42 protein-coding genes and 2 tRNA genes (1 of these 44 running past the window's edge) are annotated in these 57,671 nt (G+C 52.0%); 36 read left to right on the plus strand and 8 right to left on the minus strand.

The annotated features are described in order from the left end of the window. Positions 1 to 189: 189 nt before the first annotated feature. The 21 genes from G497_RS20090 (at position 190) to G497_RS0106775 (ending at position 28,727) form a co-directional block, all read left to right on the plus strand. Positions 190 to 260: transfer RNA gene (locus G497_RS20090), tRNA-Glu, on the plus strand. A 761-nt stretch (positions 261 to 1,021) separates the two neighbouring features. Continuing rightward, positions 1,022 to 2,461, plus strand: coding sequence for a sensor histidine kinase (locus tag G497_RS0106670; protein WP_027187573.1), 1,440 nt, complete (start codon positions 1,022 to 1,024; stop codon positions 2,459 to 2,461). A 171-nt stretch (positions 2,462 to 2,632) separates the two neighbouring features. Further along, entirely contained in the window at positions 2,633 to 3,295 is a 663-nt protein-coding gene (locus tag G497_RS17105) for a response regulator transcription factor (RefSeq protein WP_051257911.1), read from the plus strand. 785 nt (positions 3,296 to 4,080) lie between these two features. Then, entirely contained in the window at positions 4,081 to 5,640 is a 1,560-nt protein-coding gene (locus tag G497_RS0106680; RefSeq protein ID WP_027187574.1) for a helix-turn-helix domain-containing protein, read from the plus strand. A 263-nt stretch (positions 5,641 to 5,903) separates the two neighbouring features. Beyond that, positions 5,904 to 8,300 (plus strand): autotransporter outer membrane beta-barrel domain-containing protein, encoded by a 2,397-nt coding sequence (locus tag G497_RS19790; RefSeq protein WP_084516069.1) that lies wholly within the window; start codon positions 5,904 to 5,906, stop codon positions 8,298 to 8,300. Between the two features lie 810 nt (positions 8,301 to 9,110). Beyond that, positions 9,111 to 11,564 carry an autotransporter domain-containing protein gene (locus G497_RS17110; RefSeq protein ID WP_051257913.1) on the plus strand — a complete coding sequence of 818 codons (2,454 nt, stop codon included), beginning with the start codon at positions 9,111 to 9,113 and terminating at the stop codon, positions 11,562 to 11,564. Positions 11,565 to 11,676: 112 nt separating this feature from the next. Further along, positions 11,677 to 11,931, plus strand: a complete 255-nt coding sequence (locus G497_RS0106705; RefSeq protein ID WP_245576361.1) for a PAAR domain-containing protein — start codon at positions 11,677 to 11,679, stop codon at positions 11,929 to 11,931. A 67-nt stretch (positions 11,932 to 11,998) separates the two neighbouring features. Continuing rightward, the gene (locus G497_RS0106710) at positions 11,999 to 12,523 is read left to right on the plus strand and encodes a Pvc16 family protein (RefSeq protein WP_027187578.1); all 525 of its coding nucleotides are present in this window, start codon (positions 11,999 to 12,001) and stop codon (positions 12,521 to 12,523) included. Then, positions 12,523 to 13,335: a hypothetical protein gene (locus G497_RS0106715; RefSeq protein WP_027187579.1), complete on the plus strand. Its 813-nt coding sequence runs from the start codon at positions 12,523 to 12,525 to the stop codon at positions 13,333 to 13,335. The genes G497_RS0106710 and G497_RS0106715 overlap by 1 nt, the downstream gene beginning before the upstream one ends. A gap of 19 nt (positions 13,336 to 13,354) precedes the next feature. Next, positions 13,355 to 15,328 (plus strand): phage tail sheath C-terminal domain-containing protein, encoded by a 1,974-nt coding sequence (locus tag G497_RS0106720; RefSeq protein ID WP_027187580.1) that lies wholly within the window; start codon positions 13,355 to 13,357, stop codon positions 15,326 to 15,328. 19 nt (positions 15,329 to 15,347) lie between these two features. Continuing rightward, on the plus strand, positions 15,348 to 15,794 hold the full coding sequence (locus G497_RS0106725) for a phage tail protein (protein WP_027187581.1): 447 nt from the start codon (positions 15,348 to 15,350) through the stop codon (positions 15,792 to 15,794). Next, the gene (locus tag G497_RS19795) at positions 15,794 to 16,312 is read left to right on the plus strand and encodes a phage tail protein (RefSeq protein ID WP_084516071.1); all 519 of its coding nucleotides are present in this window, start codon (positions 15,794 to 15,796) and stop codon (positions 16,310 to 16,312) included. Before G497_RS0106725 ends, G497_RS19795 begins: the two co-directional genes overlap by 1 nt. Then, positions 16,276 to 16,467, plus strand: a complete 192-nt coding sequence (locus G497_RS0106735; RefSeq protein WP_027187583.1) for a DUF5908 family protein — start codon at positions 16,276 to 16,278, stop codon at positions 16,465 to 16,467. Before G497_RS19795 ends, G497_RS0106735 begins: the two co-directional genes overlap by 37 nt. Before the next feature lie 13 nt (positions 16,468 to 16,480). Next, positions 16,481 to 16,960: a CIS tube protein gene (locus tag G497_RS0106740; RefSeq protein WP_027187584.1), complete on the plus strand. Its 480-nt coding sequence runs from the start codon at positions 16,481 to 16,483 to the stop codon at positions 16,958 to 16,960. 2 nt (positions 16,961 to 16,962) lie between these two features. Further along, positions 16,963 to 18,681: a phage baseplate assembly protein V gene (locus G497_RS0106745; RefSeq protein WP_027187585.1), complete on the plus strand. Its 1,719-nt coding sequence runs from the start codon at positions 16,963 to 16,965 to the stop codon at positions 18,679 to 18,681. 29 nt (positions 18,682 to 18,710) lie between these two features. Beyond that, positions 18,711 to 19,823, plus strand: a complete 1,113-nt coding sequence (locus tag G497_RS0106750; protein WP_027187586.1) for a hypothetical protein — start codon at positions 18,711 to 18,713, stop codon at positions 19,821 to 19,823. A 12-nt stretch (positions 19,824 to 19,835) separates the two neighbouring features. Then, positions 19,836 to 20,219, plus strand: a complete 384-nt coding sequence (locus G497_RS17115; protein ID WP_051257914.1) for a GPW/gp25 family protein — start codon at positions 19,836 to 19,838, stop codon at positions 20,217 to 20,219. A 46-nt stretch (positions 20,220 to 20,265) separates the two neighbouring features. Next, positions 20,266 to 23,889: a baseplate J/gp47 family protein gene (locus G497_RS0106760; RefSeq protein ID WP_027187587.1), complete on the plus strand. Its 3,624-nt coding sequence runs from the start codon at positions 20,266 to 20,268 to the stop codon at positions 23,887 to 23,889. Beyond that, complete coding sequence (locus tag G497_RS0106765) at positions 23,886 to 26,258, plus strand: hypothetical protein (protein WP_027187588.1); 2,373 nt, start codon at positions 23,886 to 23,888, stop codon at positions 26,256 to 26,258. The genes G497_RS0106760 and G497_RS0106765 overlap by 4 nt, the downstream gene beginning before the upstream one ends. Further along, entirely contained in the window at positions 26,248 to 27,405 is a 1,158-nt protein-coding gene (locus tag G497_RS0106770; RefSeq protein WP_027187589.1) for a contractile injection system tape measure protein, read from the plus strand. Before G497_RS0106765 ends, G497_RS0106770 begins: the two co-directional genes overlap by 11 nt. After that, the gene (locus G497_RS0106775) at positions 27,402 to 28,727 is read left to right on the plus strand and encodes an ATP-binding protein (RefSeq protein ID WP_027187590.1); all 1,326 of its coding nucleotides are present in this window, start codon (positions 27,402 to 27,404) and stop codon (positions 28,725 to 28,727) included. Before G497_RS0106770 ends, G497_RS0106775 begins: the two co-directional genes overlap by 4 nt. Before the next feature lie 148 nt (positions 28,728 to 28,875). On the opposite strand, the gene G497_RS0106780 is transcribed toward G497_RS0106775, so the two are convergent. The 3 genes from G497_RS0106780 to G497_RS0106790 form a co-directional block, all read right to left on the minus strand. Then, positions 28,876 to 29,058 (minus strand): Arm DNA-binding domain-containing protein, encoded by a 183-nt coding sequence (locus G497_RS0106780; RefSeq protein WP_027187591.1) that lies wholly within the window; start codon positions 29,056 to 29,058, stop codon positions 28,876 to 28,878. Positions 29,059 to 29,218: 160 nt separating this feature from the next. After that, positions 29,219 to 29,308: transfer RNA gene (locus G497_RS0106785), tRNA-Ser, on the minus strand. A 290-nt stretch (positions 29,309 to 29,598) separates the two neighbouring features. Continuing rightward, entirely contained in the window at positions 29,599 to 30,687 is a 1,089-nt protein-coding gene (locus G497_RS0106790) for a GGDEF domain-containing protein (protein WP_027187592.1), read from the minus strand. Between the two features lie 1,182 nt (positions 30,688 to 31,869). Between G497_RS0106790 and G497_RS0106800 the strand changes: the two genes are divergently transcribed. The 11 genes from G497_RS0106800 to G497_RS19075 all read left to right on the plus strand — a co-directional run bounded on the left by G497_RS0106800 (position 31,870) and on the right by G497_RS19075 (position 45,682). Beyond that, a complete protein-coding gene (locus G497_RS0106800) occupies positions 31,870 to 33,921 on the plus strand; it encodes an EAL domain-containing protein (protein ID WP_027187593.1) in 2,052 nt (683 codons plus the stop codon). Positions 33,922 to 33,930: 9 nt separating this feature from the next. Beyond that, positions 33,931 to 35,964 (plus strand): EAL domain-containing protein, encoded by a 2,034-nt coding sequence (locus G497_RS0106805; protein WP_027187594.1) that lies wholly within the window; start codon positions 33,931 to 33,933, stop codon positions 35,962 to 35,964. A gap of 70 nt (positions 35,965 to 36,034) precedes the next feature. Further along, positions 36,035 to 36,490, plus strand: coding sequence for a YccF domain-containing protein (locus G497_RS0106810; RefSeq protein WP_027187595.1), 456 nt, complete (start codon positions 36,035 to 36,037; stop codon positions 36,488 to 36,490). Positions 36,491 to 37,533: 1,043 nt separating this feature from the next. Then, a complete protein-coding gene (locus tag G497_RS19800; RefSeq protein ID WP_084516075.1) occupies positions 37,534 to 38,286 on the plus strand; it encodes a methyltransferase domain-containing protein in 753 nt (250 codons plus the stop codon). A 56-nt stretch (positions 38,287 to 38,342) separates the two neighbouring features. Then, positions 38,343 to 39,428 carry a DegT/DnrJ/EryC1/StrS family aminotransferase gene (locus G497_RS0106820; RefSeq protein ID WP_027187596.1) on the plus strand — a complete coding sequence of 362 codons (1,086 nt, stop codon included), beginning with the start codon at positions 38,343 to 38,345 and terminating at the stop codon, positions 39,426 to 39,428. Between the two features lie 11 nt (positions 39,429 to 39,439). Continuing rightward, positions 39,440 to 40,417: a glycosyltransferase gene (locus G497_RS17125; protein ID WP_051257916.1), complete on the plus strand. Its 978-nt coding sequence runs from the start codon at positions 39,440 to 39,442 to the stop codon at positions 40,415 to 40,417. A gap of 9 nt (positions 40,418 to 40,426) precedes the next feature. Then, positions 40,427 to 41,056, plus strand: a complete 630-nt coding sequence (locus G497_RS0106830; protein WP_027187597.1) for an acetyltransferase — start codon at positions 40,427 to 40,429, stop codon at positions 41,054 to 41,056. 16 nt (positions 41,057 to 41,072) lie between these two features. Beyond that, entirely contained in the window at positions 41,073 to 41,282 is a 210-nt protein-coding gene (locus G497_RS0106835) for a hypothetical protein (RefSeq protein WP_027187598.1), read from the plus strand. Positions 41,283 to 41,549: 267 nt separating this feature from the next. Further along, positions 41,550 to 42,293, plus strand: a complete 744-nt coding sequence (locus tag G497_RS0106840; protein WP_027187599.1) for an SDR family NAD(P)-dependent oxidoreductase — start codon at positions 41,550 to 41,552, stop codon at positions 42,291 to 42,293. Positions 42,294 to 42,413: 120 nt separating this feature from the next. Further along, positions 42,414 to 43,421 carry a 3-oxoacyl-ACP synthase III family protein gene (locus G497_RS0106845; protein WP_027187600.1) on the plus strand — a complete coding sequence of 336 codons (1,008 nt, stop codon included), beginning with the start codon at positions 42,414 to 42,416 and terminating at the stop codon, positions 43,419 to 43,421. A gap of 23 nt (positions 43,422 to 43,444) precedes the next feature. Further along, positions 43,445 to 45,682 carry an FkbM family methyltransferase gene (locus G497_RS19075; protein ID WP_051257917.1) on the plus strand — a complete coding sequence of 746 codons (2,238 nt, stop codon included), beginning with the start codon at positions 43,445 to 43,447 and terminating at the stop codon, positions 45,680 to 45,682. Positions 45,683 to 45,773: 91 nt separating this feature from the next. On the opposite strand, the gene G497_RS19080 is transcribed toward G497_RS19075, so the two are convergent. From G497_RS19080 to G497_RS17150, 4 genes are all read right to left on the minus strand, one after another. Further along, entirely contained in the window at positions 45,774 to 48,608 is a 2,835-nt protein-coding gene (locus G497_RS19080; RefSeq protein WP_051257918.1) for a response regulator, read from the minus strand. 55 nt (positions 48,609 to 48,663) lie between these two features. Then, positions 48,664 to 49,449, minus strand: coding sequence for a formylglycine-generating enzyme family protein (locus tag G497_RS17140; RefSeq protein ID WP_051257919.1), 786 nt, complete (start codon positions 49,447 to 49,449; stop codon positions 48,664 to 48,666). 463 nt (positions 49,450 to 49,912) lie between these two features. Continuing rightward, the gene (locus G497_RS17145) at positions 49,913 to 50,557 is read right to left on the minus strand and encodes a class I SAM-dependent methyltransferase (protein WP_051257920.1); all 645 of its coding nucleotides are present in this window, start codon (positions 50,555 to 50,557) and stop codon (positions 49,913 to 49,915) included. A 49-nt stretch (positions 50,558 to 50,606) separates the two neighbouring features. Next, entirely contained in the window at positions 50,607 to 51,572 is a 966-nt protein-coding gene (locus G497_RS17150) for an HD domain-containing protein (RefSeq protein WP_051257921.1), read from the minus strand. A gap of 221 nt (positions 51,573 to 51,793) precedes the next feature. Here G497_RS17150 and G497_RS17155 point away from each other — a divergent pair, with 221 nt between their 5' ends. Genes G497_RS17155 through G497_RS0106895 form a run of 3 tightly spaced genes read left to right on the plus strand, consistent with a single transcriptional unit; the run spans position 51,794 to position 55,296 of the window. Beyond that, positions 51,794 to 52,993, plus strand: a complete 1,200-nt coding sequence (locus tag G497_RS17155; protein WP_051257922.1) for an MFS transporter — start codon at positions 51,794 to 51,796, stop codon at positions 52,991 to 52,993. A 12-nt stretch (positions 52,994 to 53,005) separates the two neighbouring features. Then, a complete protein-coding gene (locus G497_RS17160) occupies positions 53,006 to 54,631 on the plus strand; it encodes a cobyrinic acid a,c-diamide synthase CobB (protein ID WP_051257923.1) in 1,626 nt (541 codons plus the stop codon). A 17-nt stretch (positions 54,632 to 54,648) separates the two neighbouring features. Next, positions 54,649 to 55,296: a precorrin-8X methylmutase gene (locus tag G497_RS0106895; protein ID WP_027187601.1), complete on the plus strand. Its 648-nt coding sequence runs from the start codon at positions 54,649 to 54,651 to the stop codon at positions 55,294 to 55,296. Between the two features lie 202 nt (positions 55,297 to 55,498). On the opposite strand, the gene G497_RS19085 is transcribed toward G497_RS0106895, so the two are convergent. Next, positions 55,499 to 57,127, minus strand: coding sequence for an N-acetylmuramoyl-L-alanine amidase (locus tag G497_RS19085; protein WP_156907980.1), 1,629 nt, complete (start codon positions 57,125 to 57,127; stop codon positions 55,499 to 55,501). Positions 57,128 to 57,359: 232 nt separating this feature from the next. On the opposite strand from G497_RS19085, the gene G497_RS0106910 reads away from it, so the two are divergent. Continuing rightward, positions 57,360 to 57,671, plus strand: partial view of a TspO/MBR family protein gene (locus G497_RS0106910; protein WP_027187603.1) — the 5' portion only. The gene runs 159 nt beyond the window's last position; only the first 312 of its 471 coding nucleotides appear in the window; the start codon lies at positions 57,360 to 57,362; the stop codon falls past the right edge of the window.

Raw genomic sequence — 57,671 nt, forward strand, 5'->3', positions numbered from 1 at the left:
ACACTTTTTTATCTGGTATAAGTGGTGAACATTTTATAAGTTGCATAAGAATGAGCCATCTTTGATGGGGGACTTCGTAAGGTTATAATGCGGAGTGCAGGGGCGCATATGGGGTTAGCGGTGGGGTTAGTTCGGGGTGCATCTGGATGTCGTTTCGTGTCTGTGCATGTATGCTAACACTACGAAATCATTGTCTCACAATGGTGCAGCTATGCCCTTTCACGGCGTCGACAGGGGTTCAAATCCCCTTGGGGACGCCAATAGTAAATTCAGGCACTTACGTGTAAAAACGTAGGTGCCTTTTTTCGTGCTGTGCTAACCTATTGCTAACCACTTGCGTAATGGGGTGTGAAAGAATTTTGTGGGGTCAGGGCGGGGAAATGGTAGATAGAAGGCTGTGGTTAGCACAGGGTTAGCACAGAATCAGCGTGGATATTTGACTCAATCTGTTTGCAGTGTGCTTTGTTTTAATCATCGGCTATGCTGAAACGAGAGGAGAGGACAAAGGAAATGGGCCTACCTTTTTAGGTATCCTCCTTCCAGTCCTGTCCTGACCCACGCAATAACTTGGGGGCGGGGCGCCTTATTCGTCCTAGGGGGCTTACCGTGTCTTTTTAAATCCGTTAAGAAATAGCTTGCATTATGCTAAAAAAGTACACAAGTGCCGCAAATAGAACGCCGTAAAGCACATGGCTTGCATGCAGATGCCCTACCCGGTGCCAAGCAAAACACGCTACTTAAAACACAAGCACTCTCTCCGGCAATAGAGCAACAAAAAATCGACACTGCCATTCTCTTGCATTTGCCAGTATTGCCATGTTTATGCTATGTAATCCTATGGGCTATATTGTAATATCAAACATTGCGGCGTGTACTGCATGCCATTATTGCCTTCCTCTGCCGGGAAGCCCGTGCAGGCCAGAGTCTGTCTTGCCCTGCGGGTTGTCATGGCAAATTATGGCATTCTGCTGCCATGTTCCCAGCCTGAACAGCTCACCGGCACCATTAAGAGGTTTGCAGCATGCTGGGCCATAATAAAAACATATTGCGCCATTTTCAGCTTTTGCTGGGCCTGTTTGCCGTGGTCATTCTGGCTGGCGGTATTATTGCCTATTCCCTTGCCGCCGGGCAGCTTAAAAATCAACTGGCGCTTAAATGCCAGGCTCTGGCCGCCACCGTGGCCACGGTTATTGCGGAAGATTCCGAAGGCTACGCCGCCTTTTTGCAGAACATGGATACGCAAAGCGACTATTACCGCCGCACCAAAGCGCTGCTGATGCAGATTAAAAACGTCAACAAGCAGCATGTGCAGTATTTGTACACCACCAGCCGGGCGGGCGAAGATGCCATTATGTATGTTCTTGGCGGTGAAAACCCTTCAAGCCCGGTATACACCGCACCGGGCGTGCAAGACACCATTACCCCGGCGGAGCGCATTGCCTATAATACCCTTGCCCCTACCATTGGTGAAGCATTTGAGCGCACCGCCTATGGGCAACGCCTCAGCGCTTACCAGCCTATACTCCATAAAGATACCGGCCAATTGTTGGGCATGGCAGGGGCAGATATCACCAGTGAGCAGTACAAAAGTATCATGCAAATATTCATCATCCAGACGGTGGTGAGCATTGGTGCCGGGTTGTTGGTTTTTACTTTGGCAACGCACTGGTTTTCCGGCAAGGTCAACCTTATTGTGGACAGGCAGCTTTTTGCAGCCCAACGGGCCGAGCAGAAACTGGCCCAGGAAAACACTACGCTGGAACGCATCAACCGCATGAAAACCGAGCTTATGGCCACCATTTCGCACGAGGCCCGCACCCCACTGGCAGTGCTGGCAAGTTACGCCGGGCTTGTTTCCATGAGCCTGAAGCGCAAGGGCACAGATGCAGCAACCGCTGCCGACCTGGATAAAATAGTTGCCGAAGCGCAGCGTGTGGCCGATTTAATAGACAGCATGCAAAAAATGACCTTGCATGGCAACAGCATGGCCAGCCGAATACCCCTTGATTGTGCGGAACTTATCCAGCAGGTGGCCAGGCTCTACTGCCCACTTCTGCATCGTGAAGGCGTGGCCCTGCACTTGCGCCTGAACGAAGAATTATGGGTTTGCGCCAACCCGGAAGAGCTCACCCAGGTGGTGTTCAACCTTATGCAGAATGCCAAAAACCATACAGAACAAGGGCACATTACCATTCAGGCAGCCAGAAAAAACGGCATCATCACCGTGACCATTGCCGATACAGGCAGCGGCATTGCGCCGGATTTGCTGCCGCATATTTTTGAACGCGGGGTGAAAGATGCCCTGGGCGGCGCAGGCCTTGGCCTTGCCATCTGCAAGGAAATTGTGGAAGCCCACGGCGGCACCATACACATTGCCAGCCGCAAGGGCACCACCGTCACTGTGACGCTGCCGGAGAATACGAATCTTGGGGCTCTGCCCCAAACCCCGCAAAGGGACTGAATCCCTTTGATCCCCTTTCCGTCAGTTGTTTCTGCTACGCAGAAACAACTGACGAGAATGCGGGTTCAGGGGCCGTCCATCTTGAGCGAAGTGAAAGTGGATATGACTCGTAAGTCCCCCTGGCTGGGGGCTTGGGGGACAGCGTCCCCCAAAATAGGCAGGAGAATGAATATGAACAAGAAAGGTACTATCCTGCTGGTGGAAGATAACGCAGAACTGTGCGCCAACAACGCCCGTGCCCTGGCCATGCTGGAGTATGCAGTACACCCGGCGCACACGCTGGCAGCGGCCAGAACCTGGCTTGCGGCCAACAAGGCAGACATTATCCTGCTGGACGTGATGCTGCCAGATGGCAACGGCCTGGACTTTTGCGCAGAAATTCGCGGCCTGCCCCTGCGCACAGGGGCGCATATTCTGTTCCTTACAGCCAAAACAGAGCGTGAGCATTTGGTACGCGGCCTGGCAAATGGCGGTGACGATTACATAACCAAACCCTTTCACCCGGAAGAACTGTTGGCACGGGTAGAGGCCGCCATGCGGCGCAGAAGCATGCAGCGTACAAACCAAGCACAGCACCATGCCGAAGCACCCACCACTGTGCTGGACATGCACAAGCTGCATGCCTTTGCCGCATTCTATGCACTGACAGAAAAAGAAAGTGCCGTGCTTTTACATATTCTTCAGGCCAAGAACACCAGGGCAATGGCAGAAGGCATGAGCATATCTGCCAAGGGCATAGAGTTTCATATCAGTAACATTCTTCATAAAACAGGCATCAAAAAACGGCGGGATGTGCTGTGGGTTTTTGCGCAGTGGGTGAAGGAGAAAAATTGATGTTTTTGCACAATACCGCTGCCTGTTACAACGCAAACCATGCCCATCTTTTAGCCAAATGATGTTTTTTTTCGTTTTTTTATAAAGGTGTAAAATCCGAGGGAAGCACTGATTAAATGGCGTTTGGGAAACGCGCAGTTATTTTGTTTGGCAAGGCGCTAGCTTTTTTTGAAGCAGGAGTGACCATTCTGCAGGAAAGCAGAATTGGGAACTGCCCGCAGGGCGGGAGCCGAAGGCCGAGGCCCAGGACGGGCCGAGTCAACTCTTCTGTCCTCGACTGTTTCAAAAAACCCTAAAGCCGACGGCAGTCGCGAGCGTTAGCGAGCCGTGGAGCGAGGGCGGAGGGAACAGACAGCTTTGCTGGCTGTTCATCTCAACGAAGCCCAAGCGGAAGAAAGTCGCCAAACGGAATAAATCAGCGTTTCCCTAGTATTTCCCTAGTACGGATTTTTTTTACCCGTGCTACATAAAGCGCAACCTCTATTTTTTATAGGGGTTGCGCTTTTGCTTTCTGGCAGTACTGCGCTGCCCATGTGCTCTAGGGAAGCACTGATTAAATAGTTTTTGGAAACGCGCAGTTATTTCGTTTGGCAAGGCATGAGCTTTTTTTGAAGCAGGAGTGGACTCTTCTGTCCTCGACTGTTTCAGAAAAAGCGAAATAACGCCGCCAAACGGAATAAATCAGCGTTTCCCTACAAGCTGAGGCCATTGCATACTGCACCGTGTTGCAGGGTAGTTGGGGAAATTTCCCTGCTTCGATAACAGTCAATACATGGTTGTTCACTATGATGACACGGCATGGACATATTTTTGCCTTTGTGCTTTTGGCACTGTGTTTTGCCCTGTTTAACGTCAGTGCGGTGACCTACCAGTTGCGCGGCGTGCCCATGGGTAATTTCCCGGTGAGTATGGCGTTGTATTATGCGGCTTTTTTCCTAACCGCTCTGTTGGGGGACTGGTACATACGGCGTAGTGCCCAGGCGGCAGACCGTGCCGGGGCTGTTTTTGGGCGCGTTCCCGCCGCAAAAAAACGCATTGTTGCCTTGTCGGCTCTGCTCATTTTACCAGCCTGCATCAGCCCGTGGGCGCATATTCTGGAGCGGCAGGGCGCGGGTATTCCCGTGCTGAATCTCGCACAAATTTTTTTATGGGCACTGTTTCTTCCGGTGGGTCTGCATTTTTTCCGCAGCCGTGTACCACCACGCTTGCAAATGCTGCTGTACGGCCTGGGCATAGGCAGCGGGCACCTGTGGTGGATGCTGCTTGCGCCTTTGGTCAGCCCTTCGCTCAGTGCAGAGCCGGGCATGGCGGTGCTGGCCGTGCGCCATTACCAGCTTTTGCTGAACATCTTGCGGGCCATACTGGCGCTGGGCATAGCTGTGCTGGTGTATTTGCTGGCAACCAGAACCCCCTGGCACCCGGAATGCCTGCCGGAAAAACATATCTTCGCACACACAAAAAGCCTTGCCCCTGCCACGCATGAAGTGCTGTGGGCAGATGCCCCCCTGCCCGTGCGTTTTCCCTGGCTGTTTTTGCTGCCCCTGGCCGGGCTTTTTTTCATGAACGGCCTTGCGGGCAACCTGTTTGTTTCACGGCTTAATGTGTATGGCCAGTACCCCGGCCTTATGCACCTGGTTCTGGCGCTGTTGTTCAGCGCCCTTGGCTTGTTTTTGTATAGCGGGGCAATACGCCTTAAAACCACCCTGTTCCTTGCTGCCGTCATTTTTCTGGGTATTCCCCTGTTTTTTGTGGCACAGGCGGAATCTGTACTGCAACAAGTGCTCTACACCCTGTTTTCTGCGGCGCACCAAACCCTGGTTTTTTCCGGCACGCTTGTCTGCTTTGCCTATGCACCCCACACCATGCGCCCGGTCAGCACTTCATGTGCCGTATGGCTAACTTCCAGCGTTTTTGTGCCGGGCGGTATGGTTGCCGCGTACATAGCGCCCCATTTGCCACTTTCACAGGGAGTGCTGTTGTGCCTTTGTGGCGTTATGGTTCTGGCGCTTTTTCCCCTGCTGCGCGAGGCCTTCCCCTTGCCAGCATTGCCAAAGGTGAACGTGCAAAACACCCCCCAGCACGAAAATACGCCCTCCAGCCAGGCCTTGGCCAGCCGCATTGCCGCTTTTGCGGCACAGCACAGCTTACCCCCGCGCGAAATACGCATTCTGGAATTGCTCTGCCAAGATGCTTCCAGCCAGGAAATTACCCAAACTCTTGGCATTAAAGAAAGCACCGTGCGGCCCTATATCAGCCGCATGCTCAAAAAATGCGGTGCGGTGAACCGCCAGGAACTGGGGCGCATGGCCTGTACCTATCAGGATGACAATGTTCCATGCCCGTAGCGAAAAAAAACATAAAAAAACATATACTGAAAAACCAAACTGTTAGGCTAAATTGCAACAATTGTTGTTATTGCTTTTTACGTAAAAATATGGCGTAGAATAGAAGAATTTTTGTATTTTTGACTGTGTAAGAAATGGTGCCGTTCAACGCCGCCGCCAGCGTACTGGGCATGCGCGGCCTTACCAGCAGTGGCCCCAAACCCAATGGCAGGCAAAGCCCTCATAATGTCTTTTACTAACACGTTCAACATAAAAGGAGTGTAATGATGAAAAAACATGACAAATGCTTGTTTAAAACAGTTGTGTGTTGTCTTAGTGTAGGTTTAATAAGCCTTTCGCCAATCTTAGAACTTGAGTCAGCAAAGGCAGAAACCATAACTTATGACGACACAGCCGCCGCTACTGGTAAAGGCTTACAAAATAATCCCACTTGGCTGTGGGGAAGAACTATTACAGACGTTCTCTATCCAGGCACAACAGAAAACCCTGGTGCCAGTGGCAATACGGTAAATGTTGATTTTACCACTGGGGGAGGTAACATCAACCCCGATACCGTTTTTGGTGGGCTGAGCGAAAATAACAGCGTGTATAACAACACGGTAAACATCAAAGCTGGTACGATGGACTTTGTCTACGGCGGGTGGAGCAATTCTGGCAACGCCTACGGTAACACGGTAAACATCAGCGGTGGTACGATTACGAGCACTGTCTTCGGCGGATGGGTTGAAAGTGGTTCTGGCAACGCCTACGGTAACACGGTAAACATCAGCGGTGGTACGATTAATGGATGGGTCCTCGGCGGGAATGTTGAAAGCGGTTCTGGCGACGCCTACAACAACACAGTAAACATCAGCGGTGGTACTATTGCCGGGGAGGTCTACGGCGGGTGGAGCGGTTCTGGCAACGCCTACGCCAACACGGTAAACATCAAAGCTGGTACGATGGACTTTGTCTACGGCGGGTGGAGCGGTTCTGGCGACGCCTACAACAACACAGTAAACATCAGCGGTGGTACTATTGCCGGGGAGGTCTACGGCGGGTGGAGCGGTTCTGGCAACGCCTACGCCAACACGGTACACATCAGCGGTGGTACGATTGAAGGCTATGTCATCGGCGGGCAGAGCGTGTCTGGCGACGCCTACAACAACACGGTACACATTAGCGGTGGTACGTTTAACAGAGATGTCGGCGGCGGGTGGAGCGGTACTGGCAACGCTATAAACAATCAGGTATTCCTTTCCGGCGCTCCGATTTTGACAGATGTCTCCTTATCCGGTGGGAAGAGCCAGTCTTCCACTGGCGACGTCGACCAATTTACCGGCAATACCTTATGGGTGCTTAACCCTATAGCCAGTTCTGTTTACCAAATCGACTCCTTCCAGAAGTATCGTTTTTTACTGCCTAATACTTGGTCTGATAAGCCAATGCTTACAGCAACTGATATCATCGATTTAACAGACGAGCACGACTCTAGCCGAATAGCTACAGTAGATAGGCTGGGCATAGCCAGCGGTGGCACAATGCCGAACATAGGCGATAAATACACCTTGTTAGAAGCTACCGAAATCAGAGGTGAATTTGAGCCCTACAGCGTAGTGGCAACCAAGGGCATAAGCCTGTTGTATGATATGAATGTTGCTGGTGACAATGATTGGTCTAGTATTACTGCCACAGTGGCTGGCGTCAGCGTAAACCCCCAAACCAAAGCCCTTGCTGAGGGTATTGTTTCCGGCGTCGCCTTTATAAACCAAGGGGCGGATTTAGCGGCGGGACAAGGTATGGGCAGTGCTTTAAGCAGTGCGAATGCGGTGGGAGCGGGTAATTTATCCTCTTTTGGTGCTATGAGTGCCGGTAGTTCTGAATACGAAACAGGCAGCCATGTAGATGTTGACGGATTTTCACTTATGACCGGCCTTGCCTGGAATGCCCCGCTGGGCCAAAATTCTCTGGTTTTGGGTGGTTTTTTTGAAGCAGGCTGGGGCAACTACGATTCATACAACAGCTTTTCGGGCAGGGCTTCCATTAATGGCAGCGGCGACACCGAATATTACGGCGGCGGCCTTTTGGCCCGCTACAGCCTTACGGAAGGACTTTTCAACGGGCTTTATACCGAGGCTTCAATAAGGGCAGGCTATGTAAGCACAGACTTTACCAGTAACGACTTTGAAGATTTTTACGGCCCTGTCACGGCAGAGTACGATTCCAGCTCTGCTTACTACGGCGCGCACCTGGGGCTTGGCTATGTGTGGCAACTGTCGGAAAAAGCCTCGCTGGACTTTTCCACCAAGTATATTTGGACACATCAGGAAGGCGATAGCGTAACGGTAGCAGGCGACCCCATAAAATTTGATGCTGTAAATTCACACCGCTGGAGAAACGGCGCACGCTTCAGCTATGATTTTGATACAAAGTCGGGCATGCGCTTCACTCCATTTATTGGGGCGGCCTATGAACATGAATTTGACGGCAAGGCCAGCGCCAGCACGTACGGGCTGAGCATCGACGCCCCCACCCTTAAAGGCGGCACAGGGGTTGGGGAAATTGGCATAGGCTATAAGCCTGCGCCCAAAAGCCCCTTTGGCCTGAATGTTGGCATGCAGGCCTACACAGGCGTGCGTGAAGGGGTGAGCGGGAATTTTCAGTTGAAGTATGAGTTTTAAGGAAACGCTGATTTATTCCGTTTGGCGGCGTTGCTTAACATTCTTCCGCTCTTGCGGCGGGGTGCATGCTTCGGCGGCAAAGCCGCCTTCGCCCCGCCGCATCGCTCCACGGCTCGCTAAGCTCGCGACTGCCGTCGGCTATTTTGAAACAGTCGAGGACGGAAGAGTTGACTCGGCCCGTCCTGGGCCTCGGCCTTCGGCTCCCGCCCTTTGGACGGCTCCCAATTCCGCTTTCCTGCGGAATTGTCACTCCTGTTTCAAAAAAAGCTCGCGCCTTGCCAAACGAAATAACTGCGCGTTTCCAAAATACCATTTAATCAGTGCTTCCCTATCGTACAGCGTAGAGCGGGGCATTGTTTGCCCCGTTCAATTCCGCAAATGCATGGGTTTTGCCTTATAGCGTTGAGCTGAAGGAGAATGGCAACCCAGCAGGACAGTTAGTAGAGCACCTGATGTAAAAATATAAAAAACTCGTGTACCCCGAAAGGAGATGACAAGAATTTATGCCCGTGACGAAAAAAAGATAAAAAAATATATACTTAAAAATCAAATCTTTAGGCTAAATTGCAACAATTGTTGTCATTGCTTTTTTATTCAAAATATGTCGTAGAATAGAAGAATTTTTGTATTTTTTGCAAACCACACTTGCATACGGGGGTGAGCATGCACAAACGACTTTCTCGCTTTTGGGTTTGTGCTTTGACTGTGTGCCTTATTGTCCCTTTCACCATAGTCGCCAGGCGCCTGTGTATGAAATTGTTTTCGGTTTTTACATTCTTACTGCCTAACAATAGCACAAGGAGCCCGCGTATGAAATCATATTCCCGTTTGCTGTGTTCATGTCGTATCGTTCTTTCTGCCTGCGCCTTGCGGCAGGGGTGCTTTTCACACCCGCGCGGGCTGGCCTTTCTGCCCCGCTTCGTCCCGCATTTTCTCGCAATCTGCTTTTTAACCTGGGGCCTTGTTGCGCCCAACGGCGCACTGGCCGCAACCAGCACGATTACCAGCGGGACACACACCAACCTTTACGGCAACAGCGGGGATGGGACAGCGCCCACCGACGCAGACGCCAGCGGCAACACGCTCACCCTCGGCGATGGCACCAATGGCCTGGACATTAACAATATCTCACCCACAACAATTTCCGGCGGGCAAGCTCCCAGCCACAATGACGGCTCTGCCAACAGCAACAACAACACGCTAAACATCAACAGCGGAACCACGTTTATTAATACTGGCCCTACTTATATTTACGGCGGATATGTGCAAGCAGGCTATGGAACCGCCTCGGGCAATATCGTAAACTTCGCTGGTAGTGGAAAAATCACGAATGTTACCGGCGGTAAGGCAGCGTTGGGCAATACCGTGGGCAACATCGTCACCATCAGCGGCGGCAACGCAAGCATCACCTCTGGCGTTTACGGCGGCCGTAGCGTTAACGCCACCGGCGGCCCAGGCTTTGCCCGCAACAACGAGGTGCATATTGGAAGCGGCTATACCGGCACAATTACCAATGACGTTTTTGGCGGGTCAGCCGGCGGCACCGGCAATGCTGACTATAATAGTGTCGAAATCGCCGGTGGCACTTTCAACAAAAACCTCTCCGGCTGGGGGGTTATAGGTGGGATTTCCACCAAGGGCGCGGCCACGGGCAACAGCGTCAGCATCAGCGGCGGCACGTTTGGCGTCGAAATTATGGGCGGCTATGCCGTTAATGGCACGGCCAGGGGCAACTCGGTCAGTATCAGCGGCGGGTCGTTTGCCGAAAATGTTTACGGGGGCCGTACCCAAATGGGCTTGGACACCACGGGCAACACGGTCACCCTCAGCGGTGGCACGTTTAGCGGGAATATTTACGGCGGCTATTCCAATGAAGTTTATACAGATGTTTTCACCGGCAACACCTTGAACGTGATGGCCCAAGGGTTACACATTGGTGGGGACCTCAAGAATTTCCAGTACCTCAATTTTTATGTGCCTTCCACTGCGGCAGCCAACACCACACTACTCACAGTGGCTGGCACAGCCGACCTGACCAATAGCGCGGGACAGTCTTCTTCTGTAAACGTGGGTATTGCGGGTGGATCTTCTCCATTGCAAGTGGGTGACAAAATTGTGCTTATTGACGCCGCAACCCTGACAACCAACAGCAACCTGAACACCACGGCTAATGGCCAGGGCATGCAGGGTATTTCCCTGCTGTATGACTTCACGCTTTCCACCACCCCCAACCAGTTGGTGGCCCAAGTGGCTTCCATCGGCGACAACCCGCAAACCAAGGCGATTTCCGAAGGCCGCGCCGGGGGCATGGCTTTTGTGACCCAGGGTGCGGATTTGGCGGCAGGCCAGGGCATGGGCAGCGCCTTGGCGGCGACTTCCACTAGGGGCGGCAGGGGCGGACAAGGTGGCGGTGCGGGCGGACAAAGCGCCGTGGCCGGGTTCGGTGCCATGAGCGGCGGCAGCATGCGCTATAACACCGGCAGCCATGTGGATGTAGACGGCTATTCTCTGCTCACAGGCATTGGCTGGCGTAATGAACTGCCTTCCGGCGGCTTGCTGCTGGGCGCGTTCTTTGAAGCGGGCTGGGGCAGTTACAACAGCTACAACAATTTCAATAATGTTGCCACAGTCAAGGGCGACGGCGACACCAGTTATTACGGCGGCGGCATTCTGGCCCGGTACGACCTGACACAGGGCAGCCTTGCAGGCCTGTATACCGAAGCTTCCCTGCGGGCCGGGTACGCCAGCACGGACTTTTCCAGCAACGACTTCGGCCAGAATGGCGGAACCCACGCCTCGTACGATTCCGGCGCGGCCTACTACGGGGCGCACGCTGGCCTTGGCTATGTGTGGCAGTTGAACGATGCCGCCAGCCTGGATTTTTCCACCAAATACCTGTGGACGCACCAGAACAGCGACAGCGTGACCATGCTGGGCGATTCCGTCCGCTTCAAAGCCAGCGATTCGCAACGCTGGCGTAATGGGGCGCGTTTCAACTACACGGTAGGTACCGATTCCGGGGCCGAGTTCACCCCGTACATGGGCGCGGCCTGGGAATATGAGTTCGACAGCGAAGCCCGCGCCACCGTTAACGGACGCGGCACAGATTCCCCCAGCCTCAAGGGCAGCACAGGCATCGGCGAGCTGGGTATCAGCTTCAAGCCTGTGGCAAACAGCGCGTTTTCCGCCGACCTGGGCGTGCAGGGCTATACCGGAATGCGTGAAGGCGTGACCGGGAGCTTGCAGTTGAAGTATGAGTTTTAAAGGCCACCGTGCGCAATACGGGGCGGGGTAACCCTCTCGTATTGCGCCTGTCAGGGTAACAGGAGTTTCTATGCCCCCAGCAGCACGAATAAGCGACATGCACGTCTGCCCCATGCAAACCCCGGCGCTTCCCCCCATACCCCATGTGGGCGGGCCAATTCTGCCGCCGGGCTGCCCTACGGTATTAATAGGGTCTCTTCCTGCCGCGCGAGTAGGTGATATGGCTGTGTGCGTTGGGCCTCCGGATACAATCGTCCAGGGCAGCGCTACAGTACTTATAGGCGGCCTGCCCGCTGCTCGTATGGGCGATGCCACGGCGCACGGCGGCAGTATAGTGTTTGGGTGCCCTACGGTTTTGATCGGATAAGCGGTACAATTTCTCTTTTCATAAAGTGCTTGCAATGCTTTCTTAACGTGAAACACAGGTGTAAACGATGATTCATAGTGCTCTTTGCGCGGTGCGCGATACTTTGCGGCGGCGGGTGGGAACCCGCCCCAACGGGGAGCAGCTTGTGCATATCACCTGCCCCGGTAAAGGAATTGAAGGGCAAAGAAATTATCTGGGCCTGATGTTTATCGGCCTGGAACAGGAGACATGCTTACAAAGCGATATACCGCAGGGCATGTCATTGGACGCCAACATTGTTTTCATGCTGTATTCCGTTTTTGCGGACTATGGCGAAAGCCTGCACCATCTCTCTGGTGCCCTGTCTTGCTTCCAAGAGACCAGTTCCGTTACACGCACGGACTTTCCGGGTTTGAACCTGCCGGAACATACCATGCATATTGAACCGTATTTTTTCCCCCTGGTGCAGCAACTGCAAACTTGGAATCCTTTTATGGACGATTCCATCCCCTTCATGTTTTACAAGCTGCGTTCTCTGCGCTTCAGAGCGAAAAAAGGCGCAGCTCCAATTGTTAAGGAAATTGACGCTGCATTCAGGAAAGGAGGCACGTAGTGGAGTACGCTGCATTTCTCTCTGTGTGCATTGAACACCCAAGTACTAACTTTGCGCTCTGGCAAATTCTGCCCAGCGCGGCAAGTGAGTATTTTCTTGCACAGCAACGCCTGCGTCTGAAGTTGAGCGGCGGGTGTCTGACCATATGGGGTGAAGCTGCATATGCGCCCCCCCCCTGCGAAATGGAGCGAACTGACGCCAATTCAAGCCAATTTCTGGAATGTTACCTGTTTTGCAGTGATCCCTATTTTATACGCGCAAGCGACGTCCCAGTATTTGCCCCAGGCCGTGAACTTTTATTGTTTCATATTGCGGATGAGGGGGAAAAAGAAGCAATACCACAGGTCATCGCCTACAGCCCGGAGCGGCGTAAAGAAGTGGCTGACGGACGGAAAAAATACTTTGGCAGTGCCTTTGGCCAACCGCCTGTCGCCGTCTTGCGTATGCCACTGGCAAATAGAAGCAAGCCTGCATGCCTGCGGTTTTCCATTCTGCCCCGCCGGGTATTCTGGGTGTACACAATTAGCCCAAAGCCGGGTTTTTTGCTGCACCTACAGAGCACGCATGTTTTTCGTCCAATGCCAACGGCGAGTGAGGATTGTGCGGCTTTTATCTCGCAAGCACCGCTTCCTTTGGTGAGGCGGATGGCAGAAGGCGTTGATTTGATGATGGAAGACGGACAGGGGCAGCTTTTGCCGCTGCTTGAAAACCTTGCAGTTCCACAGCTCAACCAACTGAATTGGAATGCGGATTTGCAACAGTATACAGGGACAGTGCATGTGGATTTAAGTTATTTCGGCATCATTTCGTAACTGACCACAAGGAGTAGCCATGGCCAACAATTATCTGACTCCAGGCATTTATGTGCAGGAGATTTCAACTTTACCCGGTGTTGTGGTTGAGGTGCAGTCCGCCATTCCCGCCTTTATCGGGTATACGGAAATAACCCGCTATGACGGGCGCAGCCTGCTTGGTGTGCCCGAACACATCCGTTCTTTTAAAGATTTTGAAGAGCGGTTCGGGGGAGTATCCAAACTGTACCTTGAGTCTATTAAAGTCAAAAAAAACCAGAGTGGTCAGTTCTCCGCTGTGGATTCCGTACACTTTAAACACTGCTTTATGCTGTATGAAACGGTGTACATGTATTTCGCCAACGGCGGTGGCGAATGCTATATTGTTTCCACCGGCACATATGAAGAAACAACAAACTATGACAAGCAGGCATTCCTTGACGCTATAGCGGCTCTGGAATCAGTCGATGATATCACCCTGCTGGTCATGCCGGAAGCCGTGTTGCTGGGGGAAAGCTGCTACAATGTGCAGCAGGCAGCCCTTGCTCACTGTGCCAAACGCATGAACCGTTTTGCCATTCTGGACATCAAAGAGGAAACCAAAGAGGGCAGCACCCTGCTGCATTGGCGGCACACTCCAGGCTTTGATTCGTGGCGGAAAGACTGCCAGGAATTCCGCAACCGTATAGGTATTATGAATTTGAGCTACGGCGCGGTGTACACACCCTATATCATTGCAGACACACCCACAGCCTTCAGCTATCACAATATCAAGGACTATCTGTTTGACGCAGATGCACAACCCGCTGCAGGAGAAACTGATAACCCTGATGCCGGCAGGTTGGCTCTGGCCGATCTTGACCCGGTGGCAAAAAAGTCCATACAGGCGCTGGACACCGCGCTGGAAGACCGGGCTAACCTCATGGCGGCCGTTGAGGAAGCTAAAATAGCGCTTTCGGATCCCAAGTCCAAAAAGCTGCCCCGTTTCCTGTCCGAAGTGATCAGCAAAAAGTACCCGGTGCTTACCCAGGAGGGTATCGCCCCCATTGCCGCCGCCTATATACGGCTGTTTGCCTCCATACTTGGAGTGCAGCAGGAGGAGTTGAAGGATGTGCCGGAATATACAAGCTTCCAAGCACATACCATGTCAAAAGATATGGTGCAGCATGCTCTGGACAGTTTGACGGCCACCACAGCAAAGTATGGTGCTGTGGGTCATGCTGAAGATACGGCCAGCATGCTGAAAGAATTATATACAGCCATCGGTATGTTGACTCCGGATGTGTTTACCGAGCTTCACGATTCCTTCCAAGAACTTCTTTTCAGTGAGTTGTATAGCGCTACCAGTAAAAATATCGACCGTCTTTCCGATGGCTTGCACAGTAATAGCTCCGTATATCGCTCCATCCATTCCGCTGTGCAGACAGCTTTACGCGTACAGTCGCCAAGCGCCGCCATGGCCGGAGTCTATGCTTCAACCGACCGTCGGCGCGGGGTGTGGAAAGCGCCTGCCAACGTCAGCCTGACCAATGTGCTGGGACTCACCCAGGTTATTACAGCCGATGTTCAGGAATCTTTGAACAGTGATTCCGTGGCCGGAAAATCCATTAATGCCCTGCGCAGTTTTCCCGGTCAGGGCTATCTTGTTTGGGGTGCGCGCACCTTGGACGGCAACAGCCAGGAATGGCGCTATATTCCTGTGCGCCGCTTTTTCATCACCGTTGAAGAATCCGTGCGCCGGGCCACTACCTGGGCGGTGTTCGAGCCCAACGATGCAAACCTCTGGGCCAAAGTTAAGGGCACCATTGACAATTATCTGCTGCAAAAATGGAAAGAAGGGGCACTTGCGGGCGCGGCACCAGGGGAAGCCTATTTCGTCAACGTTGGGCTGGGCAGCACCATGACCGAGCAGGATATACTGGAAGGCCGTCTGATTGTTGATATTGGCATGGCCGTTGTGCGTCCGGCGGAGTTCATCATTTTGCGGTTCATGCATAAAATGCAACAATCTTAACTAACAAGGCGGGTGCACTATGCCAGATTCCGACTCCTCGACAATGTATCCCCTGGTCTCGTTCCGGTATTCCGTCATTTTCGACAATGACCCCATAGGGTTCAGCGAAATCAGCGGCCCCAACCTGGAATACGAGGTTATCAAGTACCGTGACGGGCTCAGCAAGCAGTACGGCGAAATGAAGCTGCCCGGCAGGCCAAAGGTAAGCGACGTTACCTTAAAAAAAGGTATTTTCCCTTCTGACAGCAAGTTTTTTGAGTGGATCATGACGAACCACAACAAACTGAAACGCAAAGATATCGCCATAAACCTGCTTGATGAAGAAGGAAAAACCAAAATGGTCTGGACTCTGCTCAAGGCCTGGCCGATGAAAATTGAAGGGCCTACCTTTAAGGGCGACAGCAATGAAGTGGCTCTGGAATCCCTAACCCTGGCCTATGAAGAGCTGAAGATAGAGGCGCGCTAATGTCCTCGGCCGACTCATACCCACTTACAGGCTTCCACTTCCGGGTGGAGTTTGCTGGTATGGGAGAGCCCATGGACATGAGTTTTCAGGAAGTGAGCGGACTTGAGGTAAAGGTGGAAACAGAAGAGCTCAGAGAAGGCGGTGAAAATGGTTTTGTGTACAGCCTGCCCAAGAGGCTTACCCACTCCAACCTTTCGCTGAAGCGCGGGCTCCTGACCAATTCCCGGCTTTCCCAGTGGATACGCGATGCTTTGGAAGACTTCACCTTCAAGCCGCTGCTGGTTTCCGTCAGCTTGCTGAATGAGGGGCATACCCCCCTGATGACATGGCAGGCGCATCAAGCCTGGCCGGTGCGCTGGTCCCTAGCCTCGTTGGACGCAACAGCAAACGCTGTGGTGATTGAGACCTTGGAACTGGCCTATGCCAATTTGCGCCTGACCTATCAACAGACTCGAACATTCGGCCCAACAAGGAGTTATTCATGCCAGTGGAGATACGGGAAATCAACATTTCCATGACCCTTATGGACGATCAGAATACTGGCACCCATTCTGCGGCAGCCCCAAAAGATGGGGCTGCGGATGGGCAGGGAACATACCCCGGCACGCAGGTTGTGGTGGACAGGTGCGTGGATGCGGTGCTGCAAATTCTGAAAGACCGCAACGAGGCCTGAAGGCAGGAGACACATGAACACCGCAACCGCCAAAATGGTCATTGAGACGTATACCGATAAAACCTATCGGTCCAAACTCAAGGTCTATACTGTACTTTTCAATCCTGAAGGTTACACCCTGGATTGGGGATTCTCCTTCAAAGAAGAGTCGTTTGTCACCGGCGGAAGCCGTACGCTTATGGAAGGGGTAAACCGCTCGGTATTCGACATGAAGTTCATTATAGACGGTACAGGGGTGGGGGCCGCCGCGCTGGGAAGAAGCTCGGTCAACGTGGCTGATGAAATTTGGAATTTTATGGAAACCGCAACCGCTCTCAACCGTAAAGGCACGCGCAAGCCAGAGCCGCCCTTTTGCCGGCTGGTCTGGGGCAATTTATGCGCCAAATGCCTGGTGAGCAAAGTAAAACTGGACGTTACGCTGCTGGATAGAAAAGGCGCGCCCCTGCGCGCCACCCTGACCACCACATTCCAAACAATCTACCCGGAAAAGTGAGTATGAGCATAGCCGCCCCCTTGCAATTGAACTTGCTGTGTGCAGGCAAAGAGTATGGCCAGCGGCTTATAGCCCTGACTCTTGTCCGTGAAATAGGCCGTATCCCTTTTGTACGGGCCGTTCTCACCCTGGAACGGGGAATTGAAGATTCTTTTGCGCCCGGCGACGCGGTGGAAGTAAAAGCGGGGGAAAAAGGCAAAGCCACAAGCATTTTCAAAGGCCTGCTTACTTCCGCCGGGTTCAGCCTGCGCGGCGGCGAGCGCCTGTTGCGGCTGGAAATACGGGATGCGGCGCACAGCCTGACCCTTGGCCTGCAAACCCGCCTGTACCTGAACAAAAGTGACAGTGACATCTGCAAGGAAATTCTCTCCGCCCACGGTCTGGCAGCGGACATTCCGCAAACTCCGGGCAAACATGCGCAACTGCAACAGGTACAGGCCAACGACTGGGACTTTCTGCTCTCCCGCCTGTGGGCCAACGGGCTGGTGCCCATAGTCCGGAATGGCAAGGTCAGCGCCTGTGCGGCGGATGCTTCTGGTTCCCGCAATACAGTAAAAGTGAGCGGTGCGAGCGAGTCGGTGCTGGAGCTGGAAACGCGCTGGGACAGCCGTTCCTGGCTGGATTCCGTTACGGTAACAAATTGGGATGAAGCCGCGCAGAAGGCAGTTGCCCAAAAATCTTCCGGGGTAAAACCGGAATTTCCCGGCACGGCAAAGCCCAAGGGCAAAACCACACAGGACGTGCTCATTCCCCACGCTGTGGAGCCTGACGAGTCAAAAAACCTGGGCAAGGGCTTGCTGTGGCGGGCCGGGCTGGGCTTTCTTTGCGGCCGGGTGCGTCTGCTTGGCTATTACAAGGCCATGCCGGGCGATATGCTGCACATACAGGATATTGCGGGTTTTGCCGACGGTTCTGCGCTCATCTGGGCCACGCGCCTGGAACTGCGCGCCGGCCTGTGCAGCCTGGATATACAGTTCGGCTACGACTTTTTGGAAAGGCTGCATCAACAGGGCAGCAAGCCCGGCCTTACCCACCCGCTGCAAGGCGGCCAACCGCACATTCAGGGGCTGTATTCCGGCAAGGTGCTGAAAATTTCCGGCGACCCGGAGCAGGGCGAACGCATTCAGGTGCATATTCCGCTGCTGCACGAGGCAGGCAAAGGGGTATGGGCGCGCATGGCGGCGCTGTATGCGGGTAAGGGCTACGGTGTGGTCTTCCGGCCGGAAAAAGACGATGAGGTGCTCCTGGGATTTTTGGGCGGCGACCCGCGCGCCCCGGTCATTGTGGGTGCCTTGCCCTCCAAAGCCAACCCCGCACCGGATACCCTGGCTGCCAAGGATGAAAAAAACACCTGCAAAGGCTTGACAAGCAAAAACGGCCTGACCCTGCTGCTCAATGAAGAAGATAAAAGCCTTACCCTGGAAACGCCGGGCAAACAAAGCGTGTGCCTTAACGACAAGGACGGGCTGGTGAGCCTTACGGACAAAAACGGTAACAGCCTGAGCATGGACAAAAGCGGCATCACCCTGAAAAGCAACAAGGATATTGTGCTTCAGGCCCAAGGCAACATTACCCTGAAAGCCGCGCAAAACCTGCAAGGCGAAGGGCTGCAAGTAACAATGGAAGGCAAACAGGCTATCGCCCTTTCCGGCAACGCCACAGCGGAATTGAAAGCTGGCGGCATGTTGACGGTGAAGGGCGGGTTGGTGAAGATAAATTAGATATTACTATCAGTTAAGGGGTGTTGCCTATGACTACGTATGAGACCCTATCCTTTCGAAATATGAAATTTGCTTATATCGAGGGTAATAAAATTGTCCATGGGCAAGAGCCAGTTGCAACAAAGGTAAAAGCTACAATGGACTCAGATCCAGGAGTAAAGGGACAGGCTCCTCAGCCAAATGCATTAAAAAACATCATGAAAAGTTTACATAGAAATTTTAATGGAGATAACTTTATCAAAGGTCATCTGTTTAACGAGCATTTGGGGGGACAAGGTAATTACCAGAATTTATTCCCAATTACTGCAAAGGCTAATACTTCTCACGAAGAAAAGGTTGAAGGATGTTTGAAAGATTGGTGGTCCAAGTTACCTCCGATGGAGGAAAGCGATCTGACGTATCAACCGGGCAGACCTCAAACAGACCAGGATAGGCAGAGTGCCGGGGGAAAGCGTTCGAGGAAGGACAGCACTTTTACGATACCTCCCAAATTTAAAAAAGTAATATACGAGATTGAAATTAAAGATCTAAAACCCCAACTTACAACGGAAAACCCAGAGTGTTCTATTAACTATAAAATTTCTAGCGGAGATTCTACCCAAGAAGAACTTCTTAATGTTGGAAAATTTGATTCTGTCCCTAAGAGGCCTAGTATATTTAACAAATTATTGGCTCATGCTAATCCTACACTTCAATTTGAACACGTAGAACAGAGCGCTGATGTACCTGAAGCAAGCAGTGGAGGAGCTAGTGCTCGATCAAGCAGGAGAAGCGCTAGTCAGCACAGTGGTTCAAAGCATGAAGATCGTAAATCAGCTCTTTCGGCCCGACCCTCTCAGGCTCCAGCCCCTCAAGGAGATACGCTTATTCCCTATGATGAAAGCGCAGAAAAATCAAATTTAGAAAAAAAGAAAGTCAAAAACAAACTTATATTTTTGCTAAAAGCTCTGGTTGACTTCCAACAATTATATTTGGTGCCTCGAACAGATCCCAGTAGCCTTCCATATCACATTTGCCTTTCAGAATTTCAGTCGACAATAAATATGATATTAACGATATCAAAAGAAATTCCAATTAAGATAGATGATGATATATCTATAGATGCAACTGAACCAACACTTAAACGAAATGCTACACTTTAAGGACCTTGGATAATGAACACCTCCTGGCTCTTCCCCCCCTCCTTCAACAAATCCTCCGACGCCGCACGCACGGTGTCGGAAGAGCCGGATATTGCCCAGAGCGTTGCCATCCTTTTACAAACCGCGCCGGGTGAGCGTTTTCTGCTGCCGGAATACGGGGTTGACTGGCACGAACTGCTGTTTGAGGCAGCCGGGGGCCACAGCAATTCCCTGTTCAACCCGGAATACTTGAAGCACCGGCTGGGTGATACCTTGGCCGTTTTTGAGCCGCGCGTGGAACTGGAAGAGGTGCAGGTTACTGGTGAGCCCCATGAAGGTAAAGTGACCCTAGATCTTGTTTTGCGGGTCAAAGCCACGGGCAAGCTGCTGCGTATGGAACAAAAAATTGGCGGCTGATGCCGGGTTGCTACAGAACGCCGGATTTTCACAAAATGGAGGCCCCATGAGCCGAGTCGCACACCACTTTCCCGCCACTGGCCTGAACCGGGCCTGGCGCGCCTTTGCCGCCCTTGCCGAACCGCCCAAACTGGACGCCAGAGACGAGCAAGCCATGCTGGCCCATGTGCTGCGCCTCGCCGGGCTGGTCCGCTTTTTTGAATCCGGTGATGTCCCTTCCGGCACCTGGGCCGATGTATTGCGGCGGGAGCCGCTGATCATCCTGTCCGCCCTAAAGGAAGATGCCGCTGCCCAGCCGGCCCGCCCGGCCCGCATTGCCGCCCTGGCCAGAGACATACCCACTCATTACCCTTCCGCCCCCGTGCCGCAGCAGGCGCAGCAACAAGCGGAAACCGTTGTTTCGCATCTTCCGGAAACAGCCACCGCACCACCGCAAGCCGATGCCGCCATCCAGACCCTGATTGACGAAGAACAAGCCTGGCAACTGGGCTGGATACACAATCTGGAAAGTGCAGGCCTTTCCTTCCCCTTACCGCCTTACGCACCTCTGCCGCACCCCTGGAAGGAAGAAAGCGCCGCCCCCTTGGAACGCGCAGGCCTGTATGAAGGCACCGCCGTGCAACTGGGCCTGCGCCGCAAGGCATTGCTGGAGCAAGCGGAAACGGCTTTAACTGCTCTTTTAGAACGCCCTGAAGGCCGTTTACAGCCGCACACCGGGCTTCTGCTGACCTTTCTCCGGCAGTATTGCCATGTACAGGAAGGGGTAAACAGCCTTGTCCCTTTGCATGCGGATCATTTTTACCGCAAGGTTATGGGGTTTACCCCCAAGCAAGCCAAGGCGGACCGGGCGCTCCTTCTGTTTCAGTCTGAACCGGGCACAGTACCCTTCACCCTGCCAGCGCATACTGAAGTGCTCTGCGCCTCTGAACCACCCCTTGTTTTCAGGATAGAAGAAGACACCCCGCTTAACTCTGCCAGCCTTTCGGATGTCCTCGCCCTGACACCGGCAAACCCGCCCGGCCCCTGGATGCGGGAAACGCCCTGGGAGAATCACACAACACCCACCGGGGGCGGCCTGTGGCAGCCCTTTCCACCCGCCAGCCCGGAAGACCCGCACAAGGCCTGTTCCACGCTGCTGTCGTTGCCCGCCCTGCATTTGGCCGGGGGCAACAGGCGCATTGAATTGCGCTTTACTCTGACGCCGGATGCATCCGCACCCGATGCCCTTGCCATGTTAAAAGAAGCTTGGGAAGAGCACAGCCAGACCATGAACGCATCGGCCCTCTTTCAGGTGGAGTACAGCGCGCAAGCTGGCTGGATGGCTCCGGACAACACGGAACTGACCCTGATTTTCCCGCAACAATCCATTCCAAAGGCGGAGACCGCACCCTTTGGGCAGCCTGCCCCGCTAGAAACGGAACAGCCGGAAAGCCCGCCTGCGCAAACAGACCAAGAAGAGCAGGCAGAGGATGTGGCTGCAACGGAAGGGCTGCCGCAGGAACAGCCGGAAGCCGCGCAACCGGATCAACCAGCATCTGATTTCACCACCTCGGAAGAAATGATTTGCCCCTTGCCGGAACTGCGCCTTAGCCTGACTCTGACTGCGGAGCAGCCAGGGCTGTGTGCTCCGCAAGCGGACACCCACAACCTGGATGCTCTGCACCCGGCCCTCCGGCTAAAGCCTGTGCCGGGCGTGTCGCGGTTATGGGCGGTGTTGCATACATTCAGCCTTGGCAATCTCCATGTGGCTGTTCAGGTGAAAGGCACCAGAGGTTTTTCCTGCTTCGCCTCCTCCCAGGTTACGCCTGCGGCCCAAGGTATGCCTGTGGAAATATTCGGGCCACTTCCTGTTCCGGGTGCGGCTTTGATGCTGGATATCCCGGAATTAGGCAATAAAACCGTCCAGGCCATGCGCCTGCATTGGAATTGGGCCGCGCCGGAAAGCTTTGCGGCGTATTTTAGAGCGTATGATTTTGCACCACTGCACCTTGCCCCATCGTGCAAAAAACACGCCTTGAGTGATGTTTGGGAAATAACAGGCAATCCAGTGGAATTACACGGGGGTGGCATCCGCACGCTGGAATGCCCTCTGCCGCAGGACGGCCAATTATGTAGCTACCGCTGGAGTCTTGGCGGCACGGGCAGCCTGTTTGGGCATGCCTCGTACGGTACCCTTCTGGCTCAACTTACCTTGATAGAAGCATCGTTATTCAAGCGGGCCTGGGCCTGGCTGAGAGGCAATCCACGCCTGCACGACCTTAACCCGCCATTCACACCGGCCTGGAATGATATCTGCCTGGATTATGAGGCGGACGCGCACTATGACCTGCGCCTGGAACCCGGCCTGCTTGCCCATGAGCACCCCTGGCCGCAGTGTACCCCTTCGGCTGCGGAACCTCCGCATCTGTTTGCCCACTATACACAGCATTCCCTATGCCTCAGCTTCAGCCAGCTTGAAAACCAGAGGGAAAGCCTGCCCCTGTCTCTGTACTTCCGGCTACAAAACACCGCTGAGCTTGGTGGGGGGGCAATTCCCCATGCCATGAGCGTCAGGGGGGCGCGTCTGTTACATGATGCAACCACAGGCCTCTGCCAAAGCGGCACCATGCGCCTGCTTTTGGATGCAGCGAACCAAGAAGAGACGACAGGTGAATCCGCTGCGCCCGGGAATACCCCAGCGCGCCATGTGCGCCTGCACTGGCATACACGGCCCGATGCCGCTTTGCAGGGCATCCATGCGCAAGCCGCCTGGGCTGTGTACAGCCCGTGTGAGCAATCCGACGTTCAGGAAAGGCCTTTTCCCCTGCCCGCAGGCATGTTGGGCGAACTCGGCCGCTTGGGCAGGGAAAATGCAGACCAAAAGAAAACAGCTCTCACCATTACACAGCCCTATGCTTCCAGTGGAGGGCGGCCTTCTGGCCTGACCCGGCAGGGGCAAACGGAATTTTGGCAAAACTGCGCCGAAGAACTGGCGCATCGCGGGCAGGCTGTTTTGCCCAAAGACTATGAACGCCTGGTCTTACGGGAATGTCCTGAAGTGTTGGCGGTACGCTGCCTGCCGCACTGTGACGCCGCACTGGAAGATAAAAGCCCCGGCTCTGTCGCCGTGGTCATTTTTGCCCCGCAGGAAGGGGCCAGGACTGCCCTGCCGTCAGAAATTGTCGATACAAAGAAGACCTTACCCGGCGGTTTTGTGCTTGACCCGACCCTGCCGGGTTATGCCGACTCCGAACTGTTGCGCCAAATTGAAGAATTCCTGCGCGAACGCGCTTCGCCCCATGTGCGGCTCCATGTGATGCAACCACACTATGAACGTATGAACCTGCGCTTGCGGGCCACGCGTGATCCTGCGAAAGACCCGTCTGAAGCCGTGATGGAAACACGGCAGGCACTGTTCAGAACACTTTCACCCTGGGCTTTTACCCCTTGTGAGACAATCATAGGGCGGCCCTTGGCCGGATCGGATGTGCTGCAAGCCCTGCACGGTCTTTCCTGGCTGGAAAGCATTGATGAGCTTGTTGTGGTAAGTCCCGCCAGAGAGAAGGAATTCGTCCTTGTCGCACATGGCCGGGAAAACACGGAAGCCGTGATTTCCACTGAGAATCCGGCCACGCTATTCCATCTGGCGGATATGGACATCCATCTGAAACTTTTTGCGAGCCCGGCATGAAAAAACACGCCATTTCCCCCCAATATGAACATTTTCTGCAAGAGGCCCGAAGCCATGCCGTTTTTTTCAGCGGTGCAACCTGGGATCTTAGTAGTGAGCACGATCCGGGGCTGACCCAGTTGGAAATACTGGTAAACGCCCTGGCTCTGGCACGGGACCGCTATGATACCTTGCCGGATTCCAGCTGCCTTTTACCCATCACGGGGCATGGAGCCCGCTGGAATCGCCCGGAGCAGACAAACACCTTTGTGTTTCAGGCAGATTCCTCTTTGCCTGCCAAGTCGGATTTTGCGGCCGTTCCGGCTGGAAGGACGGAGCTCTGCCGGAATGTGGAAACTATCCCCGGCCTGCACCGGGCCTGGATTGTGCAGCCGGAGGGCGCGGAAGAACCCTTACCCAAAATGGTGGTTGCCTTTGCCCCGGTGCTGCCAACGGGTGGTTCCGCCTTTGCCCTGACCCCGGAAACAACACAGGCGCAAAGCGGCCTTGACCATAAAGACCCTATTGTGCAAGAGGTTAACAACCGTCTGGCACAGTGGCAGGAGTTATGCCGCCCGGCGTTGCGGGCCGAAGAAATACGGCTGGCCCCCCTGGAAGCCGGGCTTATACTTGAATTGGCCGTATCTCCGGAGAAGCCGCACACGCTTCTTGCCCTTGTTGCAGAACTCATGACAGCGGTTGAAGAATACCTTCGTCCGCGTGGAGCCATACCGCGTACAATCAGCCCCTCAGAGATGCATGCATTTCTGGTTTACTCCTTTGAAAAGACACAGGCGAACGGGCATAATGTACTTAAAGGTATCCATAGTGTTTGTTTGCGCAACGCTGCCGGGCAAAGGGCATTCGCCAGAGAGATATTATCTCTGGGGCAAGGGTATGACGCCTTTGACGTAACACAATGGAACATCCGGGTAGGCCGGGGTGGTGATTATGAAGAACTGAGCAAGGAAGACCTGCGTCATGCCGCGTATCTGGCGCAATGCCGCCTCACGGAAAAACTGTACCGGGAACAATGGCGTGTACCGGAAACACGAGAACCACTGGGGGAAGCCGCTTGGTACCAAGCCGTGGTCGAAGAGACCGGCAAGCCTGCGTACCTGCATGAGCAATTCCCTGCGTGTTATAATGTCGCCTCTGTGGAAAGTGGCAGTGTGGGTGAAAACCAGGCGGAATCGCGGCAACTCCAGGGGTGGCTGTTTCTTTTTGAGCAGATTTTGGCTGACGCCTTGCTTCCGCTGCGTGACCCTGCCGCCTTGTTTGTTCCGCGCGTGCCGAAAGCGGAAGAACTGTGCGCTGATACGGAAAGTCCATTGCTTTCCGTCTTGACAGACGGCCCGGCATACCGAATCGGCATGGGGGATGCCGTGCGGCAAGGAGGCGAGTTTCTGCGGCGCTGCGAGGACCTCCTGCTGCATCTGGCCGCATTGCAGGGCGAAGTACCCTGGTTCGTTCCGGAAGATACTATCCAAGAGGGTTCACTCCCCTCCGCAAACGCCGGACACCGGCTTGGACTTCTTACTTATTGGCTACGACATCTGCCCTGGTTGAACGGGCGGCGGTTACTGCGGAATTCTTCTCAAGCCGGGATGTCGCAGGTCAATGCCGGGAACTGCCTGCTAGAGCAGCGCCTTGCCATACTGTTACTGCCTTTCACCCTTACTGCTCCGGCACCTGCACAACGTTTTTTTGATATCCGTGTTGAACGTAATACGGTAACTGGGCAGGATGAATACCGCTGTTATATTCGGGATGCGGAACAGCGGCTGCGTATCATTTGCAAAATAGCCGCAAGCAGCCTGGAAGAAGCGGAATTCATAGGCCTGTACGTCATGCGTCTGGCCGGATCTGCCGAACAGTATCACATCACAGACAAAGACATTCACATAGGCTGGCTGGCTGTACTTGCTGAAGAAGACCCGACCATGGTTTCGGATGCACCGCCAAACCCTTTTGACAGAATCAGGGAAACCACGATGTGGGTCAAAACGTCATTGCCGTCCTGGGTGGAAATTGTGGACTACACGGAGATTGGTGAAGATCGTCCCTTTGAACTGGCTGTACTTCTGGAACAGACGCTTGTGCCTCCGGCATGGCAGCCATCCCTGAAACAGGCGATACAAGAGCACATACCGGCGCACATTTTGGCCCATGTCTTTTTTATCACCCCGGAAGAACGGGGTTTGATAGATTCACTGCTGTATAGGCCGGAAAAAAGCACAGAAGCCCATAGACACGATACACGAGCCAGACTGCGGGAACTTATTCTTTCTTTTGAAGGCAAAAAGGACAAAGCATCCCTCTTGGCAACAGCGACAGATCCGCTGATTTCAGGTCCTCCTTTGGCGGAAAAAACCTCTTATGTCTGTTGAAACTCTGCACAAAGTGGGTAGCGTCATTTTGCGCTGTACCGCACAAGCCTCGGCAGAGGGCGGGCTCTCCACCACCGCCCGAGAGGCGGAACGCTGGGGCGATGCTGTCCTGGCGCATTGCCGGGAAGCTTTGCCCCGCCTGTTCCAGGAAGTTTTTGATGAGTTCTCCCTGCCTGATGATCAGGGGGTGGTGTACCTTGATACACTCCATCTGCATTTGGGTTGTGTACCCCTTTCCGGCGTTATTCCAGGCTTGCAGGAAGCATTGCGCGCGGAACTGCGGCTGCGCCTGCCTGCCAAAGAAACCAAGCCAAACAGGCACAGCCGTTTTCTCATACTTTTGGCGGAATATCTTGCAAGTGGCGTATCTCCCTGGAATGCGCAACACCTTGCTGCAAACGGCTGGGCGGCACAACTTCGGGCGCTGCTTGAACATGCGCAGGCGCGAGAAGATTTGCTCATAATGCTTCGGCAAAAGGGGGCACCCCTGATATTCCGCCGTTTGCGTTCTCTTTTGCGGGGGCTTGGTTGCGTGGGGAAAGGTTTTGAGCAGGCCCTGCACGAGCTCGAACAGGAATCCATCACACTTGAGGATATTGAAGCCGCCTCACTGCCCAACGATGCGCTACAGGGCAAATATTTTTTGAACAATGCCGGCCTGGTTTTGGTAGCGCCCTTTTTACCGCATTTTTTCCAGCACCTTGGGCTGCTGGATTCTCAACAGGAATTTATATCACCAACTGAAAAAAGCAGGGCTGTATGCCTGTTACAGCTCCTCCTTGACCCGGAAAATCCGCTGATAGCAGAAGGTGATTTGCTGCTGAACAAAATTCTTTGTGGTTGGCCGCCTCTTGAGCCCGTCCTTCTGGCTGAGGCCGGTTTTTTGCCTACGGCAAGAGAAAAGCAGGAGGCACAGCAAGTAACGCAGGCCATGGTGACTCATTGGAAAGGACTAGGCAATACCAGCCCGGAAAAGCTTGCGCAGGACTTTTTGCGGCGCAATGGGGTTTTGTATGTTGGGCATAGTAGCCCGCAATTGCATGTGGAGGCGCGGCCCCATGATTTACTGTTGCAAAGCCTGCCTTGGGTGCTTTCCATTATCCAGACCCCCTGGATGAAGACGCTTGTGCAGGTACATTGGTCATGAATGAAACGTATACTGCTGTTGCAATGTTGAATACAGAAGCTCTGGTCGCTGAACTGGACTGGTTTGGCCGTATGCTGGGCAATTGCCTGCTCAGCCTGGGCCTGCAGGAAGGGGAAAAAGCGGATGAATCCGTGCCGGACCTTCCCCAAGGTGCTTGGTACACGGAGTTTGTCCAACATTACCAACTGAGCGGGGCAGATCGTCTGGTGCTTATTTTGGCACTGCTGCCGCATATTAAACCGGAAACCCTCTCTTCTCTGTTGCAGGAAGAGGCATGCAAAAAATACTTTGGCGGGGTTCATGGCCGCCAGTTCAACGGCCTCATTCCCACAATGCAGACCGCTCTTGTCCTGCTCAGCGGGAGTAATCTGCTGTATCGTCTGGCTGGTATGGAGTTTTTCGCAGAGGATAGCCGGCTGATCAGTAGAGGGATTTTACGGCTCGGCCCCTGCCCGCCAGACGAACCGCGTACCTGCGCGGCCCTGTTGGTGGATGAAGGGGCACTCTCTTCTATATGCCGGGGTAAGGCCTATGAACCGTCCGGCCAAAACTTTCCGGCCCACAAACTGACGACTCCCCTGGAGTGGGATGATTTGATTTTGCCTGCTGTTGTTTTGCGCCAAGTACAAGATATCCTGGACTGGGCCGTCCAAAGGGGGGGACTGTACACGAAACTGGGCCTGGGCAAACATTTACGACCCGGCTACAAAGCCCTGTTCTATGGCCCGCCCGGTACCGGAAAAACACTTACCGCCGCACTTATCGGCAAGCAAACGGGCTTACCGGTTTACCGGGTCGACCTGTCGCAAATTGTATCTAAATATATCGGCGAGACAGAAAAAAATCTGGAGCACCTTTTTCGCATGGCCGAGAACAAAGAATGGATTATCTTTTTTGACGAGGCGGACGCCCTGTTCAACAAGCGTACCAATGTGGAAGACGCCCATGACCGTCATGCCAACCAGGAAACGGCCTACTTGCTGCAACGACTGGAAAACTACCCCAACCTTGTGATTATGGCCACCAACATGCAGGATAACATTGATGCCGCCTTTTCCAGGCGCTTCAATTGCGGCATTTTCTTTCCCCTTCCCGGCAAAACCGAACGCCTGCGGCTCTGGGACGCCTGCTTGGGCGAAAAACTACACCTGCATGAAGATGCGAGGGCTACGTTGCCAAACTTTGAACTCTCCGGCGGACAGATCGCCAATATCGCCTTGCGGCTGGGATTGTGGGCTTTGAAAAGCGGTTCCATGACGATCTCTGCTGAAACCTTGAAGCGAGGTATTATGCTGGAGAACGTTTTGCAGGGTAAAGCCTGAGGAGGGAAAAACACATGCCAAAGCCGTTAGGAGTGAAGGAGGCTCAAGAGCCTGGTAATCCCCCCAAGAGTGTCGCGCTGCAAAAATCCATGCCGCCCTGGTGAAGTATTGCGTCTATTTACTGATAAAGCAAAGAAGAAACGCGCAGTTATTTCGTTTGGCAAGGCACGAGCTTTTCACGACCTTGAATGCGGTATTTGACACGCCAGCTTTTTGTGCCGTTGGGAGCCACAAACAAAAAAAGCCCATTACCATCAAATAGTTTCAGGGGCTTGTCTGTAGGCTTTGCGCCGCGAATTGCTGTGTCTGTGAGAGAAGATTTCTTCGACATGGGGGTATTACTCCTGGCAAGGGATTATGTACCCCCAGAAGTACCCCAAAAAGGTGGGTTGTCTATGGTTTTTTCTAACCGAGTTCGGACAATCTGTTTTGCTTATTCCCTTGCCAGGAAACACTTTTCAGACTTTTCCGAACTCGGTCGGATTGAAATATGGCGGAGGGAGTAGGATTTGAACCCACGGAGGGCTCTCACCCTCAACGGTTTTCAAGACCGCCGCTATCAACCACTCTGCCATCCCTCCGCAGGAATGTGCAAGCACATTGTGTTGAGCTGCGAAGACTAGCAAAGAGGTGAGAAAAAATCAATAGGAGAATTGTGCGGGGGCGTGCACGGTGGGTTGTTTGCTCAAGGAGTATTGGTGCTACCGTGGATGTGCAGTGAGTGAACAGGGTATAGGGCTACACACGCAACCGCGGGTATGTATGCCGGGAAAGCGGGGCGGTTGCGGGTTGATTTAGTATTGGCACATTTCACAACGTTCGCGTGGTACACGTAATGGAACGAAGCCGTAGGGAGCAAATCAGCGTTTCCCTAGTCTTCATACACCACAATGCCGGCAGGTTCCACAGGGAGAAACGTGCTGGATTCCGGTATAAAGGCCACGGTGCGGTTGCGGCCTTTTTGCTTGGCCACATATAGGGCTTTGTCTGCTGCATCCAGCAGGTTTGTTTCAAAGGAATTTTTCCAGCCGTGCCACAGGTGGGAAATGCCCAGGCTTATGGTAACAGCCACGGGCGGGGTTGTTTCCCCTTGAAGGCCAAGGTTTGCGTGCACGGGGTTTGTCTCAATAAGCAGGCGAATCTGTTCTGCCACAAAGGAGGCTGCTTCAGCCTGCGAGCCACGGATAATCAGTAAAAACTCTTCCCCGCCATATCGTGCTGCCAAGGCACTGGTGTTGCTGCCTTCAAGCATAGCCACCACCTTGTCAAGGCGCTTGGCAATGGCTTGCAGCACCAGGTCACCCACAGCATGGCCATAAGTGTCGTTGCAGCGTTTGAAGTTGTCCACATCCAGCATAATGGCTGCAACGGGTGTCGTATTATTTTGCCACATAGCCACCGACTCTTCCAGAAACACTTCCAGGGCACGGCGGTTGGCAAGGCCTGTTAGGCTGTCTTTGTGGGAAAGTTCCGTCAGGGCCAGGGTGTCCTGCTCTATTTTGGCAATAAGGTCCTTAAGGGAGGAACGCACCCCGGTGAGTATTTTTTTGGGGTCCAGCCCAAGGGCTATGTCGTGTTCCACCTGTTCTGAAACCGTTTTGACATGCTCTTTCTGGCGGCCAAGCAGGGTGGCTACTTCTTTTGCCAGCGCTTCTGCTTCTCGCGCAATTTCCTGAAGCTTCTGCTCGCACTTGCTGTTCAGTATGCTGTGTACCTGGCGCATGGTGGCAAGGTACGTTTCATTGGTGTAGCTGCGGAGGTGTAACAGACGCAACATAACCTGCTGCAAGGCATTTTTTTCCACCTGGCTGAGCAGCGGGTTGTTGCCAATGCCGCGTAAATAAAGGATAAGTGTAGGCCATTTGTCGTCAAGTGGCACATTTGCATTGCGCAAACTGGTGCAAAATGAGGTAGACTGTGACCAAAGGCATTTATCTGGTGGGCATACAGGGTCAGCCATAAAGCGGGCTCCTGAAAGTGTTAATGATGGCTGCGCAGCAACACAAGGCATTGTTCGTGTGCATTGTGTCTTTCATGGTTTGCGCTGTTAAGCGCCGAAGCAGGCGTGCCATTATACTTTGAGAAAGTATATTCTCAAAGTTAATCTCGTCTAGCAAGGTATCTCTCATAATTAGCATGCAGTGACCTGTAGAAGCAAGGACCAAAATTTCTAATTTTAGGATGCTGCTCAGGCTGAAATGCTCTTCAGCCGTGCAGGAATTGGCCCAAACAGGGCAGACTTCCTGCGCAAATGGGCACCGTTAGGAAGCGCCATGGAATATGCGCTTTATAAAAGGGCAAAACAGGCTTACTGTTTTGCGTACTAGGAATGAGTTTTTTAATGTGTAATTATCTTGAATTATTGTTGTATATATTGTTTTATGCCTTTGTGCGATAAATTGGCAATGACAAAGGTACGTATTTATAGTAGAGTGCTTTCACTGTGCAAAAGTAACGGCATAGTTCCATTAATAATCTTGTTAATGCTTTTATTGGCGCACATTTTTTGTTCTGGCACATCGCTCTGCCAGGGGCAAAGGCTACAGCGCATTACCGGTGGTGTTGGTTTTTACCATGCCCATCAGTTCAACTCTTCGTTTATCCCACCAGCGCATCATTCCATCGGGTGCTTTGTTTCGTTCTGCGTGCCATTCAGTACTGCGCTGCATTGCGTGCAGTGCCTGTATGCAATAGCGGGAGGCCACTGCAACACTGCGTATTGCAGGCTTTGGGGCACCCTTCCTAGGGAAAGCCCTGGCAAGACTCTTTTGCAGTAGGCTTACCTCTGGCAATCATTGCCGCTTTCACCACATTCCTTTTGTGCCCACTCCTTCTGTAAGGGCAACCTTTCCATAAGGTCTCACAGTTTTTAGGCAGTAAATTTCTTTACTGCTTCATCCTTACCTTCCTGGTGAGAGCATTTACCATTTGAAAGAGTCGCTTAGCGACGGGAGCAGCACGTTCTGGCCTATTTGACTCGCCACGTTCTTTGGCTGGCCTTGCGGCGGGGGCACGTTGTTCCCCGTCCAATTCCGCTGTCCTGCGGAATTGTCGTGGCAGGGGGGGCGTAAAAATCCCTACGGAGTAATTGACTCATTTCATTGGTTATTTGCTCTACATTTTGACGTATTTGGGGGCAGTTATGATAGACTTTGACGTAATGCGGCTCGCTTTTGAGTCTGCCCAAACATACTATATGACCATGCTGCCCTTGGCGCTTTTGCAAACAGCCACCATGCTTGGCATGGTAAATGTGGTGAGCATTTTGGGCAAAGATGTTATGTTGTACGATAGAAATTCCTGGACCCTGGGGCTTGTTTTGGGGTTTTCCAGCTTTTTATCTATTGGCCTGAGCAGGGCATGGTTGCATCCAGATGGCTTGATAACAATTTATCTTTCCTATGATGTGCTGTTTATTTCCACAATATTTGGAGGGTGGAAAAGTACCTTTGCGGCGTTGATTTTTACCTGCTTAAGCCGCACCATGTACGGTGGCATTCTGCCCATGGAAGTGTCATTTTTTGATATGGCTTTGACAGCGCTGGCAGGCTATGCCTTGCGGCAGTTACTTTCACGGGGCACGTTGCAGCTGGCCCGGCCAAGCGATATTCTTTTGCTTGCCTTAGGCCGCTTTGGGGCTGTTTCCGTTGGTCCCACCATGTTTGCGGTGCTGGGGGAGATGAGTATAGCTACCTGGTTTGATGTCATTTTTCGCAGGGGGTTTGATTCGCTCACCATATCACTTGCTGTAATGGTACTTGTCACAAAGTTTTTCCGCCGGGAAATGGACCGAAGCAGGCAACTGTATATAGACCCCCTGTGCCATTTGCCCAACCGCAGGGCACTGTTGCGCGACCTGGCAAAGCCGGAAGAAGAAGCAGGTTCTGTGTGGCGCAAGCCCCACGTAACCCTGTTTCTTATTCGGGTAGAGAATTTACGTTCCCTTACCCTGGAACGGGGATATATGTGGGCAGATTCCTTTTTGCAGGAAGTTGGAAAGCACCTGAAACAATTGCAGCACAACAAAGAATGGGAAAAAATATGGTTGCGGGCCTATAGCCCTGCTGAGGGCGCCTTTGTGGTTATGCTTGACTCTGGCATGAGTGATGAAGAACATTCCCTGATCATGGGCCGCAGGCTGTATAATGCCTTGCACTTGGAAGATTTTGAAGGGCAAACAGGCCTTTTTCCCCGCATTACCGTGGGTTGTGTCAGCGTAAAGCTGCCTTACAAGCGGCATGCAGAACGATTTTTGCGGGCATTAAGCCTGTATGAACGCCAATACGGGGCTTCTGTTTACTGTATGGAAGAAGGTTTCATGCAAACCATCTTTGAAGAACGGCAAATTCGTATTCGCCTGGAACAGTGGATTGCACAGGGCACGGCGGAAGTTCATTTTCAGCCCAAGGTGCGGTTAACAAACAATGCGTGCGTGGGGGCAGAAAGCCTTATGCGTATGCGTTCCGCCAAGGGTGGGGGGCTGTATATCAACCCGCACCGGGTGCTTTCAGTGGCGGTGAAGTATCACCTGCTGGAAGAGCTTGAATGGGCTATTATCCGGCGGGTGGTGGCGTGCTTGGGGGAAATGCCCCAGGTGCTGCAACACTTGCAGGTTTCCATAAACATAACCCCGGCTTCCCTTGCAAGGGCGAAATTTGGGGAGCGGCTCTGTGCCCTTTTGGAAGGCACTGGCATTGGGGCCCACAGGGTTATTCTGGAAATTATTGAAACTAGTCAGTTGCCAGATTCAGATGTTGTCACCAGCAATATTCAGGTACTCCACCGCCATGGCGTCTGTCTTTCACTGGACGACTACGGCACAGGCTATGCTTCCATTTCCCTGCTTTCCCGCTACCCATTTACCGAACTGAAAATTGACTATTCCATGACCTCCAATATGGGGGACGCACGCGTCCTTTCCGCCATTCAGCTTTCTGCTGAAACGGCAAAAAGATATGGGGCGGAACTGGTGGCAGAAGGCATTGAAACTGAAGACCAGAAACTTGCGCTGTGCGATATGGGCATTGGCAAAGGCCAGGGCTATTTGTTTGCCAAAGCAGTGCCCTTTGCAGATTTTGTTGACTTTGCCCTGCAACCACAGCCCGAGGCTGGCACCCTGCCTGCCATGGTGCCGGATTCTTCCACGGCCTTGCAGGTGGCAGAAGCAACCTATAACTTGCCAAGTGTTTGTTGAGGGGGAGTTATGATAGAGTGTACGGTGTTTTCCCCGGTGATTGCTTTTACATGGATGTTCATTTTTGAAGTACTTTCCTTGGGTCTTATACAAGTGGCTGCCTTTATTGGTATTGCGGCTGCCGTGAGTGTGTTTTGTACCACAATAATAACGTGCGAAAGAGCTGGCTGGCAATTGGGAGCCATTGTTGGCGTTGCCGGGTACCTGCTGTTTTGGCTCAACCATTATGGGAATTATGTTGAGGGCCCGGTATTGCATTTTTTGCCCTATGAAGCCCTGTTTATTGCGGCGCTATTTGCGGGGTGGCAAAGTGCTGGCATTGCCTGGGCAATGGGTATAGTGGCCCATGTTGTGTTTGCTGGGTGGGAAGAGGCTGGCCTGGTGGCCCTGGATATGGGGGTGGTGGGCCTTGCCAGCCTGGCAGTGCGCCGGGGGATTTCTGGTAAAGCAATGCAACTGATTCATGGGCGGGAAGTTTTTACCCTGTCTATTTTGCGGGTAGGCATATATGCCTTGGGGCCAGTGGCCTTTTGGATGTTTTCCCTGCTGCCGGGCAAAACAGTGCTGCATGTTATTTTGCTAAGAACACTCTACTGCGCAACCATTTTGCAGGTTTCTCTGTTTTTCGCGGCCAGGGTCTTTCGCCGGGAAGTGGCACGCCGCAAGGCGCTGTTTCGCGACCCCCTTTGCCTGCTTCCCAACCGCCAGGAATTGCAGCTTGACCTGGAAGTTTCCAAACTGAAAGGGGGCAAGGCCGAAGAATGGGAGTATGCCACATTGCTGTTCATAAGCCTGGGGAATATTCGCGCGCTTATTCAGGAGCGTGGCCACGCCTGGGCAGATGCCTGGTTGCAAAGCATGGGGCATAGCCTTGTGGCCTTGCAAGCGGTGCCCCCGTGGAAGGGGTTGCAGGCAAAGGCATATGCCTATGCGGAGGGTTCGTTTGTTATGCTGCTGCGGGGCATAACCCTGGAAGAGGCCCAGGCTGCGGGCCTGGGGTACCGTATGCTCAGTAAATTTACGATGGAAGGTGCCAAGCTGCCCGGCCTTGCTCCGCACCTGAGCATTGGTATGGTGGAAATTCCGTTACCCTGTGTAGGCGTTGCGGCAACATTCCTGCGCAGCCTTGATATGCCTGAACGTGAATATGCTGCCAACGTGTATATCATTGACAAAAATTTCATGAATATTGTGAAGAAAGAGAGGTACGTGCGGGCTTGCATTGAGGAATGGATTGCCACAGAAAAGGTAGCTATGTACTTTCAGCCAAAAGTGAACCTGCTCACCGACACGTGTATAGGGGCTGAAGGGCTGTTGCGTTTGCCTTCACCAGAGGGGAAGAACAGCTTTGTCCCCCCCCAGCAGGTGCTTTCCGTGGCCATGAAGTCTCATTTGCTGGAAGACCTGGAGTGGGCTATTATTAAGCACATGGTGCAATGCCTGAAAATATTGCCCCCACCCTTGGCGCATTTACAGTTTTCGGTAAATATTACCCCTGCCTCCCTGGCAAAAGCCCATTTTGGGGAACGCTTGTGCACTCTTTTGGGGGTGGCTGGGGTTAACCCGCGGCAATTGATTGTGGAAATTATGGAAACAAACCAGTTGTCCCGCTCAGAACTGGTGCGGGAAAATATTGAAGTGCTGCATACCCTGGGTGTGCAGCTTGCCCTGGATGATTGTGGTACAGGGTATGGCTCTCTTGCCCTTCTTTCCCAATATCGTTTTGGTGAGATGAAAATTGACTATTCCATGACATCCAATATGCATGATTTCCTGGTGTTTTCTGCCATGCAACTTTCTGTGGAAACAGCACGCCTTTACGGGACAGATGTTGTGGCGGAAGGGGTTGAAACAAAGGAACAGCAACAGCTTTTGCGCCATTTGGGGGTAACCAGGGGGCAAGGGCGGCTGTTTGGCTCGGCAATACCCTATGCCGGATTTGTGTGTATGCAACTGCAAGCAGAGCATGGCAAGGCAGGCAAGAACAGGCTGGAATGCGAGAACGTTGGGAAACTGGGTGAGCAGAAATTACTGCTTGTATGACGTGGCAAGGTGTGGGAAAATAAAGGATACTTCAGCGTTTTTTCCAAAATAGCATACCCTGGAGGGTATAATGCGTTTACTCGGCAATATCTTGTGGCACTTCCCCTTTTTTGGGTTTGTAAGTGCCATTTATACCTTTTTGTTTGGCCTTTTGCTTACGGCACTTATTATTCCCGCCCCTATTGGGTTTGGGCTTATCCAGCTTTCCAAGTTCCTGCTGGCGCCCTATTCCTATGAAATGGTGAGTAAAGATGACCTGAACATTACGCAAAACCCTGTGTGGGAAGCCTATTCATTCCTTATCATGCTGTTCTACATACCCTTTGGGATAATTTTTGCCATTATCGCCGCTGTTCAGGCCGGGGGGCTGTTCCTTTCCATCGTGGGTATTCCCATTGCCATTCCCATTATCAAATCCCTGGGCACCTTCCTGAACCCGGTGGGTAAAGTGTGCGTGCCCGTGGGCGTTGGCCAGGCCGTTCAGGATGAAAAAATCCGCCGGGAAGTGGACAGGTATATGAAGTAGGCGGGGGCAACCTTGTTCTAACTTTTTATTGAGCGCTTATGATGTTGGATTAATCATTGTGATAAACAGGATAGTGCGTTGTCAATATCATAACCAGGAAGTAGTAATGAATACTTTTCATAAAGATGAACGCGAGTTTCTAGCACACGCCAATCAAGGATATGTTGGAAACGCATCGGATTACTACGAAAATATAACATAATTCCTTAACACTAGCGATCACTTTAGATTGATTTAGTCAGCGGTTCCTAAAAAAAATGTCGCGCGAAGCATGTTTTTTGCCTTTGCAGTAACCTTTTTGGGTCTCTCTTTTTTTTACAATGCATGGCCGAGAGCAAAAAGTTCTCTGGAAGCTATTGTGTCAGAATATTGTCTGGAAATAGTACTAGCAAGGGAGGTGGAGCACTAAAGTACGAAACCGTTGTAGACTTTTTTTAATAACTTTATTTCATTATTACTATAATTAATATTATTATTATTATTATAAATCTGTTTCAGCGTTGACTTTGGTTTTTACTCCACTCTGGCTATATAGGAGTATGCTTTATAAAAGTTATAGGCGTATTTATTTTGCGTGAAAATTAATTTCCCTTGTTTGTGCTTTTGGGATCCTCATCCCTGTGGATGAACGCTTTACGAATCTTTTGCAAGGGTCTCTATAGGATGCCTTTGTTATTGATATAAAGCCGAAAATTGATCGAAATAGCTTTGCACATGCAGGTAGCTGCATGATCGCTTGAATTAAATGGTCTAATTTTTGCATAAAATTATAGCATGCAGCCACGATTACTTTGCTTAAGCGCAATTTGCCAGAGCAGTGGATATCTCATGCGTTTAACCCATACCCGGCAATTTCATTCTTTGAAAGGCTGGGCAAATGAATAATACATATGGCAATGCCGTATTTTCCCGCATTTTGTTGCAGCGACGAGACGTTGCGAGGGAAACCCATTTGCCGGGTTTTGAACCAGATGCGTTGATAAGCGCACTTTTTAGGCGGCATTCCCTATCTCCCAAGCTAAAATTGAAATTTGGAGTTTGCCATGTCTCTCTGTCAAAACACTTCGTTACCTGCTAACTATTGCCCTGTTTGCCAAACATCGGGACAGGTTTTTTTGCCACTTTCGCCATTCTTTTGGGAAACTGCAGCACGCCACGGTTTTGATTGTTACGAAGATTGTGAAATGACCCCCTTGGACACATATTCCTGCTCGGCTTGTGGCGCTTCAGACAGGGAGCGTTTGTATGCTTGGTGGTTTAATGAGCAAATTCGCCAAGGGAGGCTGACATCATCTTCACGAATAGTACATTTTGCTCCTGAAGCGGCATTTTCTGCCTACATTCAAAGCCTGCGACTGTTTACTTCCTATAAAACAGCGGATTTGATGATGGAAGGGGTAGATTACAATCTTGATTTGATGCAAATAGCCCTTCCTGATGCGAGTGTAGACTGTTTTTTGTGTAGCCATGTGCTGGAGCATGTTCCGAGCGACCGTGTAGCGGCAAAAGAGCTTTATAGAATAACGGCGTCGGGCGGCTTTGGTTTGCTCATGGTACCTATTGCTGTCGGCTTGGAGCGTACTAGGGAAGATCCGACTGCTGTAACCGAGGCAGACCGTTGGAAGTTGTATGGGCAGGGAGACCATGTTCGCTTACATGCTAAAAAGGACTTCATTGACTGTATTACTTCGGCCGGATTCAGGGTTCAGGAACTTACTTGGCGGCATTTTGGAGCAAAATTTTATAAGCGGCTAGGGCTTAAACCCACCAGCACACTTTATATAGCAGAAAAATAATAACGTGGGGCTCAATGGCTTTGTGCATGACAACACATGCATAGAGTGAGGAAGGAATGATGGAAAAAATTCAAGTTACTCAAGCTTTTCTTCCAAAGGAAGAAGAATATGCAGGCTATGTTAGCCGTATATTCGCCTCCAAAATATTGACAAATCAGGGGCCTAATGTTGTTGAGCTGGAAGAGAAGCTCCAAGCATTCTGCCAGGTGCCTTATTTGCATTATGTAACTAACGGCACTATTGCGTTGCAGTTGGCTCTTCGGGCACTTGATGTGATCGGAGGAGAGATAATAACGACTCCTTTTTCCTATGTTGCCACCACTTCAAGTATTCTTTGGGAATCATGCACACCTGTGTTTGTCGATATTGAGCCAAATCGTTTCACCATTGACCCAGAGCGTATTGAAAAAGCAATTACAAAACGGACAAAGGGCATAATGGCTGTTCATGTGTTTGGCTTTCCCTGCTTTGTGGAAGAAATACAAAGAATAGCCAACAAGTATTCCCTGAAGGTGATTTATGATGCCGCACATGCTTTTGGGGTAACTTATAAAGGGCATCCCTTGGTAAGCTGGGGAGATATTGCAACACTTTCTTTCCATGCCACCAAGCTTTTTCATAGCATTGAAGGGGGAGCGTGTGTTACCCCGCATCAAGATGTGTATAACCGCATCGACATTCTTCGTCGTTTTGGGCATTTGGGTGATACCCATTATTGCCTTGGCATTAATGGCAAACAATCGGAATTTCATGCAGCCATGGGCCTTGCCAATCTGCCTTATGTTGCAGGCATTATTGCACAACGCAAGCTGCTTTCTGAGTGCTATGATTCTATTCTTGCAGGGTGCGTAGCATTGCCAAAAATGCAGGACAAACAGGGGCATAACTATGCTTACTATCCTATTTTACTGAAAAACGAGCAAACGCTTTTGGACGTAGTTACTGCTTTGAATAATGAGGAAATTTACCCAAGGCGTTATTTTTATCCCTCCTTGAATACTCTCCCTTATTTAGCAAACAAAATAGCCTGCCCTGTTTCAGAAGATATTTGCTCAAGGGTTCTTTGTTTACCACTTTACGTAGGGCTTGAAACGGCACAGGTGGAAAAAATATGCACAACTATTAGACGTGCTATGCAGTAAAGGAACGAGATATGACTTTACATAAAGTTCAAATTATCTGCATTTGTTATAATCAGGCGCAATTTATTGCTCAGGCATTAGAGTCTTTTGTTATGCAAAAGACGAATTTCCCTTTTGAAGCCATTATCGTAGATGATTGTTCCACTGACAATTCTTCAGATATAATAAGTGAGTATCAAAAAAAATACCCACATATTATTAAGCCCGTGTTCCATGATGAGAATAATGGTGCCATGAGGAATTTTATCTACGCGCTCAATTGTGCGCAGGCTGAATTTGTTGCTTTTTGTGAAGGTGATGATTATTGGACAGATCCCTATAAGCTGCAAAAACAAGTGGATGCGCTTGAAGCAAATCCAAGCTGCACGGTTTGCTTTCATTCGGTTGCAGTGCATTGGGAAGATGAAAGCAAGGAAGATAACCTTTTCCCCTCACCTGAGTTTTTAGGGGGAAAGACGCAATTATCATTCAATGATCTGGCAAAAGGCAATTTTATTCAAACAAATTCTGTGTTATACCGTTGGGCTTTTTCAGGGCAAGATATTGGCCAATTTATTCCATTGGATATTTTGCCTGGTGATTGGCTGTTGCACCTTTTACATGCCCAGTATGGTGATATCCTTTACTTGGAAGATACCATGGCGGTCTACCGCAAATGGCACGGCGGCCTATGGGCTGGAGCCGGAGAGACTGAGGAATGGTTTTGTAGATGCGGTATTCCCCATTTGAAATTTTTCCATCATTTGAAACGCTTGTTTATGGAGCGGTATGTTTTACAGGTGGATGTAATTTCTGTGCTTGTCTCAAATATCAAATTAGCTGCTATGCGGCAGGGACGTTCAGATGTTTTACAGGAACTGGAGCCGTTCTATCCTATGTACTTTCAGTCACGTACATTGCATGAAACGAGCATGTTACCCCCATTGCCAGTAGACAGAAAGTTGCGCCTTGCTGTTCTGAAAAAACTTGCCCAAGAAAGGGCGAAGTAGGCGGCAGGTATGTTGGAAAGAATTTGGATAATTGGTGGTGGCGGTTTTGCGGCAGAGTGCCACATGTATTTGAGTGAGCGAATGAAGTACGAACCGGGCATCGTTTTCGGTGGTTTTCTTGCCACATCCCATATGTTGGGTCAGTATGGTCTGGAGGGATTATTCAAGGGGCACTATAATGATCACGTTTTTGAACCGCACGACAGTATAATTCTTGGCATTGGTAATGCCGAGGTGCGTAATACCCTGTTTTATGAATTTGTTGCACGGAGGGTGAACTTTTATACTCTTATTGCCCTTTCTGCGCAGGTTAGCCCCCAGGCCAGCATTGGCAGGGGAAACGTTTTCTGCCCCCATGTGTGCATTAGCCCAGGGGTAACTATAGGGGATGGCAATATTTTTAATATTGCTACGATTATAGGGCATGATGCTTCTGTGGGCAATTTTAATGTGCTTAGTACGCATTGTGCCATAACCGGCTACGCCAAAATGGAGAACGAGAACTTTTTTGGTATTTATGCTGGCATGTTGCCCCATTCGCGTATTGGCTCGCGGTGCACGATAGGTGCGGGTAGTATTGTATATAAACGTCTTAAAGACGATGTGCTTGCTGTGGGCAATCCTGCCATGAAAGTATAATCACACGTGAGGATATATGGATACGTTTATTGAGCAAATGAAAGAGCTTCTGGATACGGAAACGGAATTGGAGGGCACCACGGTGCTGGCAAGTATTGAAGAATGGGATTCTTTGAGTTTCGTTTCGTTTCTTGCCTTTGCTGCAACAACATGCGGCAAACGCATTTCTGCGGAAGAACTGCGTAAAGCACAAACTGTGAACGACCTTTTTGTGCTTATTCGGTAAGGCATTTTAATACATAGGATGCCCGGGTAAATACGAAAGCATTTATCCGCTGCCTAGGCGTAAGCGACACAATTTTGCAGGAAAGCAAAATTGGGCGGGAGAATAGCGTGACTTGCTGCGTGGTGAGCTACAGGATTTGATGAGTTAATTCATGCGCGCAGTTAAGCGCCGAAACGAGCGTGCCTTTACATCATCTGATTTCGGGTGAGTGCACGTGCATACAGGTGTGTGTTGGGGCTGCAGCACTACTTGTTGTGAGGAGATGCAATGAAACAGGTTTGCTATAATTTTTCTGGTCAAAATTTTGTTGTTTCCGGTGCCTCTTCAGGAATCGGGCGGCAAGTTGTTTTGGATTTGGCAGCAGCCGGGGCAGTTGTATTGGGGCTTGCTCGCCGAAGCGAAGCGTTGGAAGAGCTTCGTGCCATGGCTCCTGAGAATATTAAAACGACTTGTTGTGATGTTTGCAACAAAGGCAGCATTGAAACAGCCGTAGGCGCTTTTGTTGCTGAGCATGGTAAGGTGCATGGCTGCGTTCATGCGGCTGGCAACCTTATTGCTACTCCTCTTCGAAGTTATGATGCTGTGGCCGCCCACAGTCTAATGGAAACACATTTCTGGGGCGGCGTTCTTTTACTTCAATGCTGCACCCGCTCTCAATATGCAGTAAAAGGCACTTCTTCAGTGGTACTATCTTCCATAGATGCCAAGGTCGCCTCAAAAAGTCTTTTTGCGTATGCATCTGCCAAAGCAGCTCTTGCAACTGCAGTAAAGACGTTTGCTAAAGAACTTGCGCCCAAGGGACACCGTGTTGTAAGCGTTTCTCCTGGGTGGGTGGCAACAGAATTGACGCAAAGATTGTCCGAATTTGCTGGCCCTGTAAAGGAAGAGGTTTATCCCCTTGGTGTAGGCCAACCCGAAGATGTCGCCAACCTGATTCTTTTTTTATTGAGTGACAATGCACGCTGGATTTCAGGAACGGATATTGTTATTGACGGTGGATTTCTTGCTTAGATGGAGCCGAACTTGGCGCAAGCCTTTTTAGCCTCTTTTATTGGTAGAGAAGGAAAGCCTCAAGTATATAGCTGCATTAGCTAACTGGGCAAGGGTTGGGTCAAGAGATAGGAGATTTGAATGATTAGTACAGCATATATTTCAAAAATTTCCTGCTACCTACCTTCCGTGGTAGCTGAAAATGAAATGAACCGGCTTACGAAAAAAACAGGCATTTTACGCAGGCATATTGCGGCCGATAATGAAACGGCAGCAGATCTTGCTGCATGTGCTGTTGCACGCCTTGGTTTGAGTGAGGAAGAAACAAAGGGCATCGATTATCTTTTGTTTTGCACTCAATCCCCAGACTATATCCTGCCCACAACCGCGTGCGTGCTGCACAAGCGATTGGGACTTGCTACACACTGCGGTGCCCTTGATTTCAACATGGGCTGTTCCGGCTATGTATATGGGTTGAGCCTTGCCAAGGGACTCATTGAAAGCCAGCAGGCACGGCGAGTGTTGCTGCTTACAGGGGAAACATATTCAAAGCATATTCACCCGGAAGATATGTCCACTGTTCCTTTGTTTGGGGATGCAGGCACAGCTACACTGATTGATGCGCGTGAGGTGCAGGGCGGAACGTGCTGTATAGGGTATTTTTCTTTTGGCACTGATGGTGGTGGTGCAAATCATCTCATCATTCCCTCTGGTGGGTGCCGGGAACCGTCCTTCCTTAACCCTCTTGTGGAAAAGATTGATGAGCATGGCAATAAGCGCTCAAATTATAGTATTAATATGGTTGGTGCTGCTATTGGCGATTTTGCTTTGCAGGTTGTTCCTCCGCTGGTGGAAGATGTTTTGCAAAAAGCCAAGTGTTCTCGGGCAGATGTTAACTACTTCGTTTTTCATCAGGCCAACAAGTTTATGCTTCAATTTTTACAGCAAGCGTGTGACCTGCTGACGTATCCATTTTGGAATGATGCCAGTGAATATGGAAATACCGTATCCAATTCCATTCCGCTTGCTTTGCATGATTTGATACAAAAACATGGTGCTTCCGGGTTGCATAACGTTATGCTTGCCGGTTTTGGTGTTGGCCTTTCATGGGCAGGATGCATGGTTGATTTACGTTTTGCTAAGCTATAACATTTCTAGAGTAGAGAGGGACTATGAACATGTTTTTAGCCCGGATGAAAGAGGCTCTTGCTGCTAATTACTATAACCAGTATCCAGCCATGTCTGATTTACCCAGGAGACTTCCGCCTCAATCTCAAATGGTGAATCCAGACGGGGATATTGATTATGCAAAATTGTTTGCATCTCTTGCACAACAGGTCTCTTTGAAAAGCCTTGCTAATACATATAAATTACTCAGTAACGACTACTCCAGAAAGCTGTTTATTGATCTGCTCACTCTACGGATACTTGGGAATAAAGTATCTTTAGATATTGAGAAGTCTCCGTTGTGGGAGCAATACTATTCCATAGCAGAGACAATGAAGAAAACTCCATTCATAAGAACGAGAAATTTTAACCTACACCTGTATGAGCTCGATTCTCTTGGATTTGACAATCTTAAAATGTTTTATTTTCCTATTGGCATTTTTACTGATTTTGTTCTTAAGCAATATGAATTTAATTATGATGGTACTGTGTGTAAGGTCGAAAACGGTGATGTTGTTATTGATGGTGGTGGATGCTTTGGGGATACTGCCCTTTATTTTGCCCATGTAGTAGGCCCAACAGGCAAAGTTTTTGCGTTTGAATTTATTCGTGAAAATATGGCAGTGTTTCAAAAGAATATGGCTTTAAACCCCACTTTGCGTGACATCATTTCTCTTGTACCCAACCCGTTATGGAGTCATTCTGGAGAGCATCTCTATATTACTGAGGATGGTCCAGCGTCCTCTGTGTCATCAGCAAAGCCTGCAGGAAGTGGTACGGTAGAAATGGTTTCAACGGTTTCTATTGATGATTTTGTTTGGGATAATAATCTTGAGAAAGTGGATTTTATTAAATTAGATATTGAAGGTGCTGAACTTGATGCTTTGCACGGGGCAGAAAAAACAATTAAGAAGTTTACCCCAAAGTTAGCTATCTGTTTGTATCATAATATTCAGCATTTTGCCGCAATTCCCGCATACTTAAGCAGTCTTGGTGTGGATTATGCTTTTTCATTGGGGCATTATACGCCGCATTTTGGAAAAACAGTTCTCTTTGCAACGCCAAATAAGAGCAACGCAATTGATGAGGGTGAAAAAACAAAGAAAGAAAGTATTGTTATTATTGATTCGGAATTTCCCCAGGAAATCCCTTTCGGGTTCAGAAATTATGAAATAAATGGGCTATTACGTTTAATTTCAGGATGTAAATGTTATACTATGCCTCCTATGAAGCCAGGAAATCTAGCTTGGTTTTCACATGACTATGGCATGTCACATGGCAAATTCTCCTATAACTTATCAAGGTATAATTCTTTTTATCCTGAGAATAAGGAGAATATCCGTTACCTAGATCCAAACGTTCACTATGAAATTCAATTGGCGTATTCTTATTTCTTGGCGGAAACGTATGTTTTGTTACCATTTTATAACAAACATAAAATTCCCTTTGTCTTTGTGCTTTACCCTGGCGGGGCGTTTGGCTTGCATAATGCGAGTTCTGATGCAATGCTGAAGGAGATATTTTCCAGTCCTTACTTTAGGAAGGTAATTGTTACTCAGGATGGAACAAGAGATTATTTGCTCGATAAAGGTATGTGTCCAGAGGATAAAATGGATTTTTTGTTTGCAGGTTATACTCAGTTTTTAACAAGCGACACCTTGCCAAAACAGCACTTTAAGCAAGAAAAAGATGTTTTTGATATTTGTTTTGTCGCGGCTAAGTATATACCTAGAGGACTTGATAAGGGTTATGATTTGGTTATAGAATCAGCAAAATACCTTGTTTCTAAGTATCCTGATATACATTTTCATGTGGTTGGTAACTATGATGCCTATGATATAGATGTTTCATCAATTAAAGACAGAATTCATTTTTATGGGTATCAGCAGGCAGATTTTTTGCAATCCTTTTACGCAAAAATGGACATTTGTCTGTCACCAAGCCGTATGAATCAACTCTATGAAGGAAATTTTCACGGCTTCCCCTTGGGGTTTGATTGCATGTTTTTGCAAACTGCGCTTTTTGTAACCGATGAATTGGATAACAACAGAGGGCGCTTTAATGAGAGAGAACTTGTTATTATTAAGCCAAAGGTTGAAGATATAGTTGAGAAAATTGAGTACTATTATCATCATTTAGAAGATCTATATTCTCTTTCAAAAAATGGGCAAACTAAAGTAAATTTATTATGTAATCCCTTGGAACGGTTGGAAAAAGTCGCAGGCATTTTGATGAGTATATAATAAACATGCTTTTTGCTATTTCCCTAACCCCAACACTTGGGCGTATGCTTTGCCTAAATCACACAAAAAAAGGTGCTCGAGGAGGGGGGCCCTACTTAGAAAGCCAGTACTCCAGGCGTTCATATAATTTGGCGGCGTCAATGGGTTTGGTAATGTGGTCGTTCATGCCGGCGTCCAGGCTTTTGTCCCTGTCGCTGCTCATGGCGTGGGCTGTCATGGCAATAATGGGCAATGTACCGGCGGCCAGTTTGGGTGGCAGGAAGGCCGTTTTCTTTCTAGCCAGGGTTCGCAGGGTGCTGGTGGCTTCCAGGCCGCCCATGCGCGGCATTTGAATATCCATAAGGATAACATCAAAGGCTTCTGTTCTGGCCTTTTCCACCCCTTCAATGCCATCATTGGCCACGCTCACCTTTGCCCCCATGTCTTCCAGCAGGGCCACGGCAATTTCCTGGTTTGTTTCATTGTCTTCCACCAGCAGAATGCGGGAACCTTGAATATGCGGGTATTGGGGCTGTTCCTGGCAATTTCCGGCGGAATGGGTTTGTTGTTCTCCTGCCGGGGTATCCACCAGCAGGGTGGTGAAGGTTTGCGTCATGGCATCCATAAGCATGGAAGGGGTAACGGGCTTATGCAGCCGGGCCTGGAACAGGTGTTCTGTGGCAACGTGTTCCTGTTCTTCAACGGAATAGCAGGACATAAAGAAAATGGGGGTTTCGTCTTGCGGGCCAAGGGCTGCGCGAATGGCCTTGGTTGCTTCAATGCCATCCATGCCCGGCATTTGCCAGTCCATAAGAATGAGGTTGTAGGCAGTGCCATTTGCCTTGGCGTGTTTTACTGCGTGCAGGGCGTCTTCCCCGCTGGCCGCTTCAACCACCATTAGGCCCATGGGTTCCAGCATTTCCCGGAATGCTTCCCGTGCCGCTTCGCTGTCGTCCACCACCAGGGCGCGTTTGCCTTGCAGGTTTTGCAGGGAACGGCATTCATGCCCCTGCTGCCCTAACGCGACTGGCAGCACACAGTGGAAGGTGCTGCCCACCCCCATGGTACTTTCCACCCAAATGGTGCCGCCCATCATTTCAGCCAGGCGCTTGCTAATGGCCAGGCCAAGCCCTGTGCCGCCGTATTTGCGTGTGGTGTAATCGTCTGCCTGACTAAATGAAGTAAACAGCTTTTCAATTTGTTCCTGGGTAAGGCCAATACCTGTGTCTTGCACCCAAAAATGCAGGGTTACCTGCCCGGGTTGGCCAAGTGCCACGGGTACTTCCGGGGGCAGTTCCTGGGGGTTGGCTGTTTTTACCCCCACAAAAATTTCACCCTGCTCGGTAAATTTCAGGGCATTGGTGGTGAGGTTCAGCAAAATTTGGGAAAGGCGTAAAGGGTCGCCTTTCAGGTGGTCGGGTATTCCTGGAGCCACCCGGAACAGCACTTCCAGGTTTTTTTCCCCGGCCTTCACTGTAATAAGCGAACTTAAGTCGTTCAGCAGGCTGGAAAGGCGGTAGGGGGTGCATTCAATTTCCATTTTGCCTGCTTCAATTTTGGAAAAATCAAGGATATCGTTGATAATACGAAGCAGGTTGCTGGCGGCAGATTGTATTTTGGCAACGTAGTTGTGCTGTTTAGGGGAAAGAACGGTAAGCATGCACAGGTGGGCCATACCCATAATGGCGTTCATGGGGGTGCGAATTTCATGGCTCATGCGGGCCAGGAATTCACTTTTAGCTTCACTGGCCGCTTCAGCCGCGTGGCGGGCGCTGCTTTCCGCCAGGTGCTGCTTTACGTGTTTTTCCAGGCGGGTACCCATATTATTAAAGGCCTGGCCCAGCTCCTGCAATTCCAGCGAACCACTTATGTGGGGAATGCGCAGGTCAAGGCTGCCCGCAGACATGGCATTGGTAGCCAGGGTAAGCTGTTCCAGGGGGTGGGAAATGTTGCGGGAAATGAGCCAGTAAATAATAAGAAACAGCAGCAGGGTGCCAACGCCCAGGCCCCATAACCGTGTGTTCATGCCTTCGCGCAGGGACTGCATGGCAAGGTCCTCCGGCACAATAAGCACCAATAACCAGTTGGTGTGCTCTATGCGGGCATGGCCGAACCAGGTGTTTTCATCTGTAGCCGGGTCGAGCATGGTTACAGGCGTTGTGGGCAGGGTGCCGGGCAACAGCTTGGCAAAGGTCTGCAATTGCTGGCGCAGTTGTGTTTGGGTAAACTGCATCATTTCACTGGAGACTTTGCTTCTTGTCTGCATGGAACAACTGGGAGCAATAATAATGTCTCCCTTGGTGCTCACAAGCCCGATACCGGCATTGTTCAGGTCCATTTTGCGCAGTTGGGAGCGGATGTGCCGTAGCTGCATATCCAGGAATACAACCCCTAGGAACTCTCCTTCTTCCACCATGGGTGTGGCAAAGGTCACCACAGGCTGGTTGTGCAGGCTGGGTTCCATGTAGGGCAGGCTCCAGTAGTCTTTATCGCTCTCTTTCACTGCCGTGAACCATTCAGCAGTCGTGTAGTCTATGTTCTTTTCCGGCGAAAGTATGGTTTTATGGCACTGGTCATCTTCATCTATCCAAATGAAGGGCGCATAAAATGGGGTGTTGGGGGTATGCTGGAATTTGTCGTAAGCAACGCCCATGCCGGAAATTTGAGGAAAACGGCGCAAGGGGCGTTCCATTTGCGCAAACAGCCTGTTTGCATCCACATGCTTGTTGGCTTTAATGAACTCTGCCTGCTGGGTGGCAGGTTCCATGGCAGTGGCGAAAAAATTGCTCAGGGTCATGGCCCTGAATGCGGCCATTTCTTGCAGCGAGTCGTTGAGGCTGTTTTGTATTTGCTGTTCACCGTGGCGAAACTCAAGAAGAATCAGGGTCAGGTTCACCAGTAGTAGTGGCACTGCCACAATAAGCAAAATAAGACTGCGCACTCGCATAATCGTTTCTCCACCATTCGCAGGGTGTTGTTTCCCGGCTTATTTGCTAAGGGCTTTATTCCTGTGGAATGAACACCAGGCGGAACCCGCTGAAGGGGCATTGGGTGTCTTGGGGGTTGCTTATGCGCACCGTGGGGCGCAGGGTATTGGCGGAACTGTCCCAACTGCCGCCGCGCTCTGCACGGTACAGGCCTTTTTCCGGGCCTTTGGGGTCGTTTTCCGGGCTTTCTGTGTAATAGGTGTCTTTGTACCAGTCATGTACCCATTCCCACACGTTGCCTTGCATGTCGTAAAGGCCAAAGGCGTTGGGTTTGCGCTGCCCCACGGGGTGCGGCGTGCCCATGGAATTGTCCTTGAACCAGCCATACAGGCCAAGTTCTTTTGCATTGTCGCCAAAAGAATAAAGGCCAGTGCCCCCGGCACGCGCGGCATATTCCCATTCTGCCTCGGTGGGCAGGCGATATTTTTGCCCTTCTCGTTGGTTCAGCTTGCGTATGAACAGGTAAATATTGTCCCAGGAAACGGTGTTCACGGGCAGGTTGTTTCCTTGGGGGCTACTGGGGTTTTCCCCCATAATGGCTTCCCACTGCTCCTGTGTGACCTCATATTTGCCAAGGTAATAAGGCTTGCTTATGGTTACCGTGTGTTTTGGGCCTTCATCTTCCCCCACGTTCACGCCTTCTTGCTTTGCAGCACCCATAACAAATGTACCCGCCGGAACGAGCACAAATTCCATGCCAAGGCTGTTGATGACTGAAGGTTCCAGTGCCATGCCGGCAGTGGGGAAAAGAAAAAACGAAACAATAATGCAATACAATGTACGGTAACAGGTGCGTGGCATGCGTAATCTCCTTGCGTGCGTTGGTCTGGGCGTTATGCCAGGGCCAAGTGCCCTGTAAAGGCAGGTATGCTCGCTGTAAAATAATACGGTAATGAAGGAAAAAACACCTCACTGATGAGAAAGAGAATAACCTTTTTTGTATACCAACCCGCACACAGCTTGGCAAGGGCTGTTGCCATGCACAACCATTGCCTGTACTGAAATGTATCCGTAACATCCTTATTATTTTGAGTTTTAAGCAGGAAACAAATGGTGAGAATCTACTTGTGAGTATCGGAAAAGAGCCAATGCTATCCGGCTACAAAGCCGGATAGCATTGGGGCGATTTTGCTTGCAAAATTGCCTCGCGCAGCGTGTTGTTTGCCTTTATAATCACCTCTTTGTCTTCTCTTTAAGGTAATGCTTGGCAAAGAACAAAAAGAGAGCCCGACCGTATTGTTAAGATGGTCTTGAATTATGAAGGCTATTTTTCAATGGGAAGATGCTCCAGCGTGTATAGGCCCATGCTGTGGGCCGCAAGCCTTTGGCAGTGGGTTATGCGCGCACCCGCCCTGTGGGCAAGGCCAGCCATGCCCCCCTGGCGTATGAAGGCACGAAAATGGGTATAGTGTTCTTTGCCTGCCATGCGCTCAATAAAGTGGGGCCACAGGCAGAACAGATAGTCCAGGTTGCGTTCCGGGGCCCGCCATTCAAGCACCAGGGCGCGGGGGGCCAGTTGCAGGCCTTGTTGCAGCAACGCCGCCGGGTCTTCCCCTGTTTCGTGCAGTATGAGGGAAAACACAACAATATCAAAGGTGTTTTGGGCAAACGGGGGGTGGGCAGCATTGGCCTGCACGCATGGTAGCAGGGGGGCAGGGTACCCCTTGGCGCGGTTATGAACTGCCTGGGCCTGCAACATGGCAGGGGAGGCATCCATGCCCACGGCAAAAATCCCTTGGCTTTGGAGGTATTGCACCAGCTTCCCTGTGCCGCAGCCCACATCCAGCACGCGCTTGGCATACAACTGGGAGCAGCGCATAGCTATGGCCTGACGCGAATACGCCAGGGCTTTTGCCGTGATGGTATCGTACACAGGGGCAATGTGCTGGTATGGGTCTTTCGGGGGCATGGTGATGGGCCTACTGTGGGAGACTCCCCATGGCAGGGAGGGCGGGCTGTTATTGGGTATTGGGGAATGCCGAGGCCAGGCGTATGTGCAGCAGGGCCAATGCCTCATGGCGCAGGGCGTCTACCCCTTGTAGGCCATTAATAATAGTAATGAGGTGCCCGCTTTGGGCAAGTTGCCTTTTGGAAGCGGTAAAGTGCAGGGCGTCAAACCAGGTACATAGCAGTAGCCGAAAGTCGTTTACTGTGCGCATGTTTTGGAACGAGGCCGGAGTGCGCTGTTGCAGGGCCTGCCACACAGCTTCACTGTATGCCCCCGGTGTGTCGGCCAGGTGCATGACCACGGTGTTGTCCGGGGTTTTCCCTGGGCCAAGCTGCTCACACATCAGGGAAATAATGTCCAGTTTGTCGGCATCGCGCACCGCATTAAGCACCGCCTGCATGGGGGCAGGCAGCCCGGCGGGGGGCTGGTAGGCGTTGTGCAGGCACACGGCAGTGCGCACCATGTGGCGCACCGCGGGAGCTTCTTTTTGGAGAAAACCTTCCCGCGCAAGTACCATGGCGCCCAGGTGGCCGTGGTTGCAGGAATGGGCATCAGAAAAAGTTTGGTAGGTAACGAGCTGGGTAAAGCGGCCCACATCGTGGTACAGCGCAGCCAGCAGCAAGGCCCGGTACATGGGGGGGGCGGCAAAAGCGTCTTCCTGCGCGGCAATGGCCATGGCATTTTCCAGCACCCGGAAGGTGTGTTCCCGTTTTAACTGCAAATGCGCGGCAAGACTTGGGTTTGGTGTGCTAAAGCGTGCGGCATAGCGTGTTAACTGTTTTTTATGGGCCGCAAGCCAGGCCGGGGCAGTGGCGTTTTCGCGGTGGTGCTTGTCGTTCATGGCGTCCCAGGTGGGGTCGCGCAGGATACCGCGAGGGCCGTAAAGCACACGCAGAAGCAGAACAATGATGCCGCCCATGCCAAGCATGAGGGCTACACTGCCTGCTTTGGTCAGGAAAAGGGTTTGCCAGTCCATGGGTGTCCTTGCACAGATTTTACAACGAAACAGGGAAGCACAAACCATACCAGCCATGGCAGGGCTTGGCAATTGTGGCCTGCATGGAAATGCCCGGAATAGCCATTGTGGGCAGGGGGGAAATGGCTTATAACAACGCACCTGTTCAGCCCAGCCCCTACAGGCAATGACGCAATGTTGCCCTGGGTTATCTCTTGCGCAGTGTAATGAAGGATATAGGCATGCTTTGCACGCAACACACTGAATATACCCCCAACCAGAAAAAAGTTATCGTGCTTTCAAGCGTTGCCACCATAGGTATGGTGTTTGGTCTTGTGAGCATTATGCCCGTGGTGCCAAAACTGGCAGAAGTGTTCCAGGTTTCTTTGAGCACTGCCAGCCTGGTTATTGCGGCGTATGCTTTACCGGGTATTTTTCTGGCCCCGGTGGCCGGGCTTTTGGCCGACCGCTTTGGACGGCGGGTGGTGCTGGTGCCGGCTTTTTTGCTGTTTGGGCTGGCTGGTGGCGCCTGCGCTTTTGCCCCTGGGCTGCATGAACTTATTGCCCTGCGGCTTGTGCAGGGCATTGGGGCGGCACCCCTGCAAGCCTTGAATATTACCATTTTGGGTGATGCTTTTTCCGGCCCGGTGCGGGCACGCTGGCTTGGCTATAATATGACCATGGTAAGCGTGTGCAATGCGGTGTACCCGGCCCTTGGCGGCCTGCTTGGCCAATGGGACTGGCGCTATCCCTTCCTGTTGCCCCTGTTTGCCTTGCCAGTGGCCTTTGTGGCCTTGCGTACCAAACTGGAAAAACCACAAGAGCGGCCCGGCCTTGGGGCATACCTTGTGGAGGTGGGCCGTGTGTTGCGGGGGCGCACCCTGTGGGCATTGCTTGCCACCCTGCTCGTTTTTTTCATGCTGTTTGCCGGTATTATTACGGGCTATCCTGCCTTTGCGCGGCACCAGTTTGGGGCAGAACCTGCTGCCATTGGTATGCTTATGGTGATGTTTTCTCTGGGTTCCGGGCTGGTTTCCTTGTGGTTTGGTCGGCTTGCCCAAACCTTTGCTGTGCGCGCCCTGCTGCTGGTAAGCGTTGCCCTGTATGCCCTGGGCCTTGGGCTTTTGCCGCACATGCCTTCGTTTTACTGGCTTGCCTTGCCCCTTTTACTGTTTGGGGCAGGGCATGCTTTGAATGTGCCGTGCGTGCAGTCCCTGTTGGTGCGCTCTGTGCCACCGCAGCGGCGCGGGGCCCTGCTTTCCTTGAACAGTATGCTCACCAGAGTGGGGCAAACAGCAGGGCCATTTTTGTTTGGCCTTGTCGTGGAAGGGGTGAGCATGGCCTTTGCCTTCAGCGCATTGTTGCTTGTGCCTGCCGGGCTTATGGGGCTTGCCTTTGGGGTGGTTGGGCCAGGGACATTGCGCGAACAAGGCGACGAGTAAGGGGAAACGCATATGAATACTTCTTCTACCAGCACTTTCCAGGCACTGGGGGCACTGGCCCCGGCCCCCCCCGCAGGCCAGCCCGGTGCGGCAACGGCAGCCCTTGGCGTGCGCGGTTTTTTGGTGGGCGGCACAGCTAGCGGGGCGGGTAAAACCACCCTTACCCTTGCGCTTATTGCTGCCCTTGTGGCCCGTGGGCACAGTGTGCAGCCCTTTAAGGTGGGGCCAGACCCCATTGACCTTTCCCTGCACAGTGCCGTGGCAGGCAGGCAGGGCTATTCCCTGGATGCCTTTTTGGGCGGGCAGGAAGGATGTTGCCAGACGTTTTACCGTCCGTTTGTGGCTGCGGCGGGGCAACATATGTCCTTGGCAGGGGCACAATCCCCGCAGCCCGGTTCTCAGCCTATTCAGCCTGCTCCCTGCACCATGGCCGTGGTGGAAGGGGTGATGGGCCTGTTTGACGGTGTGGCATTTGGGGGGGAAGAAGGTTCCCCTGCCCAAATAGCCAAGTGGCTTGGTCTGCCTGTGGTGCTGGTGCTGGACGCCCGTTCCCTGGCCCGTTCTGTAGCGGCCCTGGCCCAGGGTTTTGTGCATTTTGACCCCCAACTTTCATTTGCCGGGGTGGTGTGTAACCGGGTGGGTAGCCCCCGCCATGCTGCTATTTTATGTCAGGCCTTGCAAGACCATTGCCCGCAGGTGCGGCTTTTGGGGTGTATGCCCCGGCTGGAAGATATCCGCCTGCCCGCACGGTACCTTGGCCTTGTGGCAGAGGAAGCCACAGCCAACCCCCATGGGTTTGCCAGCACTTTGCGCCAATGGGCGGAAGACCACCTGGACATGGACGCCCTGGTGGCAGCCTTGCCGGATGTGGCTTTGCCTGCCCCAGAACAGGCGCACCTTACCCTGCCTTCATGCCAGAGCGAAGCAAGCGTAGGGAATATGGTTGCGAGCACTGCCGCAACGCCTGTACCGCACGCCGGTGCCCGCAATAGCAGCAAGGTGCGTGTGGCGGTTGCCCACGATGCTGCCTTCAGCTTTTATTTTCAGGAAAACAGAGACAGGCTGGAAGCCGCCGGGGCAGAACTGTGCTTTTTTTCTCCCTTGCATGATGCCGCCTTGCCCGCCGGGGTGCAGGGGCTATGGTTGGGGGGCGGGTACCCGGAACTTGTGGCAGAAGGGCTAGCCGCCAACCAGCCCATGCTGCGGGCTGTGCGCCAGTTTGCCCAGGCCGGGGGCACGGTGTGGGCGGAAGGGGGCGGCTTTATGTACCTTATGCAGGGGGTTACCACGGCCTCTGGTCAGGAATATGCCATGGCCGGGGTGTTCCCCTTTGCCTGCCGTATGCATGCCAAGCGTCAGGCGTTGGGCTACCGTTTGCTCAACGTGCAGCAGCCGTGCTGCCTTGCCCCTGCCCCAACGGTGTTGCGCGGGCATGAATTCAGGTACAGTGCCCTGGTTGGGGAACCCTTGCCCCACAGTGTGACGTGCGTGGGCACCCTGGCAGACGCCAGCGGCAATGCCACCGGGGGAATGGCCTATAGCCCCGCGGGCTTACCCGCTACGTTGGGGCTGTATGCCCACCTGTATTTGGGGTCTTTTCCGGCAAGTGCCGCTGCCTTTCTTACCCCTGCCCTGTGATTTACCAAGGATAAGCCATGATTACACTTGACCCCCATAATACCCCCCAAGGCATTGAGGACCGCTCCTTTGCCATTATTGATGCTGAAATTGACCCCAAGCCGTTCCATGGGGACGCCTGGCAGGTGGCCCGGCGTTTGGTGCACACCAGTGGCGACACAGGCCTTGTGGCTGATTTATGGTTGCCTGATGCGGCCGTGGCTGCCGGGGTGGCTGCCATTCGGGCCGGGGCGCCCATTTTTACGGATACGGAAATGGCCCGTGCAGGTATGCCCCTGCGCCGCCTGAGCCCTTTTGGTTGCACTGTGCAGTGCCTGCTGGCTGCGCCGGGTGTGGCAGAACTGGCCGTGGCAGAAGGCATTACCCGCTCAAGAGCAGGGGTGCTGTGCCTTGGCAAGGCCATGGAAGGTAGTATTATTGCCATTGGCAATGCCCCCACCGCCTTGCTGGCGATGTTGGAAGCAGTGGCAGAAAACGGTATTATGCCTGCCCTGGTGGTAGGTATGCCTGTGGGGTTTGTGAATGCGGCGGAATCAAAGGAACTGCTGGTGCAGCAGAAAGCCCTGCATAGCCTTGTGTTGCGCGGGCGCAGGGGCGGTTCGCCCCTTGCGGCTGCCACGGTAAATGCCCTGGCCTGTCTGGCAAGCGATGGAGCAGGTGTGTAGCTGAGTTGATAACAATTTTGATTACTTGATTTTTACTTGGTGAGGCTCTGCCTCCCCAAACCCCTCCGCCAAGGGCATCATGCCCTTGGAACCCCACATGGTGCTTGTTTTCACGCGCTGCGTGAAAGCAAGCGAAATGGGGGTCAAGGGGAATCATTCCCCTTGCAGGGGGTTGGGGGACAGTGTCCCCCAATGATACACTCTATTTTTCCACAGCGCGTTTGTAGGCGCTTACAGCGTCGGCCAGGCCTGCTGCCTGGAGTTGTAAAAATCGGTCGGAGCGCAAGCTTGCTGCGTCGTCTGTGTTGGTCACATACCCGAATTCAACGAGAATGGCGGGCATTTTTGCTCCCATAAGTACATAAAACGGGGCAGAGCGCACGCCGTTATCCACCATGGCCTGTTTGCCGCTGGCAGCCCTTTTGAGTATCTCTTTTTGCACCATGCTGGCCAGCTTGTGCGACTCATTGCGTTTGCTGTTGCCAGTGAGGTCAGAAAGGATAAATTGCAGGTCGCTTACCCCCCCCACATCAATGCCGTTTTCCCGTGCCGCAGCAAGGGCTGCGTCTTTGGATTTTGCAGTATCCAGGTAGTACGTTTCCAGCCCCTGAATTGCCGGGTTGGCGTTGGCGTTGGCATGTAGGGAAATAAACAGGTCTGCCTTTTGGGCATTGGCCATAAGGGGCCTGTCTTGCAAGGAAATATAGGAATCGTTCGCTCTGGTAAGAATAACCGTAAACCCTTGGGCTTCCAACGCTGCGCTGACCTTTTTGGCCATTTGCATGGTAAACAGGCTTTCCTGAATGGTATTGGCAGTGGTGCCAGGGTCTTTGCCCCCGTGGCCGGGGTCCAGCATAATGGTGCGTACTGTCAGCCCAAGCTGTTGCGCCAGGGTGCCCTTTTGGTTGGTATTGGTAGCTTTATCCTTGGTGCGAGAGGGCTTTTCTCCGGTTCGTCCAGCTTTATCTGCTGTTTTCCCGGCTTTTTCCTCAGGGCTGGCTGTTTTGCTTTCTTGCGCTTCTTTGCCGCGCTCTTTTTTGGGTGCGGTTTCCTTGTCCGGGGTGGTCTGTGGGGGCTGGGCTTCCAGGTCCTTGAGCAACGCCACGGCCTGGGTTGCCTGTTTGCTTTGGGGGTAGTCGCGCTGCAACAGCCGTAAGGTGCGCTTGGCGTCGTCCAGCCCATGGGGCACGCGGCTTAACAAGGTGGCCTGCTTCAGCCGGGCTTCCGCAGCGCGGGTATGCTTGTTGTGCTTGGTGGCAAAGGCGTCATACCGCTGGGCCGCTTCGCGCCAGTCTTGGGTGGTGCGGGCACGCACTGCCAGTTCTTCCCGTGTTCGTGCGGCAAGCAACATGGCTTCCGGCTGGTTGGGGTAGCGTTCCAGTATGGCTTTGATGCGCGTTTCAAAATTCAGCCAGTTGTGCCGCAGGGAAGCGCGCTGGGCATCGCCAGCAAGGGCGTTGAACTCTGCCTGTAACCCCTGCACGGCGTTGAGTGCTTTGGGAGAGGTGGCGGCACTGGCCGTGGTTTCAGCCTTGGCCTGGGGGGTGGCGCGTACCTGCGTGCTGGCAGGGGTGGTGCGTGGTTTGTTTTGCTGCGTCCCTGTGGCTGGTTGCGTATCGTTTTTTTTCGTGGGGGTGGCTTGCTTGCTTGGGGCGGGCTTTTGGTTGGTGCTGCGCTGCTTTTCTATTTGCTGCGTGGTGGAACTTGGGGCTGCCAAGGCAGGGCTTTGTTGTGCCCCAAAGCATTGCAGAGTGAAAAAGCAAAGGCACAGCATTATTATGGCACGGGCAGGGGCCAGAGCACGGGCAAAGAGCCGGGCACCACGGCGCAAAATAGCGCGTTGGTGGCAGGCTGGGGGAGTATGAAAAAGGGCGGTGCAAATGCTCAACATAATGGGCAGGGAATATACCCGTAATAGATTTTTTTGACAAGCAGGCCCGCAGGAGAACAAACTGGGGGGCTGCCAAGGCTTTGCGGGCGGTATAGCTGCCAGCATTGCATAAAGCGGGTAATAGATTTATGGTGGAAACGTTATAAATACGTGCATGTTGTAGGGGGAATATATGAACACAGTACTATTGGTGTTAGGCAGTGTTTTGCTCTGTTTTGCCGTGGGCTTTGTGGGTGCACGGTTGCAGGTACGTTCCCTGGCGGAATGGTACCCCACGTTGCGTAAGTCGCCCCTTACCCCGCCCAACAGGGTATTCCCCCTGGCCTGGGGGGTGCTGTATGCCTGCATGGGCATATCCCTTGGGTTGCTGCTGGCAGCGCAAGGCCCCCAGCGGCTGCTGTGCATAAGTATTTTTGCCGTGCAACTTATGCTTAACGGCCTGTGGAGCATTGCCTTTTTCTACTACCGCAGCCCCCGCGCGGGC

The sequence above is a fragment of the Desulfovibrio cuneatus DSM 11391 genome, assembly GCF_000430005.1.
In the GTDB taxonomy this organism is placed as follows: domain Bacteria; phylum Desulfobacterota; class Desulfovibrionia; order Desulfovibrionales; family Desulfovibrionaceae; genus Frigididesulfovibrio; species Frigididesulfovibrio cuneatus.

What these genes read in the sequence shown, in the direction of transcription:
- G497_RS0106670 (WP_027187573.1), top strand. Translation starts at nt 1,022, where the DNA reads ATGCTGGGCCATAATAAAAACATATTGCGCCATTTTCAGCTTTTGCTG.
- G497_RS17105 (WP_051257911.1), top strand. Translation starts at nt 2,633, where the DNA reads ATGAACAAGAAAGGTACTATCCTGCTGGTGGAAGATAACGCAGAACTG.
- G497_RS0106680 (WP_027187574.1), top strand. Translation starts at nt 4,081, where the DNA reads ATGATGACACGGCATGGACATATTTTTGCCTTTGTGCTTTTGGCACTG.
- G497_RS19790 (WP_084516069.1), top strand. Translation starts at nt 5,904, where the DNA reads ATGATGAAAAAACATGACAAATGCTTGTTTAAAACAGTTGTGTGTTGT.
- G497_RS17110 (WP_051257913.1), top strand. Translation starts at nt 9,111, where the DNA reads ATGAAATCATATTCCCGTTTGCTGTGTTCATGTCGTATCGTTCTTTCT.
- G497_RS0106705 (WP_245576361.1), top strand. Translation starts at nt 11,677, where the DNA reads ATGCAAACCCCGGCGCTTCCCCCCATACCCCATGTGGGCGGGCCAATT.
- G497_RS0106710 (WP_027187578.1), top strand. Translation starts at nt 11,999, where the DNA reads ATGATTCATAGTGCTCTTTGCGCGGTGCGCGATACTTTGCGGCGGCGG.
- G497_RS0106720 (WP_027187580.1), top strand. Translation starts at nt 13,355, where the DNA reads ATGGCCAACAATTATCTGACTCCAGGCATTTATGTGCAGGAGATTTCA.
- G497_RS0106725 (WP_027187581.1), top strand. Translation starts at nt 15,348, where the DNA reads ATGCCAGATTCCGACTCCTCGACAATGTATCCCCTGGTCTCGTTCCGG.
- G497_RS19795 (WP_084516071.1), top strand. Translation starts at nt 15,794, where the DNA reads ATGTCCTCGGCCGACTCATACCCACTTACAGGCTTCCACTTCCGGGTG.
- G497_RS0106735 (WP_027187583.1), top strand. Translation starts at nt 16,276, where the DNA reads ATGCCAGTGGAGATACGGGAAATCAACATTTCCATGACCCTTATGGAC.
- G497_RS0106740 (WP_027187584.1), top strand. Translation starts at nt 16,481, where the DNA reads ATGAACACCGCAACCGCCAAAATGGTCATTGAGACGTATACCGATAAA.
- G497_RS0106745 (WP_027187585.1), top strand. Translation starts at nt 16,963, where the DNA reads ATGAGCATAGCCGCCCCCTTGCAATTGAACTTGCTGTGTGCAGGCAAA.
- G497_RS0106750 (WP_027187586.1), top strand. Translation starts at nt 18,711, where the DNA reads ATGACTACGTATGAGACCCTATCCTTTCGAAATATGAAATTTGCTTAT.
- G497_RS17115 (WP_051257914.1), top strand. Translation starts at nt 19,836, where the DNA reads ATGAACACCTCCTGGCTCTTCCCCCCCTCCTTCAACAAATCCTCCGAC.
- G497_RS0106760 (WP_027187587.1), top strand. Translation starts at nt 20,266, where the DNA reads ATGAGCCGAGTCGCACACCACTTTCCCGCCACTGGCCTGAACCGGGCC.
- G497_RS0106765 (WP_027187588.1), top strand. Translation starts at nt 23,886, where the DNA reads ATGAAAAAACACGCCATTTCCCCCCAATATGAACATTTTCTGCAAGAG.
- G497_RS0106770 (WP_027187589.1), top strand. Translation starts at nt 26,248, where the DNA reads ATGTCTGTTGAAACTCTGCACAAAGTGGGTAGCGTCATTTTGCGCTGT.
- G497_RS0106775 (WP_027187590.1), top strand. Translation starts at nt 27,402, where the DNA reads ATGAATGAAACGTATACTGCTGTTGCAATGTTGAATACAGAAGCTCTG.
- G497_RS0106780 (WP_027187591.1), bottom strand. Translation starts at nt 29,058, where the DNA reads ATGTCGAAGAAATCTTCTCTCACAGACACAGCAATTCGCGGCGCAAAG.
- G497_RS0106790 (WP_027187592.1), bottom strand. Translation starts at nt 30,687, where the DNA reads ATGGCTGACCCTGTATGCCCACCAGATAAATGCCTTTGGTCACAGTCT.
- G497_RS0106800 (WP_027187593.1), top strand. Translation starts at nt 31,870, where the DNA reads ATGATAGACTTTGACGTAATGCGGCTCGCTTTTGAGTCTGCCCAAACA.
- G497_RS0106805 (WP_027187594.1), top strand. Translation starts at nt 33,931, where the DNA reads ATGATAGAGTGTACGGTGTTTTCCCCGGTGATTGCTTTTACATGGATG.
- G497_RS0106810 (WP_027187595.1), top strand. Translation starts at nt 36,035, where the DNA reads ATGCGTTTACTCGGCAATATCTTGTGGCACTTCCCCTTTTTTGGGTTT.
- G497_RS19800 (WP_084516075.1), top strand. Translation starts at nt 37,534, where the DNA reads ATGTCTCTCTGTCAAAACACTTCGTTACCTGCTAACTATTGCCCTGTT.
- G497_RS0106820 (WP_027187596.1), top strand. Translation starts at nt 38,343, where the DNA reads ATGATGGAAAAAATTCAAGTTACTCAAGCTTTTCTTCCAAAGGAAGAA.
- G497_RS17125 (WP_051257916.1), top strand. Translation starts at nt 39,440, where the DNA reads ATGACTTTACATAAAGTTCAAATTATCTGCATTTGTTATAATCAGGCG.
- G497_RS0106830 (WP_027187597.1), top strand. Translation starts at nt 40,427, where the DNA reads ATGTTGGAAAGAATTTGGATAATTGGTGGTGGCGGTTTTGCGGCAGAG.
- G497_RS0106835 (WP_027187598.1), top strand. Translation starts at nt 41,073, where the DNA reads ATGGATACGTTTATTGAGCAAATGAAAGAGCTTCTGGATACGGAAACG.
- G497_RS0106840 (WP_027187599.1), top strand. Translation starts at nt 41,550, where the DNA reads ATGAAACAGGTTTGCTATAATTTTTCTGGTCAAAATTTTGTTGTTTCC.
- G497_RS0106845 (WP_027187600.1), top strand. Translation starts at nt 42,414, where the DNA reads ATGATTAGTACAGCATATATTTCAAAAATTTCCTGCTACCTACCTTCC.
- G497_RS19075 (WP_051257917.1), top strand. Translation starts at nt 43,445, where the DNA reads ATGAACATGTTTTTAGCCCGGATGAAAGAGGCTCTTGCTGCTAATTAC.
- G497_RS19080 (WP_051257918.1), bottom strand. Translation starts at nt 48,608, where the DNA reads ATGCGAGTGCGCAGTCTTATTTTGCTTATTGTGGCAGTGCCACTACTA.
- G497_RS17140 (WP_051257919.1), bottom strand. Translation starts at nt 49,449, where the DNA reads ATGCCACGCACCTGTTACCGTACATTGTATTGCATTATTGTTTCGTTT.
- G497_RS17145 (WP_051257920.1), bottom strand. Translation starts at nt 50,557, where the DNA reads ATGCCCCCGAAAGACCCATACCAGCACATTGCCCCTGTGTACGATACC.
- G497_RS17150 (WP_051257921.1), bottom strand. Translation starts at nt 51,572, where the DNA reads ATGGACTGGCAAACCCTTTTCCTGACCAAAGCAGGCAGTGTAGCCCTC.
- G497_RS17155 (WP_051257922.1), top strand. Translation starts at nt 51,794, where the DNA reads ATGCTTTGCACGCAACACACTGAATATACCCCCAACCAGAAAAAAGTT.
- G497_RS17160 (WP_051257923.1), top strand. Translation starts at nt 53,006, where the DNA reads ATGAATACTTCTTCTACCAGCACTTTCCAGGCACTGGGGGCACTGGCC.
- G497_RS0106895 (WP_027187601.1), top strand. Translation starts at nt 54,649, where the DNA reads ATGATTACACTTGACCCCCATAATACCCCCCAAGGCATTGAGGACCGC.